The sequence below is a fragment of the Streptomyces sp. NPDC033131 genome (assembly GCF_055578365.1).
Genome location: NZ_JBVIPA010000029.1, coordinates 56,992 through 112,504, shown reverse-complemented (window position 1 = coordinate 112,504; position 55,513 = coordinate 56,992). Strand labels below are relative to the sequence as shown.

Sequence of the window (55,513 nt, the reverse complement as noted above, 5' to 3'; positions counted from 1 at the left end):
CCCGACAGTGACTCCGCCGATGACTCCGCCGACGACCCCGACGGCGGCTCCCGCTCCGACGAGCGGCCGTTCCGCATCGTCGCCGTCACCTCCTGCCCCACCGGCATCGCCCACACCTACATGGCGGCCGAGTCCCTGGAGAAGGCCGGCCGCGAGGCGGGCGTCGAACTCGTCGTCGAGACACAGGGCTCGGCCGGTTTCACCCGGCTCGACCCGGCGATGATCGCGGCGGCGGACGGCGTGATCTTCGCCCACGACGTGCCCGTACGCGACCGCGACCGCTTCGCCGGCAAGCCGACCGTCGACGTCGGCGTGAAGGCCGGCATCAACAAGCCCGCCGAACTCATCGCCGACGTGCGCGGCAGGGCCGAGCGCGGCGAGGTCACCGCGGGCGCCAGGGGCGGTACGCCCGTCGAGCAGGCCGGCGAGGTCGGCGACAGCTACGGCACCAAGCTCCGCAAGTGGCTGATGACCGGCGTCAGCTACATGGTGCCCTTCGTCGCCGCGGGCGGTCTGCTGATCGCTCTCGGCTTCGCGATCGGCGGCTGGAAGATCGCCGACGCGCCCTCGGTCATGAAGCACTTCTCCTGGACCGAGATCGACAGCTGGGGCGCCCTGATGTTCCAGATCGGCGGGGTCGCCTTCGGCTTCCTCATCCCGGTCCTCGCCGGATACATCGCGTACGGCATGGCGGACCGCCCCGGTCTCGTCCCCGGCTTCGTCGGCGGGATGATCTCCTCGCAGATCGCCGCCGGCTTCCTGGGCGGCCTGGTCGCCGGTCTGCTCGCGGGTGGTGTCGTCCTCGCCATCCAGCGGGTCAGGATCCCGCCGGTGCTGCGCGGCATCATGCCGGTGGTGGTGATCCCGCTGATCTCCTCGCTGATCGTCGGCTTCCTGATGTTCGTCGTGGTCGGCAAGCCCATCGCCGAGGCCCAGAAGGGCATGACGGACTGGCTCTCCGGCCTCTCCGGCTCCAACGCCATCCTGCTCGGCGTGCTGCTCGGCCTGATGATGTGCTTCGACCTCGGCGGCCCGGTCAACAAGGTCGCGTACGCCTTCGCCACGGCCGGTATCGCCGTCCAGGCGCCCAGCGACTCCGCGATGAAGATCATGGCCGCCGTGATGGCCGCGGGCATGGTCCCGCCGCTGGGCATGGCGCTCGCGACCACGCTCCGCAAGAAGCTCTTCACCCCCACCGAGCGGGAGAACGGCAAGGCCGCCTGGGTCCTGGGCGCCTCCTTCATCTCCGAGGGCGCCATCCCGTTCGCCGCGGCCGACCCGCTCCGGGTCATCCCGGCCTCGATGGCGGGCGGCGCGGTCACCGGCGCCCTGTCGATGGCCTTCGGCGCCACGCTCCGCGCCCCGCACGGCGGCATCTTCGTGGTCCCGCTGATCGGCCACGCCTTCCTCTACCTGATCGCCATCGCGGCGGGCGTGTGCGTCACCACGGCGCTGGTCGTCGTACTGAAGAGCATGCGCAAGCCGGCCCCGGGAGCCGTCACCGCCGAGGCGGCGGAGACCGGCTCGGCCGCTCCCGCGACGGAGCGGAAGCAGCCGGTCGCGGCATAGCCTTTTGGCCGGCTGTGAGTCGTTCACGGCACCTGCGAGATACGTCACGGTCCGGGACCAAAGTCCCGGACCGTGGTGTCTACTGGGGCGCATGCCTGAGCACGTCTCCGTCTACCAGCTGCTTGGTATGACCTTCCTCGTCCTGGTGACCATCGCCTGGGGGGCCGGTCTGGTCTTCATGCTGCGCCGAGGCCGCGCCGAAGGCGTCATGTGGCCCTCTGCCAGCCTCCTGCCCGCCCTCCCGCACCAGCGGGTGGGCCCGCAGCGGGAGTCCGTCGAGCTGACCCCGGCGGAAGAGGACGCGTTCGCGGGACTGGTACGACGCCTCAGCGCCGACCGCTGACCCGCTGCACCCGGGCCGCCCGCCCCGCTCAGGAAACCCGCGCCGCCCGCCGCTCCATCGCGTCCCTGGCCGCGTCCTCGCTCAGGTACACCTCGCACATGTGCCGCCCGTCCGGCGTCGCCGTGTGCTCGACCTCCCACAGGGAGACCTCCGCACCGTCACGCAGCAGGAACGCGTGCTCGTAGAGCGAGAAGCACAGGCCGGCGCGGCCCGCCCGGCCGGGGCGCCCGAAGGCCTGCGTGATCTGGTGCGCGAACGCCGTGGCCAGCAGCGCGGCCGTCTCCGCGTCCGGCCGGTCCGCGTTCTCCGCCCGGCGCAGCACCCGGCGGGCGTGGTCCGCCGAGTCGTCGGGCTCGTACGCGTGCCGGGGCGTGGGGATCGGCGACAGCTGAACCGTCACCGGCAGCTCGAAGTCCGGGGCGTCCGCGGGCAGCGGCAGCCGCGCGGTGGCCGCGCGCAGCTCCTCCTCGTCCACGTACACCTCGTGCTGCGGGTCACTGCCCGGCGCGGTGTTGTGGACGAGCTCCCACAGGGTGAGCGCCGAGCCGTCGCCCAGCAGCCACGTGTGCCGGTACGTCTCGCGGTGCAGCCCCGCGCTGTGGTGCGCGGAGTGCAGCGAACTGTCGTGCGCCAGCGCGCAGTCCAGTCGCCGAATCGTCTCGTCGGGCAGCTCGAAGGAGTTCAGGGAACGGCCGAGGAGCCGCGCGAGATGCTCCTCCGGAGACTCGGGCGACTCGGGTGGTTCGTACGCTGCCGTCTCGTACGGAACGCTCAAGGTTTCTCCCGGCGTTGCTGCATGTCACCTTGTGGGTGCATACCGTAGCCCCTCGGTCGGACATCATGTCCGGGAACCGAGAAAACGTACGCCCGGAAAACGGGCGCGCCGCGGGGAAAGTTCCCACGCGGCTCGTCGATCCGTCAAAAACCGCCGGTCAGAGGCAACTTGGAGAGGGAGCTGCGATCATGCCGCGCTGCCCGCGATCCACTCGCTCCACGGCATGTTCCAGCCATTGAGCCCGTTGTCCGGCGTCACCGTCTTGTCGGGGGAGTTCTTGACGACCACCACGTCCCCGATGATCGAGTTGTCGTAGAACCACTTGGCGGGCGTGTCACCCTGCGCTCCCCGCACGTCCTGGAGCCCGACGCAGCCGTGGCTGGTGCCGGCGCGGCCGAAGGGCGGGTTGCCCTTGTTGTACCAGTAGTTGCCGTGGAGGAAGGTCCCCGAGGTGGTCAGACGCATCGCGTGCGGCACGTCCGGGATGTCGTAGGCGTTGGCGAGGTCGACGGTCCTGCTGTCCATGCGCAGCTTGGTGAACTTCTCGGAGATCACCATCTGGCCGTTGTACGTGGTGAACTCCGCGCTGCCCGCCGAGATCGGCACCGTCCTGAGGGTGCTGCCGTCCCGGACGACCGTCATGGTCTGGGTGTTCACGTCGACCGTGGAGACCTGCGAGCGTCCGACGGTGAAGGTGACCGTCTTCTTCTGTACGCCCTGGACGCCGTTCGCGCCCTCGACCCCGTCCAGGTCGATCTTCATCGTGACCTTGGAGCCGGCCTTCCAGTACTCCTCGGGCCGGAAGTCGAGCCGCTGCGCCCCGAACCAGTGCCCGGCCACCTTCTGCCCGCTGCTGGACGACACCGTGATGTGCGACTGCACGGCCTTCTTGTCGCTGATCGCCTTGTCGAACCTGAACGACACCGGCATCCCGACGCCCACCGTCGTCCCGTCGTCGGGCGTGTACGTCCCGATGAAGCTGTTCGCCGAACTGATGGTGGTGAACGTCGAGTCGGCGGCCGCGGCCCGCCCGTTCGCGTCCTTCGCCCTCGCCGTTATCTCGTACTTCGTCCCGCGCTCCAACTGCTCCTTCGGCTTCCAGCTGCCGCCGTCGGCGGATATCACCCCCGGTACGGCCGTCCCCGCGTCGGCCGCCGTCATCTTCACGTCCGTCAGCTTCCCGTCGCTGACCTTGACGCCGGTCGTGTTGATCGACGCACCGTTCGAGCCGTCCTCGGCCGAGATGGCGATCTTCGCCGCCGACGTCTTCGCGGAGCCCTGGCCGTTCTTGTCGTCGTCGTTCTTGGCATTGGCGCTTGCACCACACGCGGTGAGGGTGAGGGCGCCGACCATCAGGGCGGCACAGGCCCCGACTACGCGCCGCGCTGCTTTGTCCGGCGTTGTCACTAGTTGCTCCAGTTCTGGTGGTGTGTGCGATCCGCTCCAGTGCGTGGAGAAAGAGGGGACCGGTCGACGGTCGGGTTCCCAACGACCGCCGTGAACGCCATCACGTGACAGAACCGGGACACATTCGCGTCAGCGGCCCGCGTACAACTCCTCGTACGACGGCCATGCCCCGCCCGGCCCGTCCACCGACTCGGCGGCGCGTACGGCGCGCACGATCGCCCGGGTCACGACATCGGCGCCCGCCGCGAGGATCTCGTTCAGCGCCAGCGGCCGCTCGGTGTCCAGCGGGCGGGCGCCGGTCGCCAGCGCGAACACCGTGTCGCCGTCGTGCAGCAGGTGCACCGGCCGTACCGCCCGCGCGATGCCGTCGTGGGCCGTGCCGGCCACCTTCTGCGCCTGCGACTTCGACAGGTCCGCGTCGGTGGCGACCACCGCGAGCGTGGTGTTGAGCGGGGGAGGCGCGCTCTGCGCCGCGATCTCGGCGAGCCGCCGACGCGCGGCCTCGTGAACGCGCGCGTCCGGATACTCCACACGCCCCTGGAACAACTCCCCGTACAGCACCCCCGTTTCCGGATCCTCCACCGACCCCGCCGCGTTCGCCACCACCAGCGCGGCCACCGTGATCCCCGAGTCGAGGACGATGCTCGCGGTGCCCACGCCGCCCTTCATCAGCCCGGCCGCGGCGCCCGTACCCGCGCCCACGCAGCCCTCCCGCACCCGTGCGCCGGGCTCGCTCGCCGCGGCCGCCTCGACGGCAGCCCGTCCGGTGGCCGCGTCCGGCCTGGCCCGGAAGTCGCCGCCCCGCCCCAGGTCGAAGACGCAGGCGGCGGGCACCACCGGCACGACATGCGCCGGGTCCGCCCCCACCCGCACGCCGCGCCCCTGCTCCTCCAGCCAGGCCATCACCCCGGACGCCGCGTCGAGTCCGTACGCACTGCCGCCGGTCAGCACGATCGCGTCGACCTTCTGCACCACGTTGCGCGGGTCGAGGGCGTCGGTCTCCTTGGTGCCGGGTCCGCCGCCCCGCACGTCCACGGCGGCCACGGCGCCGCCCTCCGGGGCGAGCACGACCGTGGTGCCGGTGAGCCAACCGTCACCGGTGCGCGTGGCATGCCCCACGCGCACTCCGGCCACGTCCGTCAAAGCGTCGACTGTCATGGGGCCAGTCTCGTCCAGCCGCCGCCCCTGCCAGGAATGGTCCCGCCGCCGGGGCCGCCGGTCTGTTCTCCCCGCGGCGGACGGAGTGAGCCGTCCGTCTCGTGAACGCGTTCGCGACCCGGAGAAGGCCCGACACCCCGGGCCGTACCCTGGACGCATGACCACCGCCCCCGAGCCCGAGCCGCGCGAGCCGAAGCCCGCGCTGATCTTCGACGACCCGCTGGACCAGCAGTCCTCGGACGACACGGACCGCGGGTGGGGCGAGCGGCCGGGCGGCGACAGCGCGGCCGACCTGAAGCGCTTCCTCGACGAGAAGCCGCCCCACCACCTGTGAGCCGGGCGGGCCGCCGCCCGCCGTCGCTACGGCTCGTCGTGGCCCGAGCCGCGCTGCCGCTGCTGCGCGACCAGCGCGTCGCGGATCTCCTTGAGCACCTCCAGCTCGGACACCTCCATGACCTCCTGGGTGCCCTCCTTCGCCTTCCTGCGGGCCTCCTGCAGGGCGAGATACTTCGCCATGGGCAGGACCATCATGAAGTAGACGACGGCCGCGGTGATCACGAAACTGAGCGTGGCGCCGAGGACCGAGCCCCACAGGAGCCGGATCCCCTCGTCGCCCGTGCAGTTGTCGCTCAGACAGGAGCTGTAACTGTCGAGGTTCTTGGTGCCGATCGCTCCGACCAGCGGGTTGATGAGCCCCTTCACCACCGAGTTGACGATGTTGGTGAAGGCGGCACCGATGACCACCGCCACCGCCAGATCGACAACGTTCCCGCGCATCAGGAAGGCCTTGAAGCCCTCCCAGACGCTCGGCTTCTTCTCGCTCACGTAGGGGACTCTCCTCGCATGCACAGGGTGTGGAACAAACAGCTCCGCAACCTACGGCAGGGCGAGGCGACCGTGTCCAACCGGGTGGCACCAACGAGGGACCTGACGGGAACGTGCGAGGTCCGGGAATCACGCGGCTCAGCACAGCGTCACCGCCAGCCGGGCCGTCGCGCTCGCCCCGGCGAGGTTCGCCGCGGTGGCGCGCGGCACCGAGAGGACCACCAGCGCCCCGGCCTCGGTCGCGCCGTCCAGCGGCTGCGGCACCTTCGTGACCCGTGCCCCGCGGGCGACCACACGCGCCTCGCCACCGGTCGCCGTCTCCTCGGCGGCGATGACGTCCACCCGGTCGCCGGGCCGCAGCAACCGGACCGTGGCACCGTCGGCGATCCGCACCGGCGCCGTCACGGTCCGCACGGCACGGCGCTCCCGTAGGGGCTCCGTCTCCGGATGCCCGCCGGTCCGCTCCGTGTCGCGCGGTCCCGCCGCCACGAGCGCCGCCGCGGTGACGGCGAGGCCGACCGCCACGGCCCGCCTGCGGTGCCGCAGGAGCCGTTGTGCCTGATACCACCCGCCGCGCACCCGCACCGGGGCGAAGTGCGGCACCTCGCACGTGGGAGGTGCGTCCGTGCCGAGCGGGCGCGGAGGGAGGGGAGAAAGGGAGGAAGAGGGACGAGGGGAGGACGGGGGAGAAGGAGCGAAGGACATGGGAACCACCACCTGCGACGAGGAATCGGCCTGCGATGCCACGATGAGGCTTCGCGCCGATTCCCGCCGAGGCCCGTGGGCTACTGGCGGGTTGTGGACAACTCCCTCACCCGAACGGGAAGTTCCGCAGCCGTGGAGCCCTCGCCGCCCACCCCCGTCCGGCGGCTACGGCAGTGCGAACCCCGGATCCATCCCGCCCAGCGCGTTCGTGCACAGGCAGTCCCGCTCCTCGGCCGAGGGCAGCGCGGCCACCGCGTCGAACAGCACGCCCCGCAGGCGGTCCACGTTCGCCGCGAACACCCGCAGCACCTCGTCGTGGGAGACGCCCTCACCGGTCTCGGCGCCGGCGTCGAGATCCGTGACCAGGGTCAACGACGTGTAGCAGAGCTCGAGTTCACGGGCGAGCGAGGCTTCCGGGTGACCGGTCATGCCGACCACCGACCAGCCCTGGGCCTGGTGCCACAACGATTCGGCACGGGTCGAGAAGCGCGGCCCCTCGATCACCACCAGCGTGCCGCCGTCCACCGGCTCCCAGTCCTGCCCGCGAGCCGCCTTCAGCGCGGCCGTCCGCCCGGCCGGGCAGTAGGGGTCGGCCAGGGACACGTGCACCACGTTCGGCATCGAGCCGTCCGGCAGCGGCAGCCCGTCGAAGTAGGTGCCTGCCCGCGACTTCGTACGGTCGACCAGTTGGTCCGGCACCAGCAGCGTGCCCGGCCCGTACTCGCGGCGCAGCCCGCCCACCGCACACGGGCCGAGGACCTGGCGCACACCGACCGACCTGAGCGCCCACAGGTTGGCGCGGTAGTTGATCCGGTGCGGGGGCAGATGGTGGCCGCGGCCGTGCCGGGGCAGGAACGCGACCCGCCGGCCGGCGACCTCGCCGAGGAAGAGGGAGTCGCTGGGCGACCCGTAGGGGGTGTCCACCTGGATCTCGGTCACGTCGTCGAGGAACGAGTAGAAGCCGGAGCCCCCGATTACGCCGATCTCTGCGTTCGCCATGACCAGCACAGTAACCGGCGCCGTCCGAAACCGGATCCCGGGTCCGGAAACGGCGTCCGGGGCGCGGCCCGGAAACGGCGTCCGGAGCCGAGATCCGGCCGCAGCGCGCGGAGCCCGGCCCGGAGCCGGCGTCCCGCGGCCGGGTCATGGACACAGCGAGAACCCCGCCGTCGTACGACGGCAGGGTTCCGTGAGCGTGTGCGGCCTTATGCGGCCGAGCTGCTGCTGGACGAGGTGCCCGTGCTCGACGACTTCGACTTCGACTTCGACTTCGAGTCCGAGGACGACGAAGAAGAAGAGGACGAGGCGGACGACGAGTCGGACTTCGTGTCCGAGGACGTCGACGACTTCGCGGACGCCGGCGACGTGCTCGACGAGGAGCCGCGGCTGTCATTGCGGTAGAAGCCGGAGCCCTTGAAGACAATGCCGACCGCGGAGAACACCTTCTTCAGGCGTCCACTGCAGTTGGGGCACTCGGTAAGGGCGTCGTCGGTGAACTTCTGCACCGCCTCGAGGCCCTCGCCGCACTCGGTGCACTGGTACTGATAGGTGGGCACTGTCTTCCTCCTGGCACTCTCACTCAATGAGTGCTAACGATGGTCCATAGTGACGCATTCCCGGGGATCAGTCCACTGCCACCGGCACTCGGTGACCGACGCCACGTGCCACGGTGCGGCTGTGCGGCCGTACCGAAAGGCGTGAGCGCAGTGCCAGCAGGGTCGTCAGGGCGAGCAGGGTGCCGCCCATCGGCACCAGGAACCCGGCGCCCTCCCGGAAGCCGTCCTCCAGTTGCCCGGCGACCGTGACGGCCGCCGCCTGTCCGAGGGCGACCGCGCCGGTCAGCCAGGTGAAGGCCTCGGTGCGGGCGCCGGCCGGAACCAGGTTCTCGACCAGGGTGTAGCCGGTGATCAGGGCGGGCGCGATGCACATCCCGACGAGCAGGCCGAGTCCGGCCAGGACGAGCACCGAGTGGGCCGCCCACAGGCCGGACGCGGTCAGTGCGAGGGCGACGTATCCGACGACCAGGCGCCGCTGCGGGGCGACCTTCCACGCGATGGCGCCGCAGACGAGGCCGGAGAGCATGTTGCCCGCGGCGAAGGTGCCGTAGAGGACACCGTTGAGGCCCGGTTCGCCGATCGACTCGGAGAAGGCGGCCAGCGACACCTGCATACCGCCGAAGACGGAACCGATGCCGAGGAAGGCCACGATCAGGACCCGCACCCCGGGGACGCGAAGGGCGGAACCGTGCTCCACGCGCGCGTGTCCGCGTGCGGCGACCGTCGGCTGTGTGCTCTTCTGCGCGGCGAACAGCAGGCCGCCGATCAGCGTCAGCGACGCCTCCGTCACCAGACCCGCGGCGGGGTCGACGGCCGTGCACAGGGCGGTGGCCAGCAGCGGGCCGACGACGAAGGTCAGTTCGTCGGTGACGGACTCGAACGCGGCCGCCGTGGACATCAGGGGCGAGCCCTTGAGCTTCACGCCCCAGCGGGCGCGCACCATGGGGCCGATCTGGGGCTGTGAGGCGCCCGTGGGCACGGCGGCGACGAGCAGTGCCCACAGGGGAGCGTGGGCCAGCGCGAGGACGGTCAGGGCCAGGCCGGACAGCGCGTGCACGAGCACGCCCGGGATCAGTACGGCGCGCTGCCCGTAGCGGTCGGCGAGGCGGCCGGTGTAGGGAGCGAACAGCGCCATGGAGACGCCGGTGACGGCCGCGGCGGCGCCGGCCGCGCCGTAGGAGCCGGTGGTGTGCTGCACGAGCAGCACGATGGAGACGGTGAGCATCCCGAACGGCTGGCGTGCCGCGAAGCCGGGGAGCAGGAACGTCCAGGCGCCGCGCGTGCGCAGCAGTTGCCCGTAGCCGGGACGGGGGGTGACCGTGGATGCCACGGCCCGTGCCTTTCTGCCGCCTGGTAGCGCGGCCCCTGGTCCGGGGCGACGGCGCCGAGAGCTGTCCTCTTGCGCGGACTGCGGTGGATACCGGCGCCCACTGAGGGGGGCGTCCCGGCCGCCATACGGTCGCGCCAGCACTGCGTCAGGCAGAGTTGGTTCGATCGGAATGCGCCTTCATCGTACAGGGATCAAAGCCCGGTGAGCCTGTGAAAACGAGCACCATGGGCGTGACCACCTGCGATGGTGAGGGGTGTGAAGGGTACGAAACGTGCCCTTAATGACCCGTGCCGGCGCCGTTCGTGCCCAGCCACCCGGCCAGCTTGCCGCCGCGTCCCACCGCGCGCAGCCGCCGCTCGGCCGCGTCCCGGACGGGATCCGTGGCGACCACGAGGAGCTCGTCGCCCCGTCGCAGCACCGTCGTCGGCAGCGGAACGAACGACGTTCCCTCGCGGACGACGAGGGTGACCCCGGCCCCCGCCGGCAGGCGCAGTTCGCCCACCTCGACGCCGTGCATCCTCGACCCGTCCGGGATCGCGACCGACAGCAGGTGGCCGCGCAGCCGCTCCAGGGGTGCCGACTCGATCCCTAGGTCGGCGGCCTCGGCGTCTCCCCCCAGCCTCAGCTTGCGGGCGAGCCACGGCAGGGTCGGCCCCTGGACGAGGGTGTAGACGACGACCAGGACGAAGACGATGTTGAAGATCCGGCGGCTGGCCTCGACACCCTCCACCATGGGGATCGTCGCGAGGATGATGGGCACGGCGCCGCGCAGCCCGGCCCAGGACATGAGTGTCTGCTCCTGCCACGGCACCCGGAACGGGGTCAGGCAGAGCACCACGCTCAGCGGGCGGGCCACCATCGTCAGGACCAGCCCGATGACGAGCGCGGGCAGGATGTCGTCGCCCAGCTCGTGCGGGGTGACCAGCAGACCGAGCAGGACGAACATGCCGATCTGGGCGAGCCAGCCGAGTCCGTCGGCGAATCCGCGGGTGGCGGGCCAGTGCGGCAGCTTGGCGTTGCCCATCGCCATCGCGGCGAGGTAGACGGCGAGGAAGCCGCTGCCGTGCGCCAGCGCGCCCGCCGCGTACGCGGTGACGGCGATGGCCATGACGGCGATCGGGTACAGGCCGGAGGCGGGCAGCGCCACGTGCCGCAGGCCCCAGGAGCCCAGCCAGCCCACCGCGATGCCGATGGCGGCGCCGATGGCCAGTTCAAGGGCTATTTCGCCGATCAGCACGTACCAGTGCTCGACGGGGCCCGCGGTGGAGAAGGAGACCACCAGGATCACGACGGGAGCGTCGTTGAAGCCGGACTCGGCCTCCAGCGTGCCCGTCACGCGCGCGGGCAGGGGGATCTTCCGCAGCACGGAGAAGACCGCCGCGGCGTCCGTCGAGGACACCACCGCGCCGATGATGAGTGCCTGGCGCCACTCCAGGTTGATCAGATAGTGCGCGGCCGTCGCCGTGACCCCCACACTCACCGCGACTCCCACCAGCGCCAGCGCGGAGGCGGCCGGCAGGGCCGGCCTGATCTCCTTCCACTTCGTGCCGAGGCCACCTTCGGCCAGGATCACGACGAGGGCCGCGTATCCGATGACCTGGGTGAGTTCGGCGTTGTCGAAGTGGATGTCGCCGATGCCGTCCTGGCCCATGGCGATGCCGATCCCCAGGTACACGAGCAGGCTGGGGAGCCCGCTGCGCGAGGAGATCCGGACCGCTGCCACGGCGACGAGCAGGACGAGCGAGCAGACGAGCAGGAGTTGGTTGAGATGGTGGACAGTCAGCGGCCGTTCCCTTCCCTGGCTCGCACGCTGCACGCGCGCGGGCTCACGTACATAGGACACGAAGTGGTGACGCTTCGCACCCAAGTACTTCGTTACCTTACCTAACTCTTGACGATTTCTTGACTCTCCGCGAGGTGTGATCGAACGTATGCCCGTTCTGGTTCCCGACTCCGCGTCAAGGGGCGCTGGGCCCTGCGCCTATGGTTGCTCCAGCGCTCAGTCAAAAGCACAGCCCGCCCTGCCGCTCGCGTTAGGACAGCAAGGACAGCGATGCCCCCCAACACCACCGCCTCTTCGGGTCAGCAGCCCGGCAAGTCCGGCAGGAAGAAGGGGCGCAAAGCCCGCTTGTTCGTCCTCGTGCTGGTGCTGGCCATCATCGGGGGCGTCGCCTACGGGGCGTACTGGTCGATCAGCACCGTCCGTGCCTCCTTCCCGCAGACGCAGGGTTCCCTCACACTCAAGGGCCTGTCGGGTCCCGTCGAGGTCAAGCGCGACGGCTACGGCATCCCGCAGATCTACGCCTCCTCCGACGCGGACCTGTTCATGGCGCAGGGCTACGTCCAGGCGCAGGACCGCTTCTACGAGATGGACGTACGCCGTCACATGACCTCCGGGCGCCTGTCGGAGATGTTCGGCAAGGGCCAGGTCAAGAACGACGAGTTCCTGCGCACCCTGGGCTGGGACCGGGTCGCGAAGGAGGAGTACGACAAGACACTGTCGGCCTCCACGAAAAAGTACCTCCAGGCCTACGCCAAGGGGGTCAACGCCTACCTCCAGGGCAAGGACGGCAAGGACATCTCCCTGGAGTACGCGGCCCTCGGCTTCGAGAACGACTACAAGCCCGGGGCGTGGACCCCGGTCGACTCGGTCGCGTGGCTGAAGGCCATGGCCTGGGACCTGCGCGGCAACATGCAGGACGAGATCGACCGCGCCCTGATGACCAGCCGCCTCGGCCCGAAGCAGATCGCCGACCTGTACCCCGAGTACCCGTACAGCCGGAACCGGACGATCGTCCAGCAGGGCCAGTACGACGAGCTCACGGGAACCTTCGAGGGCGCCGGCGGCACGTCCGACGGTGGAACGTCCACGAGCGGCGCCAGCGGCACCGGCGGCACCGGGACGGGCACCTCGTCCTCCACGGCCGGCTCCGCCCTGCAGAGCCAGCTCACGGGCCTCCAGAACATCCTGGACGACGTCCCGACGGCCGTCGGCGTGAACGGCAACGGCATCGGCTCGAACTCCTGGGTCGTGGCCGGGAAGTACACCATCACCGGCAAGCCGCTCATGGCCAACGACCCGCACCTGTCCGCCTCGCTGCCGTCCGTCTGGTACCAGATGGGCCTGCACTGCCGGACCGTCTCCGCGACCTGCCAGTACGACGTCAGCGGCTACACCTTCGCGGGCATGCCCGGCGTGATAATCGGTCACAACCAGGACATCTCCTGGGGCATGACCAACTCCGGCGTCGACGTCACCGACCTCTACCTGGAGAAGCTCTCCGGCGACGGCTATCTGTACGACGGCAAGGTGAAGCCCTTCACCACGCGCGAGGAGACCATCAAGGTCGCCGGCGGCGCCGCCAAGAAGATCGTCGTCCGGGAGACCGACAACGGGCCCCTGCTGTCCGACCGTGACGACGAGCTCGTGAAGGTCGGCAAGAAGGCCACGGTCGACACCTCCGCACCCGACCGCGGCGACGGCTACGGCATCGCGCTGCGCTGGACCGCGCTGGACCCGGGCACCTCCATGGACGCCGTCTTCGCGATGGGCAAGGCGACCGACTGGAACAGCTTCCGCAAGGCCGCCGCCCTGTTCGACGTGCCCTCGCAGAACCTCGTGTACGCCGACACCGATGACAACATCGGCTACACCCTGCCCGGCAGGATCCCCACGCGCGCGGAGGGCGACGACGGCTCCATCCCGGCGCCGGGCTGGGACTCGAAGTACAAGTGGACCGGCTACATCAAGCAGGACGAGCTGCCCTACGAGTACAACCCGGAGCGCGGCTACATCGTCACCGCCAACCAGGCCGTGATCGACCAGGACAAGTACCCCTACACGCTCACCACGGACTGGGGCTACGGCACCCGAAGCCAGCGCATCACCGACCTGATCGAGTCGAAGATCAAGGGCGGCGGCAAGATCTCCACCGACGACATGCGCCAGATGCAGCTGGACAACAGCAGCGAGATCGCCAAGCTGCTCGTGCCCAAGCTGTTGAAGATCAACCTCGACGACCCCCACGTCCGTGAGGCGCAGGAACTCCTCGAGGGCTGGGACTACACCCAGGACGCCGACTCGGCCGCGGCCGCCTACTTCAACTCGGTCTGGCGCAACATCCTCAAGCTCGCCTTCGGCAACAAGCTGCCCAAGGAGCTGCGGGTCAAGGGCCAGTGCCTGTGGGTCGACCAGATCAGCACCACCGGCCCCGCCGACGAGGCCGGCAAGGTGATCGAGTGCGGCCAGCGCGACGCCGACCAGGCGCAGCCGGACGGCGGCGACCGCTGGTTCGAGGTGGTCCGCAACCTCATGAACGACGAGAAGAGCGACTGGTGGACGACGCCCGGTTCGGGCAACCGGGAGGGCGCCCTCAAGAACCGCGACAAGCTGTTCGAGCGCGCCATGATCGACGCCCGCTGGGAACTGACCGCCAAGCTCGGCAAGGACATCGACACCTGGAGCTGGGGCCGGCTGCACCGCCTGTTCCTGAAGAACCAGACGCTCGGCACCGAGGGCCCCGGTTTCCTGCAGTACATGCTCAACCGCGGCCCCTGGAAGCTCAGCGGCGGCGAGGCGGCGGTCAACGCGACCGGCTGGAACGCGGCCGGCGGCTACGGCGTCGTCTGGGTGCCGTCGATGCGGATGGTGGTCAACCTCGGCGACCTCGACAAGTCGAAGTGGATCAACCTCACCGGTGCCTCCGGGCACGCCTACAGCGCCCACTACACCGACCAGACGGGCAAGTGGGTCAAGGGCGAACTGCTGGACTGGTCCTTCTCGGCCAAGGCGGTCGACGACAGCACGAGCGACACCCTGGAACTCAAGCCGTGACCCACCAACGGCACTGACGGCACGCCGTCGAACCGGCCCTCCACGCGCGCGTGGAGGGCCGGTTCGCGTTCAGTGCCCGGGCTGGAAGCGGCGCACGCCCGACGGCGTCACCACCGCGTGCACCGGCCGGTCGTGCGTCTGTGACGGCACGCGCTCCACGACCTCCGAGTCGTACAGCAGCACCACCAGCGCGGGGTGTGCGCCCGCGCGCTCCAGGCGCGCGAGGACCCGGTCGTACGACCCTCCGCCGCGCCCCAGACGCATACCGTGCGCGTCCACCGCGAGGCCCGGCAGCAGCACGGCGTCGGCGGCGGTCACGGCGTCCGCGCCCAGGCGCTCGGCGGCCGGCTCGAAGAGGGCCATCTTTCCGCCGTGTTGGACGCGCACGAGGGAGCCCTCGCCGGTGTAGGCGCCCCAGTCCAGGTCGTTGTCGGGCAGGAGCGCCGGAAGCAGGACCCGCACGCCCCGCGTGCGCAGCGCGTCCAGGAGTGTGAGCGTCCCGGGTTCACTCCCCACGGAGACGTACGCCGCCACCGTGCGCGCCCGCGCCAGCTCGGGCAGCTCCAACGCCCTCCCGGCCAGCGCGCCGGCGGCTTCCCGCACGTCATCGGCCGTCAACGTGTTCCTCACCGCGAGGATTTCTCGCCGCAACATGCGCTTGTCAGGCTCACCCGGACGTCCGATGTGACTCATAGGTTGCTCTGTATCCTTTCAATCCGCTCATATGAGAACCAATTAACCGGAGCCTCAGATTCCCAGCAAAGACACCGGATAAGGTTGCGGACATGACTCAGTCGCACCCTCGGATCAGCAAGGCTGTCATCCCCGCAGCAGGCCTCGGCACCCGCTTCCTGCCGGCCACCAAGGCCACCCCCAAAGAGATGCTGCCGGTCGTCGACAAGCCCGCGATCCAGTACGTGGTCGAGGAGGCCGCCTCCGCGGGCCTCGACGACGTCCTCATGATCACGGGACGCAACAAGCGTCCCCTCGAGGACCACTTCGACCGCAACTACGAGCTGGAATCGGCCCTTCAGAAGAAGGGCGACGCGGACCGGCTCGCGAAGGTGCAGGAGTCCAGCGACCTCGCCACCATGCACTACGTCCGTCAGGGCGACCCCAAGGGCCTCGGTCACGCCGTGCTGTGCGCCGCCCCGCACGTCGGCCACGAGCCCTTCGCCGTCCTCCTCGGCGACGACCTGATCGACCCGCGCGACCCGCTGCTCAAGCGGATGGTCGAGGTCCAGGAGCAGCGCGGCGGCAGCGTCATCGCGCTCATGGAGGTCGCCCCCGAACAGATTCACCTCTACGGCTGTGCGGCCGTCGAGGTCACCGAGGACAGCGACGTCGTCCAGGTGACCGGCCTGGTCGAGAAGCCCGACCCGGCCGACGCCCCGTCCAACTACGCGGTCATCGGCCGCTACGTCCTCGACCCGCACATCTTCGACATACTCCGCAAGACCGAGCCCGGCCGCGGCGGCGAGATCCAGCTCACCGACGCCCTCCAGCAGCTCGCCGAGGACGAGAAGGTCGGCGGCCCGGTGCACGGCGTCGTCTTCAAGGGCCGCCGCTATGACACCGGCGACCGTGGCGACTACCTGCGTGCCATTGTCAGACTCGCGTGCGAACGTGAAGACCTGGGCCCGGACTTCCGGACCTGGCTTCGCAGTTACGTAGCCGAGGAGATGTAACGACGTTGAGCAGCGCCGCACCCCGCACCACCGGCCACGACCAGCTGTGGTCGGTGGACGAGCACCTGGAGGACATCCTCGCGACCGTCCGCCCCCTGGAACCCATCGAGCTGCAACTCCTCGACGCCCAGGGCTGCGTCCTGGTCGAGGACATCACGGTGCCGGTGTCCCTGCCGCCGTTCGACAACAGCTCCATGGACGGGTACGCGGTGCGGGTCACGGATGTCGCGGGCGCGAGCGAGGAGTACCCCGCCGTCCTGGACGTCGTCGGGGACGTCGCGGCCGGCCAGGCCGACCTGCTGCACGTGGGACCCGGCCAGGCCGCCCGCATCATGACCGGCGCCCCGCTGCCGCCAGGCGCCGAGACCGTCGTCCCCGTCGAGTGGACGGACGGCGGCCTCGGCGAGGGCCCCGTGACCGGGATGCGAGCCCGCGTCCAGGCCCCCGACGGCGCCGAGGGGCACGTGCACGTGTACCGGCCGGCCGAGGCCCGCGCGCACGTGCGCGCCAAGGGCAGTGACGTGAAGGCAGGGGACCGCGCCCTGGAGTCGGGCACCGTCCTCGGCCCGCCCCAGATCGCCCTGCTCGCCGCGATCGGCCGCGCCACCGTACGCGTCCGGCCGCGCCCGCGCGTGGTCGTCATGTCCACCGGCAGTGAGCTCGTCCAGCCCGGCCAGGAACTCGGCAGCGGCCAGATCCACGACTCCAACAGCTTCGCCCTCACCGCCGCCGCGATCGACGCAGGCGCCATCGCCTACCGGGTGGGCGCCGTCGCCGACGACGCCGAGACCCTGCGGTCCACCATCGAGGACCAGCTCGTCCGCGCCGACCTCATGGTCACCACCGGAGGTGTGAGCGTCGGGGCGTACGACGTCGTCAAGGAGGCGCTGTCGCACGTCGGCGACGAGGACGAGGCCGGCAGCGGCATCGAGTTCCGCAAACTCGCCATGCAGCCCGGCAAGCCCCAGGGATTCGGCTCCATCGGCCCCGACCACACACCGCTGCTGGCCCTGCCCGGCAACCCCGTGTCGTCGTACGTCTCCTTCGAGCTGTTCGTGCGCCCCGCGATCCGCGCCCTGATGGGCCTCCCGGACGTCCACCGGCCGCGGACCCGCGCGACGCTCACCACCCACAAGGCGCTGACCTCGCCGAAGGGCCGCCGGCAGTTCCTGCGCGGGACGTACGCCGACGGTGCGGTCACCCCGGTCGGCGGTGCCGGATCGCACCTGGTCGCGGCCCTCGCGCACGCCGACGCGCTGATCGTCGTCCCCGAGGACGTGGAGTCCGTGGAGCCCGGCGCCGAGATCGAGGTCGTCCTCCTCGGCTGAGCAGCGGGGGTCCGCGCCGCTCAAGGGTTCAACTTGGCGGTACCGTGTCGCGCACAACAGGCTCACGCGCCGCATCGCGCCGGGCCCGGACCGGGAGCGCGACACAGCATGACAGTGCCTTCCCGGGGGGAGACCCCCGGACCCTCTGTGCAGGACCGTCTGACCCACATCGACGAGGCGGGCGCGGCCCGCATGGTCGACGTGTCCGGCAAGGACGTGACCGCGCGCACCGCCAGCGCCAGCGGCCGGGTCCTGGTCTCCTCCCGCGTGGTCGAGCTGCTGCGCGGCGAGGGCGTCCCCAAGGGAGACGCCCTGGCCACCGCGCGGATCGCGGGCATCATGGGGGCCAAGCGCACCCCCGACCTCATCCCGTTGTGTCACCCCTTGTCGGTGTCCGGTGTGAAACTGGATCTGAGGGTCGCGGACGACGCCGTGGAGATCTTGGCCACGGTGAAGACGACGGACCGCACGGGCGTCGAGATGGAAGCCCTCACCGCGGTCTCCGTCGCCGCGCTCACCGTGATCGACATGGTCAAGGCGGTCGACAAGGGAGCGGTCATCACGGACGTCAGGGTCGAAGAGAAGACGGGCGGCAAGTCGGGCGACTGGAGCCGGGCATGACGTATCGCGCTCTCGTCATCACCGCCTCCAACCGGGCCGCCGCCGGGATCTACGAGGACAAGGGCGGCCCGCTGATCGCCGACGGCCTCAAGGGCTTCGGCTTCGCCGTCGAGGGGCCGCAGGTCGTCCCCGACGGGGAGCCGGTGGAGGCCGCCCTGCGCGCCGGGGTGGACGCCGGATACGACGTCATCGTCACCACCGGCGGCACCGGCATCTCGCCCACCGACCGGACCCCCGAGGCGACGCGCCGGGTGATCGACCACGAGGTGCCGGGCATCGCGGAGGCGATCAGGGCGTTCGGACGGGAGAAGGTGCCGACGGCGGTGCTCTCCCGGGGGCTGGCCGGAGTGGCGGGGCGCACGCTGATCGTCAATCTGCCGGGCTCCACCGGCGGGGTGCGGGACGGACTGGCCGTCCTGGAGCCCCTGTTGGCGCACGCCGTCGACCAGCTGCGCGGCGGCGACCACCCCAGACCCGCCGCCGGTAGTGGGGGTGCGAGCTGAACAGCCCATCCTGGCCCGTCGTACTGGCGGACGGCGATGTCGTCCTCCGGCCGATAAGAATGCGCGACCAGCGGCCGTGGCGCGAGGTCAACCGGCGCAACCGGGACTGGCTGCGGCCCTGGGAGGCGACGATTCCGCCGCCCACGCCCAGCGGGCCCATCGCGCACCGGCCGACCTACCGCCAGATGGTCCGGCATCTGCGGGCCGAGGCGAACGCGGGCCGCATGCTGCCGTTCGTCATCGAGTACCAGGGCCGGCTGGTCGGGCAGCTGACGGTCGCCGGAATCACCTGGGGCTCGATGTGCTCGGGCCATGTCGGCTACTGGGTCGACGAGTCGGTGGCCGGCCGCGGAGTGATGCCGACATCCGTAGCGCTCGTCGTGGACCACTGTTTCCGGACCGTGGGCCTGCACCGCATCGAGGTCTGCATTCGCCCCGAGAACGGGCCCAGCCGCCGGGTCGTGGAGAAACTCGGATTCCGCGAGGAGGGCCTGAGACCGCGCTATCTCCACATCGACGGCGCCTGGCGCGACCACCTCGTGTTCGCACTCACCGCGGAGGAGGTGCCCGACGGTTTGCTCAGGCGCTGGCAGCGGGCACGATCCAGGAGCACCCCGCACGACAATCCCGCATAACGCGGAAATTGAATATGTGTTCGAAAATGATCGGCGGATGACCGTCTCGGGGCAGGGAATTCGCTACCTCGGTGGCCTGTTGATCGCATCGGTCACAAAAAAAGCTCGAAATATCAGCCAGATCGTGCGACACACCGGCGTAATTGGCAGATGGCCTCACGCAAACCCCTCTACCGTGTGAGGCGTGAGCAGCAGCGGCCTCATCTACGCAGTCATTGTCGGGGCCTGGGCCGCCTACTTGGTGCCGATGTGGCTCCGTAGGCAGGACGAGCTGAACGAGGCCCGTCCGACGGAACGCTTCAGCACGGCCATCCGGTTGCTGTCCGGACGGGCGGGCATGGAGCGCCGATACGCCAAGGACCTGCGGGCGCGCTCCACCGAAGAGGAGGAGTCCAGCGCCGCGGACCCGGGCGCGGTCACCGATTCGGTGGACGTCCGGGCCTTCGCCATGCCTCCGGCCCGTCCGCAGGCGCAGGCCGCGGTCCAGGAGCAGGCGCCGGCCCGGTCGGAACAGGCGCGCGAACCGGCGCGCGAGAAGGCGAGTGCGCCCGCGCGGAAGCGGGTGCCGGTCGCCCGGCGCACGCCCGCGGAGGAAGCGGCCGCCGCGCGCGCCCGGCGCACGAAGGTGCTCGCGCGCCGTCGGCGTACGACCGTCATGTTGTTCATCGCCTTCTCGCTCGGCGCGATCGTCGCCGCGGTCGGCGGGCTCACCTTCCTCTGGGCGCCCGGTGTTCCCGCCGTGCTGCTCAGCGCGTACATCGCCTACCTGCGCTCCCAGGAGCGCCGGCGTTTCGCGTACCAGATGGACCGTCGCCGTGCCGAGGTCGCCGCACAGCGACTGCGTGAGCGGACACGCCAGCCGCGCAGGCGCGCGTCCGTCGACACGGGCGCCGACGCCGAGGAGCCGGACCGAGGGCCCGCGTCCGAGCTGGACCCCGGGCTGTCGGCGCTGGCCGCGGACCGGCGTGCGCTCGTCGAGCAGACCGACCACGCGGAGTGGGTGGACCAGCAGCGCGAGCGCCAGCAGCGGCCCGGTCACGGCGACAGCTGGGACCCGGTGCCGGTGCCGCTGCCGACGTACGTGACCGCCCCGGTCGCTCCGCGGGCCACCTCCGACGTGGACCTCGGGGCGCCTGACGCGTGGAGCTCCGCGCGGTCCAGTGCCGCCACGCCCGAGCAGGAGGCGCGGCCGGACGAGCGGGACGGCCAGGCGGAGGAGGAGGCCGCCGACGAGGAGGACAAGCCGGCGTCGGACGATCGCAGTGACGCCCGTCGCGCCGCCTCCGCCCGACGCGCCCGTGAGCGTGGCCGCACGCCGCTCTTCGACCAGTACGAGGACGGCGACCGGCCGCGTGCCGCGAACGAGTGACCCGAGGTGGTGTGACCAGCCCGGGAACGGATTTCCAAGCACCCGGACCGGGATGCTAGAGTTTCACTCGTTGCAAGGGCCTGTGGCGCAGTCTGGTAGCGCACCTCGTTCGCATCGAGGGGGTCTGGGGTTCAAATCCCCACAGGTCCACCGCAACGACTGTTCCGGGGTGACTCGGGGGCAGTTGACGAGATCCCGTCCGATCTGACCGATCGGGCGGGATCTTCGTGTTTCACCTCGCCCATCGCAATCGCCCTCTCAGGACCGCCCGTTGGCGGCCGAGGCGCGCTGTTCCAGTCGCAGCAGAGCCAGCCTGCCCCACTCGAGGTTGTCGCGTTCGAAGGCCATGCCCCGCATCAGCGTGAGGTAGGGGCCGACGCGCTCGGCGGTGGCGAAGTACTCGTCCTCGGTGCGTCCGTCCAGCAGGCGTCGGCGGAGGCGTTCGTAGGAATCCAGTTTGGCCGTGGCCCACTCCATGCGTTCGGCGATCCCGGCGCGTACGGCCTCGATGTCGCCGGCGTCGACGCACTGGACCTTCACCAGCAACTCGTCCCGGATCGCCGTCGGCTTGCCGGGGAGTTCGGCGGTGTAGGCGCGCACGGCCTCCAGTCCGGCCTCGGTGAGCGTGAAGAGCCGCTTGTTGGGGCGACGCTCCTGCTCGACGACGCGGGCCGAGATGAGGCCATCGCTCTCCATGCGCTCGAGCTCTCGGTAGAGCTGCTGAGGGGTGGCCGTCCAGAAGTTGGCCACCGAGGCGTCGAACCCCTTCGCGAGGTCGTACCCGGACGCCTCGCCTTCCAGAAGTGCGGCCATCAGGGCGTTGCGCAAAGCCATGATCCGATCTTACTCTGCAACACACCTATTCAACTCGTTTAGTATGTGAGGTGATCTCGTGCACCCCTTCCGGAAAGCCGTCGAGGCCGGTGACATGGACGCGGCGGCCGCCCTGCTGGCCGAGAACGTCGTCTTCACCAGCCCGGTCGTCTTCAAGCCGTACGAAGGCAAGGCGATCACCAGCGCGATCCTGCGCGCCGTGGCGCAGGTCTTCGAGGACTTCACGTACGTACGGGAGATCGCGAACCCCGACGGGCGCGACCACGCCCTCGTCTTCACCGCGACCGTCGACGGCAAGCAGCTCACCGGCTGCGACTTCCTGCACGTCGACGAGGACGGCAGGATCGACGACTTCATGGTCATGGTCCGCCCGCTGTCGGCGGCGCAGGCCCTGTCCGCCGCCATGGGTGCGCAGTTCGAGCGGATCGCCCGGGAGGCGGCCGGGCGGGAGTGACGGCACCGGCGCACCTCCCTGAGCCGGGCGGCTACAGGGGTTTGGCGAAGCAGCGGCTCTCCTCGAAGTGCCGGTAGTAGCCGAACTTGGTGCACGGCTCGTACCCGCTGGACGTGTAGAGAGCGATGGCCTCGGGCTGCTCGGTGCCGGTCTCCAGGACCATGCGTGCGCGGCCGGCCGTGCGGGCGTCCTCCTCCAGGACGGCCAGCATGCGGCGGGCGAGGCCGCGGCCGCGCATCGCGTCGATGACGTACATCCGCTTGAGCTCGGCGTCGCCGTCGAGGTTGCCCTCGCCGTTGGTGTCCTGGGCGCGCCAGCCACCCGTGGCGACGGGGGAGTCGTCCTCGTCGTACGCGATCAGGTAGACCCCGTTCGGAGGGTCGAAGTCCGCGGGGTCCAGAGGGGTGGCGTCTCCGCCGTCGCCGTAACGCAGGTGGTACTCGGCCTGCACCTGGTCGTTGAGCTTCACGGCGTCGGGGTGGTCGAAAGAGACGCGACGTATGTTCACGCTGGTCACCGTAGGTAGATCCAATCCTGGTCGGGGTTCGATCCAGTGTGCCGGTATCGTGCCGGGGTGCTCACTGTGACTTCCGCCAATGTGAACGGACTGCGCGCCGCCGCGAAGAAGGGCTTCGTGGAATGGCTCGCGGAGACCTCCGCCGACGTGCTCTGCCTCCAGGAGGTGCGCGCGGAACCGCAGCAACTGCCCGAGCACGTCCGCACGCCCGACGGCTGGCACGTCGTGCACGCGCCCGCCGCCGCGAAGGGCCGGGCCGGCGTCTCCCTCTACACCCGCCGCGAGCCCGACCGGGTCCGGGTCGGCTTCGGCTCGGCCGAGTTCGACACCAGCGGTCGCTACGTCGAGGCCGACCTGCCCGGCGTCACCGTCGCCTCCCTCTACCTGCCCTCCGGCGAGGTCGGCACCGAGCGCCAGGACGAGAAGGTCCGCTTCATGGGCGAGTTCCTCGCCCATCTGAAGGACCTGCGCGAGCGCTCCGCCGCCGACGGCCGGGAGGTCGTCGTCTGTGGCGACTGGAACATCGCCCACCAGCAGGCCGACCTCAAGAACTGGCGGGCGAACCAGAAGAGTTCCGGCTTCCTGCCGGAGGAGCGGGAGTGGCTGAGCCGGGTCTTCGATCCGGCGGAGGGCGGCTACGTCGACGTCGTGCGGGCACTGCACCCGGACGTCGACGGCCCGTACACGTGGTGGTCGTACCGGGGGCGGGCCTTCGACAACGACACGGGATGGCGCATCGACCTCGCCGTCGCGACGCCGGGTCTCGCCGCCAAGGCGGTCAAGGGGTACGTGGAGCGCGCGGCCACGCATGCCGAGCGGTGGTCCGACCATGCGCCGGTCACCGTCGTCTACGACCTCTAGCCGACGTCGACCTCTAACGCCGCTTGCGCATCCGCCGGTCCAGCGCCAGTGACAGTTCCGCCTCCACCACGCTCCGGGCCAGCGGGCGCAGGCGTTGGAGGTCCTCCTCGGGGGCGTGGCGCAGGATCACGTCGGCGAAGAGTTCGGCGAGGGCGTCGGCGTGTTCGCGGACGCGCTTGCCTGCCTGAAGGACCTCTGCGAGGGGGATGCCCTCGCGGACCAGGGCCGAGGAGACGTCCAGGAGGCGGCGGCTGATGTGGACGAGTTCGTCGCCGTCGGTGCCGAGGTAGCCGAGGTTCAGGGCGGTGGCGAGGTTCTCGGGGGTGACCTCGCCCTCGAAGCGGGCGGCGAGTTCCTCGGGGGTGAGGCGGACCGGTTCCTCCTCGGTCGGGGTGTCCATGCCGAGGAGTTCGCCGACGTTGCGGCCGTGCTCGAAGGCCTCCGCCAGTTCGGCGATGCTGCTGAGGGTGTGGCCACGGTCCAGGAGCGCCGCGATGGTGCGCAGACGGGCCAGGTGGTGGTCGTCGTACCAGGCGATACGGCCCTCGCGGCGGGGCGGTGCGATCAGTTTGCGTTCGCGGTAGAAGCGCAGGGTGCGCACGGGGATGCCGGCCAGTCGTGCCAGTTCCTCCATGCGGTATTCGCGCTTCTCCGTCACGAGCGCAGCCTATGTCGTACTCCCGGTAACTTCCTCGGCCCGGCCCCTACCCATCGGTACGGAGCTGCTCTACTCTCCCCATTGCGCCAGTGTTCACTGGCAGAGTCCAAGGCGACGCGTGGAGGCTTCGGGATGGCCGAGCACGAACACGAGCATGTACGGGTGGCGGTGATCGGGTCCGGGTTCGGCGGACTCGGCGCCGCCGTGCGGCTGCGGCGCGAGGGCGTCACCGACTTCGTCGTCCTGGAGCGGGCCGGCGGCGTCGGCGGCACCTGGCGGGACAACACCTATCCGGGGTGCGCCTGCGACGTGCCGTCCCACCTGTACTCGTTCTCCTTCGCGCCCAACCCCGAATGGCCGCGCACCTTCTCCGGGCAGCGGCACATCCGCGCCTACCTGGAGCACGTGGCCGACGTCTTCCGGCTGCGCCCGCACATCCGCTTCGACTCCGAGGTCAAGACGATGACCTGGAACGCGGGACGGCTGTGCTGGGACATCGAGACGGCCGCCGGCTCGCTCTCCGCGGACTTCGTCGTCTCCGCCACCGGCCCGCTGTCCGACCCGAGGATCCCGGACATCCCGGGGCTCGACACCTTCCCCGGCAAGGTCTTCCACTCGGCCCGCTGGGACCACGACCTAGACCTGCGCGGCAAGCGGGTCGCCATGGTGGGGACCGGTGCCTCCGCCATCCAGATCGTGCCGGCCGTCCAGCCCCTCGCCGAGAAACTCACCCTCTTCCAGCGCACCCCGCCCTGGGTGATGCCCCGCGTCGACCGGGCGATCACCGGGGCCGAGCGCCTGCTGCACCGGCGGCTGCCCGTCACCGCGCAGCTCAGGCGCGGACTCCTGTGGGGCATCCGGGAGTTGCAGGTCCAGCTGTTCACCAAGCGCCCCGACGAGCTGGGCCTGGTCGAGGCGCTGGCCAAGCGGAACATGGCCCGCTCCATCAAGGACCCGGCCCTGCGCGCCAAGCTGACGCCCGACTACCGCATCGGCTGCAAGCGGATCCTGCTGTCCAGCGACTACTACCCGGCGCTGGCCGAGCCCAATGTGGACGTCGTCGCGAGCGGCCTGAGCGAGGTCCGCGGCTCGACCCTCGTCGCCGCCGACGGCACCGAGGCCGAGGCCGACGTGATCGTGTTCGGCACGGGCTTCCACGTCACCGACATGCCGATCGCCGACCGGGTGGTGGGCGCGGACGGCCGTACGCTCGCCGAGGCCTGGGCGGCGGGTGGCGCCATGGAGGCGCTGCGGGGCGCCTCGGTGCCCGGGTTCCCCAACTGGATGACCGTCATCGGGCCCAACACCGGCCTCGGCAACTCGTCCATGATCCTCATGATCGAGTCGCAGTTGAACTACATGGCCGACCTGGTACGGCAGTTGCGCGTCCTCGGCGGCCGGGTGGCCCTGGACGCCCGCCCCGGAGCCGTGCGGTCCTGGAACCGGCGGGTGCAGGAGCGCATGAAGCGCACGGTGTGGAACACCGGCTGCGAGAGCTGGTACCTGGACGCGAACGGCCGCAACAGCACCATCTGGCCGGGCACCACGGCCGAGTTCCGGCGGGCGACACGGCAGGTGGACCTGAGCGAGTACGAGGTGCTGCGCACGCCGGCCGTGCGGAAGGCCGAGGTCGGCGCATGAGCCGCCTCCTCCACGTCTCCTCCGGTCCCTACGCCCCGCCCGTCCCGGCCCGCGTGCTCACCGCCGTCTCCGCCGACGGCGCCCGCCTGCACGTCGAGGTGCACGGGCCCGAGGGCGCGCCGGCCGTCGTCCTCGCCCACGGCTGGACCTGCTCCACGGCCTTCTGGGCGGCGCAGATCCGGGAGTTGGCCACGGACCACCGGGTGATCGCCTACGACCAGCGTGGCCATGGACGCAGTCCGGCGAGCCGTGCCTGCGGTACGGAGGCGCTCGCCGACGACCTCGAAGCCGTACTGGAAGCGGCCCTCGCGCCCGGGGAGAAGGCGGTGATCGCCGGTCACTCCATGGGCGGGATGACGGTGATGGCGGCGGCCGGGAGAGCCGGCTTCCGGGAGCACGCGGCGGCCGTACTGCTGTGCAGTACGGGTGCGTCACGGCTGGTCGCCGAGTCGCTGGTGCTGCCGATCCGGGCGGGCCGGCTGCGGACGTTCCTGACCAGGCGGCTCCTCGGCTCGCGCGCCCCCCTCGGGCCGGTCACGCCGCTCGCCCGGCGGATCCTCAGGTACGGGACGATGGGCGCCGGTGCGGCCCCGCACATGGTCGAGGCGTGCGCCCGGATCGTGCACGCGTGTCCGCGCCAGGTGCGGCACGCCTGGTCGGAGGTGCTCGGCCTGCTCGACCTCGACCACCACGTACGGGAGTTGAACGTCCCGACGGCTGTCCTGGTCGGCTCGGCCGACCGGCTGACGCCCCCGGTGCAGGCCAGCGCGCTGGTCGCCGCGCTGCCCGTCTGCCTGGGCCTGGCCGAGTTGCCCGGCATCGGCCACATGACGCCCGTCGAGGCGCCCGAGCAGGTCACCGGGAAGATCCGGGAGCTCGTCGGCGCGTACGTCCACGTCGGTCCCGTCGGTCCCGTCGGTCCCGTCGGTCACGTCAAGGAGGACGCATGAGCAGGGTCGGTCTCGAAGGACAGGTCGCCGTCGTCACCGGAGCCGCGCGGGGCGTGGGGGAGTTGCTGGCCCGCAAGCTGTCGGCGCGCGGGGCGAAGGTGGCGTTGGTCGGGCTGGAGCCGGACCTGCTCAAGCAGGTCGCCGAGCGGCTGCACGGCGAGAACGCCCACTGGTACGCCGACGTCACTGACCACGAGGCGATGGCCCGGGTGGCCGAGGAGGTCAAGGAGCGGTTCGGGAAGGTGGACATCGTCGTCGCCAACGCGGGGGTCGCCACCGGCGGGCCCTTCGTCGACTCGGATCCCGTGGCCTGGCGGCGGGTGATCGAGGTCAACCTGATCGGATCGGCGATGACCGCGCGGGCCTTCCTGCCGGTGCTGACGGAGAGCCGGGGGTATCTGCTGCAGATCGCCTCCCTCGCCGCGATCACCCCGGCGCCGATGATGACCGCGTACTGCGCGTCCAAGTCCGGTGTGGAGGCGTACGCGCACAGCCTGCGCGCCGAGGTCGGCCACCGGGGCGTGCGGGTGGGCGTCGGGTACCTGTCGTGGACCGACACCGACATGGTGCGGGGTGCGGATCAGGACGACGTGATGCGGGAACTGCGGCAGCGGCTGCCGTGGCCGTCCAACAAGACGTACCCGCTGGGGCCGGCGGTGGACCGGATCGTCGCCGGGATCGAGCGCAGGTCGAGTCACGTCTACGGCCAGTGGTGGCTGCGCGGGATGCAGGGGGTGCGCGGGTATCTGCCCGCGGTCGTCGGGACCGTCGGACAGCGGGAGATGCGGCGGTTCTCGACCCGGCTGGAGGGCATGCGGTCGGGGCTCGTCGGCGCAGGTGGGGCCGCTGATGAGGAGGCGCGCGCTACGCACCGTAGTTGATCGAAATGCGCACTGTGTCCGCCCGTGTGAATCTGGTCGAGGCCCCGCCAAAGGGCCCCAACATCCCCCACCCTCTATGGGAGTGAACCCACATGGGTATGAAGGACAAGTTCCAGGACAAGTCGGAGCAGTGGCAGGAGCAGGCCAAGCAGAAGGTGCAGCAGGGCCGGGAGAAGGGCCAGGAGCGTGGCCGGCAGGACCAGGAGCGCGGCCGCCCGGGGCAGGACCCCATGCACCCCATGCGTGAGCGTGACGAGGAGGCCGAGCGTCTCCGCCGCGAAGAAGAGGAGCGCTTCAGCCAGGACTACGACGCCTGACGCTGCACGCTGAACAGAAGGGGTGCCCCGATCGGGGGCGCCCCTTCTGTGACGTCCGCTCTGTGACGTCCGTCCTGTGACGTCCGTCCTGTGACGTCCGTCCTGTGACGTCCGTCCTGTGACGTCCGTCCTGTCACGTCCGCTCTCGTCCGCGCTCTGTCATCGCGGCGGGAGTTTCGGCCGTGACCGGTCCGGGACGTTCGAGTAATCCGGCGGAGTGGCCGGGGCGTTGGTGTCCAGGAGGTCCAGGGCCAGTTTCACCGCGTCGTCCAACTGCGCGTGCCTGCCCTCCGCCCAGTCCAGCGGGGTGCGCAGGATCTCCAGGTCGGGGGCGACGCCGTGGTTCTCCACGGACCAGCCGTACGCGTCGAACCAGGCCGCGTTCATCGGCACGGTGATCACCGTGCCGTCGCCCAGCCGGTGGCGGCCGGTCATGCCGACCACTCCGCCCCAGGTGCGCTGGCCGACCACCGGGCCGAGCCCGAGCAGCTTGAAGGCCGCCGTGATCATGTCGCCGTCCGAGGAGGTCGCCTCGTCGGCGAGGGCGACCACCGGCCCGCGCGGGGCGCTCGAGGCGTACGACACCGGCTGGGCGTCGCGTGTCAGGTCCCAGCCGAGGATCCTGCGGGTCAGCTTCTCCACGACCAGCTCGCTGATGTGGCCGCCCGCGTTGCCGCGTACGTCCACGATCAGCGCGGGCCGCGACACCTCCATGCGCAGGTCCCTGTTGAACTGGGCCCAGCCCGAGCCGCCCATGTCGGGGATGTGCAGATAGCCGCAGCGTCCGCCGCTCAACTCCCGTACGACGGCCCGGCGTTTGGCCACCCAGTCCTGGTAGCGCAGGGGCCGTTCGTCGAGGAGCGGTACGACCGCCACGCGCCGGGCGAGTCCCTCCCCCTCCGCCGGGGTGAACGTCAGCTCCACCGTCGTGCCGCCCGCCCCCGCGAGCAGCGGGTACGGCCCCGTCACCGGATCCACCGGCCGGCCGTCCACGTGGGTGAGGACCGCGCCCTCCCGGATGCCGGTGCCGGCCAGCGGTGAACGCGCCTTGGAGTCCGAGGAGTCGCCGGGCAGGATCCGGCTGACCGTCCAACCGTCGTCGCGCCGGACCAGGTTGGCGCCGAGGAGGCCCTGCCGGCGCTGGTAGTGCGGCGGGCCCTCGTTGCGGCGGGCGGCGGAGACGTAGGCGTGGGAGGTGCCGAGTTCGCCGAGCACCTCGCGGAGCAGGTCCGCGAACTCGTCGGGGGAGGCGACCCGTTCGACCAGCGGGCGGTACTGGTCGAGCACCGCGTCCCAGTCGATGCCGCACATGCCGGGGTCCCAGAAGTAGGCCCGGATGAGCCGGCCGGCCTCGTCGTACGCCTGGCGCCACTCGGCGGCCGGATCGGCCTCGTGGAGGATGCGGCGCGCGTCGATCCAGACCGTCGAGTCCCCGTCGCCGATCTCGTTGGCCGGCACCGCCCGCAGCTCGCCCTCGTCCACGACGACCAGCCGCGAGCCGTCGCCGCTGACCGCGAACCAGTCCAGATGCTCGACGAGTTCGGACTTCTTCGCCTTGGTGATGTTGAAGTACTCGAGGGTCGGCCGGCCGCTGGTGTCGTCCGGGTTGGCGAACGTCTCGCCGAGTGCCCCGGAGATCGGCCAGCGCAGCCACACCAGCCCGCCGCCCGCGACCGGGTACAGCGCCGAGTACTTGGAGGCGGTGACCGGGAAGGGCGTCACCCGGCTCTCCAGGCCCTCGACCTCGACGATCACCGTTCCGTCGCCGTCGCCGCCCTCGTCCTCGACGGGGTCCAGGCCCCCGGCGGCGGGCCGGCCCTCCGGGTTCAGCGCGAAGGGGGAGGGGGTGGCGGAGGACAGGGGGACCAGGTACGGGCGGCAGCCCAGCGGGAAGGACAGGTCGCCGGTGTGCACGTCGTAGACGGGATCGAAGCCGCGCCACGACAGGAACGCCAGATAGCGGCCGTCCCTCGTGAACACCGGGTTCTCGTCCTCGAAGCGGCCGTTGGTGACCTCGACGATCAGCCGGTCCTTCATCCGCGCCATCTTGATCTGCCGAAGTGACCGCCCGATTCCCGGATGCGACCACGTCAGCCAGGCCCCGTCCGGTGAGAAGGCGAGGTCGCGCACCGGCCCGTTGACCGAGTGGGTGAGTTCCGTCACCTCGCCGGTGGAGTCGTCCGTCGCGTCGATCAGCACCAGCCGTCCGTCGTGCGAGGCGATGGCCAGGCGCTCGCCCTGCGGATCGCAGACCAGCTCCAGCACCCGCCCCAGCTCGCCGGAGGCCAGGCGCCGGGGTTCACGGTCCCCGGTCGCCCTCGGGAGGTAGGCGATCTCGATCGCGTCCTCGCCCTCGGCGTCCGTCACGTACGCGACCTGGCCGCCCGAGCCGAGCATCTCGGGGAGCCGGACCCGTACGCCCGGGATGTCCGTGATCGTCCGGGCCGGGCCGTCGCGGTGGGTCAGCCAGTACAGGCTGCCGCGGACGACGACCGCGCTCGCGCGGCCCGTCTCGTCCACCGAGATGCCGTCCACGTGCTGCGCGGCCGGGACCTGGTACCGGCGGCGGCCCGCGCGCGGACCGCTCAGCCGGACGTCGAGCCGGCGGGGCGCCGAGTCCGCGGCGAGGTCGTCCACGATCCACAGGTCGCCCGCGCACTGGTACACCACCCGGGTGCCGTCGCTCGCCGCGTGCCGGGCGTAGAAGGCGTCGTGGTCGGTGTGGCGGCGCAGGCCGGAGCCGTCGTACGCGCACGAGTAGAGGTTGCCGACGCCCTCGTGGTCGGAGAGGAAGGCGATCCGGCCGCCGACGAACAGGGGGGAGTGGAGGTGGCCCTGGAGATCGGGCAGCAGCCGCTCGCCGTGCAGCCACAGCCTCCCCGTCGCCCCGCCCCGGTAGCGCTTCCAGGCGGCCGGTTCGTGGGGTGGGGTGCCGGTGAGGAGCAGGGTTCTGCGCTCGCCGTCGAGGTCGGCGGCCTGGATGTCGGAGACCGGGCCCCAGGGGAGCTTGCGGCCGGGCTCGCCGTCGGGGTGGACCTTGTACGCCCAGGTGAAGTAGGAGAAGGGCTCACCGTGGGAGGCGACGGCGAGGATGTCCCCCTCGGGGGTCCAGCCGCAGACCTGGGTGTCGGCGGACCCCCAGTGGGTGAGCTGCCGGCCCGGCCCGCCGTCCACCGGCACGAGATGGATCTCCGGGACCAGACTCCGCCAGCTCGTGTACGCGAGATGGCGGCCGTCGGGCGAGAAGCGGGGGTGGCCGATCTTGGTGCGGTCGACGGTGAGCCGCCAGGCGCGGCCCGGGCCGTCGAGGGGGGCCAGCCAGAGGTCGTCCTCGGCCACGAAGCACAGCAGTTCGCCGCTCAGATGCGGAAGGCGCAGATAGCTCACCTCCCCATGCTTTTCCCGGGGACGGACCCGGGCAACTTATGGAAAACATGTACGAGCCGGCCGCGGGTGACCCGCGACACGAACGAAACAGTTTCGTTTCGCATGAGAGTGCGCTACATTCGTCACGTACGAAACCGTGTCGTTCGGAGCCGGAAGGTGAGTGTCATGACTGAAGTCGCAACGGTGCGCCGCAGTCGGATCACGCCCGAGCGCGAGGCCGAGCTCTACGCGGCCGTGCTCGACCTGCTCCGGGAAGTCGGCTACGACGCCCTCACCATGGACGCCGTCGCCACCCGTACGCGATCCAGCAAGGCGACCTTGTACCGCCAGTGGGGCGGCAAGCCCGAACTGGTCGTCAAGGCCATGCGGCACAGCAAGCCGGGCAGGATCGGCGAGGTCGACACCGGATCCCTGCGGGGCGACTTCCAGACCCTCGTGGCACGCGAGGACGACTGCACCATGGAGCGCAACTCCGATTTGATGCGGGCGCTGGCCATGGCGGCGCACTCGAACCCGGATCTCATGCGGGCGCTCAAGGAGCTGCTCGTCGAACCGGAGATGGGTGAGTTCCGCAAGGTCATGGAGCGCGCGGTGGACCGCGGTGAGGTCCGGGCCGACTGCCCGGCGCGCGAGTACGTCGTCCACATGATGGTCGGCGCCTTCGCCACCCGCACGCTGATCGACGAGCTGCCGCCCACGCAGGAGTTCCTTCGTTCGTACATCGACGCCGTGGTCCTCCCCGCCCTCGGCGTCTCGGTTCCCTAGCAAGTCCCCACAGCTGGACCCCACCTGACGTAACCGCTCACGTCGTCGGGCTGACGACCGCTGCCCTGAAAACCACGACCTGACCGGGAGTACGCCTTCGTGGCCACGTTCCTCTACAAACTCGGCCGGCTCGCCTTCCGGCGACGGCATTTCGTCGCCCTGATATGGGTCGCCCTGCTGACGCTGGCCGGCGTCGGCGCGGCCAGCGCCCCCTCCGCGGGCGCCACCTCCTTCTCCATCCCGGGCACCGAGGCACAGAAGGCCTTCGACCTGCTCGAACAGCGTTTCCCCGGCGCCAGCGCCGACGGCGGGACCGGCCGCATCGTCTTCAAGGCGCCCGAGGGCGAGAAGATGACGGACGCCGGCAACAAGGCGACCGTCGCCAAGACCGTCAAGGAACTGAGCGACGGCTCCGAGGTCGTCTCCGTCACCGACCCGTTCACGACGAACGCCGTGAGCAAGGACGGCACGGTCGCCTACACGTCCGTGAAGTACGACGCCCCCGGCATGGAGCTGAAGGAAACGACCCGCGACGCCCTCGAAGCGGCCGCGGACGAGGCCCGGGCCACCGGCCTGACCGTCGACATCGGAGGTGACGCCCTGCAGGCCGCGGCCGAGCCGGGGGCGATCGGTGAGGCCATCGGTCTCGCCATCGCCGCGCTCGTCCTCGTCCTCACCCTGGGCTCGCTGGTCGCGGCCGGACTGCCGCTGCTGACGGCCGTCATCGGCGTCGGCATCGGCGTCTCCACCATCACCGCCCTCGCCAACGCGCTCGACCTCGGCGACACCACCTCCACGCTCGCGTTGATGATCGGCCTCGCGGTCGGCATCGACTACGCGCTGTTCATCGTCTCCCGCTACCGGGGCGAGCTGGCCGAGGGCCGTGACCGCGAGGAGGCGGCAGGCCGGGCCACCGGCACCGCCGGCTCGGCGGTCGTCTTCGCGGGTCTCACGGTCGTGATCGCACTGGCGGGCCTCTCCGTCGTCGGCGTCCCGATGCTGACCAAGATGGGCCTCGCGGCGGCCGGCACGGTCGTGGTCTCCGTCCTCATCGCACTGACCCTCATCCCGGCGCTGCTCGGGTACGCGGGCAAGAAGGTCCGCCCGACGGGCGAGAAGCGCAAGCGGCGTGGCGGCGACACGTCCAAGGCGCCCGAGAAGTCCGCGGCGCAGGCCAAGCCCGGCCTGGGCGTCCGCTGGGCGAGCTTCGTCATCCGCCGTCCGGTCGCCGTGCTGCTGCTCGGCGTGGTCGGTCTGGGCGCGATCGCCGTCCCGGCCACCCAGCTGGAACTGGGCCTGCCCGACGACGGCTCGCAGCCGACGTCCACCACCCAGCGCCGGGCCTACGACCTGCTGTCCGAGGGCTTCGGCCCCGGCTTCAACGGCCCCCTGATGATCGTCGTCGACGCCAAGGACAGCGACGACCCCAAGGCGGCGGCCACCACGGTCACCGACGGGATCAAGGGTCTCAAGGACGTCGTGACGGTGACCCCGGCCGCGTTCAACAAGGCCGGCGACACGGCGACGATCACCGTGATCCCGGACTCCAAGCCGTCCTCGGTGCAGACCGAGGACCTGGTGCACTCGATCCGCGACCAGGGCACCGACATCCAGTCCGACACGGGTGCGAGGGTCCTCGTCACCGGCACCACCGCGATGAACATCGACTTCTCGCAGAAGCTCACCGACGCGCTGGTCCCGTACCTGGCCCTGGTGGTCGGCCTCGCCTTCCTGCTCCTGATCGTGATCTTCCGCTCGATCCTGGTCCCGCTGAAGGCGGCCCTCGGCTTCCTGCTCAGCGTGCTCGCCGCACTCGGTGCCGTGGTCGCGGTCTTCCAGTGGGGCTGGCTCGGCGGCCTGATCGGCGTCGAGGAGACCGGCCCGATCATGTCGATGATGCCGATCTTCATGGTCGGCGTGGTCTTCGGTCTCGCGATGGACTACGAGGTCTTCCTCGTGACCCGCATGCGGGAGGCGTACGTCCACGGCGAGTCGCCGAGCCAGGCCATCGTGACCGGCTTCCGGCACAGTGCCCGGGTCGTGGCGGCCGCCGCGGTCATCATGATGGCCGTCTTCGGCGGCTTCATCAGCTCCAGCGAGTCGATGATCAAGATGATCGGCTTCGGCCTCGCGATCGCCGTCTTCTTCGACGCGTTCGTGGTCCGCATGGCGATCGTCCCGGCGGTGCTCGCGCTCCTCGGCAAGAAGGCCTGGTGGCTGCCGAAGTGGCTGGACCGCGCCCTGCCGAACGTGGACGTCGAGGGCGAGAGCCTGCGCACGCTGGATGACGTCAGGGACGCGGATCCGGACGAGGACCGGGAGCTGGTGCGCGTCTGACGCGCAGCGCATCCCCTGCTTGACCAGCCGGTGAGGGCTCCGTGGGGACGGGGCGTCCTCACCGGCTTCCTCGTTCTCAGCCCAGTGAGGTGTCGCTCTTCAGCCCAGCGGGGTGTCGAGGAGCCGCGTCAGGGTGCGCTTGAAGTCGTCGGTCCGCCGGTCGTCCAGCCCGCCGAGCGGGGTGAGCAACTGGTCGAGCAGCACCTGGACGGCGTCGATGGCGGGCCGCACGGCCTTACGGCCCTCGTCGGTCAGCGCCAGCCGTACGACCCGGGTGTCCTCGGCATCCCGGGTACGCCGGACCAGCCCGCCCGCCTCCACCGACCGCGCCAGCTTCGACACGTACAGCGCCTCGAGCCCCGTGTGGTCGGCGAGCTCCCGCTGACTCGGCTGCCGGCCCGACCGCTCCATCCCGCTCAGGGAGGCCAGCAGGACGTACTGCGCATGCGTCAGGTTCAAGGGCGCGAGGGCCTGGTCGACAGCGGTACGCCACTTGTTGGCCAGGCGCCAGACGAGGTAGCCGGGGGTGGGGGAGGGGGGCTTCGGTGCGTCGTCACTCACGACGAATACGGTACATGGCTACTGTCTGCCGGCTTCTCTCCCCCGCCTTCTGTCCCGCGCCCGAGATAGGTCACGCCCGGATCGGCGTCCGGCACCTCGATCTCGTGAAAGCCGAGGCGGTCGTAGAAGGCCCGGGCGGGGGTGTTGGCCGTGAGCATGGACAGATGCACGGCCGGTACGGCCTTCTCCCGCAGGGCGTCGAGAAAGGTCCGCATCAGGGCCCGCCCGTAGCCGCGCCCCTGCCAGCCGGGGAGCAGGTCGATGTGGAGGTGGGCCGGGTAGGCGGCGACCTCCGGGACGAGCATGCGCTCGGGGTGGTGCAGCAGGAGGATGATCTCGTCGTCGGGAGTACGGGGCGGGGCTTTCGGCTCGGGGTACCGATCGGCCACCAGCGGCAGCCACTTCGCCCGGAAGTCCTCGACGAAGCGGGGCGTGTCCGCGGTGCCGAGGACGTATCCGACGGCCTGTCCGTGCCCGTCGTCCAGGACGAAGGCCAGGCCGGGCTCCAGGTGGACGTACGGTGCCGCGAAGACCGCCGGGAAGATGCCGGGGTCGGCGTAGTGGGGGCGGCTGTCCTGGCCGACGTGTGCGGTGCGGACGCAGATGTCGTCGAGGGCGGGGCGGTCGGCGGGGCGGTAGGGGCGTATCTCGGGTGCGGGTGCCGAAGTCATCGTCGTAATCTGCTGGTTCGGGAGCGCTCCCGCAACCGCCTCCGGCGCATGAGCCGTTCGAGCAACGCGCCCGCCCCGCCCCGCCCCCTCCCGCCGGCCGGCGGTCCCGAGTGGGCTCGGGGCCTCAGCCACGCCCGTCCATCACCGTACGGAAGGCCTCACGACATGCAGCGGTACGTCCTCACCGGTACCCCCGGAGCCGGCAAGACCTCGATCCTGCGCGGCCTGGCCGAGCTCGGTTACGCGGTCGTGGAGGAGGCGGCGACCGCGGTCATCGCGCGGGCGCAGGCCCGGGGCGAGGAGGAGCCGTGGACGCGGGCGGACTTCGTCGACGAGGTCGTCGAGCTGCAGAGGGAACGGCAGTTGGGCGGGCCCGTTGCGGGAACCGTCCAGGTCTTCGACCGGTCGCCGGTCTGCACGCACGCGTTGGCCACCTACCAGGGGCGGCCGGTGTCCCGGGCGCTGACGGCGGAGATCGAGCGGATCACCACCGGCGAGATCTATGAGCGGCAGGTCCTCTTCGTCCGCCCGCTGGGCTTCTGCGAGCCGACCAGTGCCCGGCGGATCAGCTTCCAGGAGTCACTTGTCTTCGAGGAGTTCCACGAACAGAGCTACCGCGCGTTCGGCTACGAGCTCATCGACATCCCCGCCGGCGATCTGGCCGACCGGGTGGCAGCGGTCCGCTCGGTGATCTCAGGGCCCGCCTGCGGAGCCTGAAGCGGCTTCGTGGAGTAGGCGCAGGCGTGGGGACGAGGCCGTAACCGGGTCGCATGCCCCGTACACGCACCGCTAGCGTGCCGGGTATGACGACGACCGACACTGACGGCTCCGCAGCCCACCCCCGTTTCGCCGCGGCCCTGCGCGAACTCGGCCTCGACGACCTGCGCCCGCGCATCCGGCGTTTCCCGGACGCCACGCGGACCGCCGCCGAGGCCGCGGCAGCGCTCGGATGCGAGTTGAGCGAGATCTGCAAGTCGTTGATCTTCGCGGCGGACGGCGTGCCGGTGCTGGTGCTGATGGACGGTTCCTCCCGGGTCGATCTCGACCGGGTCCGGGAGGCGCTGGGTGCCGGGAAGGTCACCCGCGCCAAGGCTGACGTCGTACGGGAGACGACGGGATACGCGATCGGGGGCGTGCCGCCCTTCGGGCACCGCACCCGGACCCGGGTCCTCGCCGACCGTTCCCTCCTCGACCACGACACCGTCTGGGCAGCGGCCGGCACCCCGTACACCGTCTTCCCCATGCGGCCCGAGGACCTTGTCGCCCACGCCGGCGCCGCCCTGGTGGATGTGCGCGAGCGCACCTCATGACCCCGCTGGTGACCGCGGCCGTGCTGCTGGCCGCGGTCACCCACGCGAGCTGGAACGCCATCGCGCACCAGATCACCGACAAGCTCACCGGTACGGAGTCGGACCGGACGATGATGCCGTGGCCGCGTACGTCGCCAAGTACGTCACCAAGGGAGCGCAGGAGACAGGCGCCGGCACCGACCACAGGCTCACGGCCTGGGAGGACATCGGCGCGGTCCCCGTCACCGACCACGTGCGGGCGCTCATGCGCACCTGCTGGCGCCTCGGCGGTCTGCCCGAACATGCACCTCTGAACCTCCGGGCCTGGGCCCACACCCTCGGCTACCGCGGCCACATCCTCACCAAATCCCGCGCCTACTCAACGACCTACGCGGCCCTTCGCGCCGACCGCGCCGAACACGTCGGTCCCGACACGATGCCCGGCACGGCCACGGATGGGCACTGGCGCTACGTCGGCTCCGGCCACACCCCCGGCGCCGCACTCATCGCCGCCGGAATCGCCGAAGACATCGCCACGAACCGTGAGATCGCGCGTGAAGAGCGTGAGGTGCCTGGGTGACGAGACGCCACAACGAGCAGTGGTCGCGGGCGGTCGAGCGGCAGGCGGCCAAGTTCCCGACACGAATAGGGCCGAAGAGCGCTGCGCGCCTCGCGCGGCTCCTCGGCCCTGCACGGAAGGATTTCAGACCCGGGTCTGAAAGGTAGGACAACCTTTAGGGCCTGGGCCCGGCAGCTCGAACAGTGAAAGCCTAAGGCGTCCATACAGGGGAAATATTCACCTAATCGCACGCTTGCGGACCAGTAGGGCGCGCGCGAACAAGAAGATTCTCCGAGTGTGGACTGTACCCGTTCCCAATCATGAGGAGGAAGCGATGGCTACCAGTTCAGATCGGGCTCCGCAGAACGGCGGCGAGCCGAAAGGTGACATGGGTGATGGTGACCAAACGCACGAGTTCTTCGTCGTGAACATCACCACCGGCCCCCTTGACGGCAAGGTGTACTGGGAGGGCGGCGGAAGCCAAGCCGGAATCGACGTACGAGGTCTTCAGCCGGGACAGGCATCACGTCTTGAGCCCTTCTCTCCCCAGAGCGGGAGCAGGGACTGGTGGAAGTGGTCCGAACGTGGAGGTTGGTGCCAGCTCAACATCTATGGCGGCGACCGCTACGTAGCCGTCACGATCAGCAACTACGGCATCGGTGTGATTCCAACCGCCACCTCTCCCGACACGTGGAAGTGGTGAGACCGCTCAGCATGAAAGCGGTCGGTTAGGTCACTAAAGGGTGTCCTACCTTTCAGACCCGGGCCTGAAAGGTAGGACACCCTTTAGTCCAGCGGGTTCGGCTTGATGTCCACTCGGTTGGTGTCGAACCCCCTGCCCTTCCTCGTCGCAGGGAGTACCACTACGGCCGCGAACAGGAAACGGTAGATCGCGTTCATGCGCTCGTAGTCCTCTTCCTCCCCCAACTTCCTCCAGTTGGCTTCGGCCTCCGGACCGGCAATCCCCTCCAGGACAGCGAGAGGCCGCTTGACCGTCTTCCGCTGGCGCTCCTTCATGCGCTTGAGTACGACGGCGCGCATGGCGTGGAACTCGGCGGTCGTGAAGTCGTCATCCGTGAGCCACAGTTGCTTCAACTCCTCCAGCTTCGCGCGGTCCTTTTCGTCCGCGATCACATCGGCCTCGGGACGCGTGGTCGTCGCGGGCTCGTAGCCGGACGTGTCCAACTTCGCGAGGACGTTGATCGCCACATCCCGCGCGAACGCTTCGAGAGGAACGGCGGAGACGGAGCGTCCGCACTTCTGCTGTCCGACTTCGTCGGCTCGCGTGCACCGGTAGTAGGCGTACCGCACGCTGTTCGTACCGGCCATGCGGGCTCCGCATGAGCACGTCGCGACTCCGCGCAGCAGATAGAAGCGGCCCGGTCGCTTCTGCTCATTCCTGGATTGCTTGGCCCGGTACTCCCTGAGCCGCTGAACCTCGTCCCACTGGCCGCGATCGATGATGGCGGGCCACGTCCCGGTTCCCACCTCCTCGCCCTGGTGGATCCGGACACCCGCCACGAAGTTGGACGACAGCAGATGGCGGACGTTCTCCGGTTGCCACGTCTTGCCCTTGGACGTCGTCACTCCCCGCGCGGTCAGGTCCTGGGCAATGCCCATGGGCGACTCGCCGTCCAGGTAACGTCGAAAGACCTCGCGGACGATCTTCGCTTCTTCCTCGATGATCGCCTGACCGTTGCCCGTGTAGCCGTAGGGACGATTACCCACGTGCGGCTTGCCCTCGCGGGCCTTGTCCTTCAGGGCGTCCTTCAGCCGTCGCGACGAGTCGTCGGAGGAGCGGCACGCGTGCGCCACCTCGATACGGAGGATGAACCGGTCGTCGGGGTCCGAGAGATCGCGCCGGTTCGCCTCGCCATGCAGAAGAACCCGTTTGTCGTCGGCTGTGGAGAGTAGCTCTTCAAGATCCTTGGGCTGCCGCATGAGGCGGTCGGGGTGGTAGACGATGACGTGCCGGATCTCTCCTTCCCCCATCGCCCTGAGCATCTCTTCCCATCCGGGCCGCTTGCGGTTGCGCTGCCACGCCGAACGGTTGTTGTCCACATAGATGTGGGCCGCCTCGACACGGAGCTGAAGCCGTTCGGCGATCTCCCGGCAGATGCGTTCCTGTCGGTCGACGCCGGTCTGATCCTCGTCCCTGGTGTGGGAGATCCGGCAGTAGATCGCCGCGGGCTCGCCCGAGGTGATGGCGGTCTTGGGTAACTTCGATCGGCTCATGACAAACACGGTATGAGCCGGGTATGACGTCGATCATCGTGGGCGCGGCGATAGGTGCCGTGTTCTTCAAGGAGAGGTTCGGAGCCCCGCGCATCGCCGCGGCGGGGCTCCTGGTGCTCGGGATCGGGCTGATGCTGCACGCCGGGTAGGGAGTACGGGCGTACGTCGCCTTGGCCAGCGGCTCCTACGGCCGCACTGCCACCGCGGCCGGCGTCCTTACGGCCGTACCGCCACCGCGTCGACCTCGAACAGCATCCCGGGCAGCGCGAGCGAGGCGACACCGCTCAGGGTCTGCGCCGGCAGCCGGTCGCCGAAGCTGGTGTGCAGTGCCTTGCCGAGGATCTCCAGCCTGGTGAGGTCGTGGTCGACGATGTACGTGCCGAGCCGGACGACGTGTTCGAAGCCGAGCCCCACTCCCGCCAGGGCGGAGCGCAGCCGGTCGAAGGCCAGGTCCACCTGTGCGGCGAAGTCGCCGGGGACGGGGGCGCCGGTGGCGTCGGAGGCGTACTGGCCGCCGATGAAGACGATTTCGCCGGGCGCGGAGACCGCGTGGCTGTAGCCGAACGGCGTGGGGTCGTGCAGGGCGGGCGGGTTGGTGATGGTGCGCTGGTCGGGCGTCATGTCCGGAGGAACGCCCCGCGAGGGGCGGACTGTTCCGGGACCGGCGGGCGGCTCCTCAGGCCGTGCGCCCCTGCCCCCGGAGGAGCACCCTGGAAGCAGATGTTTCGGAGGTGATCGTCATGATGCACACCGCTGTGGGATGGCACGTCGAGCTGGAGTTCCGGGAGGACGATCAGCACACGCGAGCGGTCGCGATGGTCCGGCTGCCCGACGGTTCCGAGGTGCGCGCGCAGGGGCACGCGAGCCGCCACCGCACCGACGCGAACCAGCCGAGGGTGGGGGAGGAGGTCGCGGGCGCGCGGGCCCTGAACGAGCTCGCCATGCGCCTGCTGACCAAAGCCCACGACGAGATCGACGAGGCGTCCGGCCGGACGTCCCACCCGATCAACGTCTGAGCCGCTACGCCGCCACGACGACGCCGCGCACCGCCCTGACCAGAGCCTGCGCCCGCGGATCCGCCGTCACGGTCTTGCGGAAGCCGTTCGTCACATAGCCGAGGGCGATGCCGGTCTCCGGGTCGGCGAAGCCGAGGGAGCCGCCGCGGCCCGGGTGGCCGAAGGAACCCGGGCCGAGGAGGGGCGACGCGCTGCCGTGCAGCATGTAGCCGAGGCCGAAGCGGGTGTTCACGACCAGGACGCGGTCCGGCCCCGCCGACTCCTCGGTCCGGGCCGCCTCCAGGGTGGCCGGGTCGAAGAGCCGGACGCCGTCGACCTCGCCGATCAGCGCCGCGTAGCAGCGGGCCAGGCCGTCGGCGGTCGCGATGCCGTTGGTCGCGGGCAGGGCGGCCGCACGGTACGCCGGGGCGTTCTGGTCGGGGAAGGGGGTGATCGCGGCGAAGGCGCGGCGGGTGAGGGAGGCGGGGTCGTCGTAGGCCTCGGTGACCGCCCGCTTGGGGCGGACCCGCAGGCCCGCTCCGGTGGCGGGTTCCGGCGTCTCGATCCGGCCCACCCGCCCGGTCCGTCCCGCCTCCTCCTCGGCCCGCGGCAGCCCGAGCCACAGGTCGGCGCCCAGCGGGCCGGCGATCTGTTCCGCGATCCACCCGCCGGCCCACAGACCGGTCACGCGCCGCACGAGTTCGTCGAGCATCCAGCCGTACGTCAGGGCGTGGTAGCCGTGGTCGGTGCCCGGCTCCCAGACCGGGGCCTGGGCGGCGACCGCCTCGGCGCCCCGCGCCGGGTTCAGGGCCTCCTCGGGCGTGAGCGGACGGTCCAGGACGGGGAGGCCGGCACGGTGGTTCAGCACGTGCCTGACCAGCACCCGCTCCTTGCCGCGTGCCTTGAACTGCGGCCAGTACTCGCCCACCGGCGCGTCCAGGTCCAGCAGCCCGCGCTGGTGCAGCAGCAGCGGTACGGCGGCGGCGACGCCCTTGGTCGCCGAGCGCACGATCTGCGCGGTGCCGCGCCGCCAGGGTTCGGTGCCGTCGATGTCCCTGGTGCCGGCCCACAGGTCGACGACCCTGCGCCCGTCCCGGTAGACGGCGACCGCCGCGCCCCGGTCCCCGAGCGCGTCGAAGTTCCTCGCGAACGCTTCCCTGACCGGCTCGAAGCCCTCGGCGACTGTGCCGTTCACGTCCACGTCCGTACTCCTCGTCTCGCCGTGCGGGTCCCCTCAGCCAAGCAGGATCGTCACGTCGATGTTCCCGCGGGTCGCGTTCGAGTACGGGCAGACCTCGTGCGCCGCGTCCACCAGCTTCGCCGCGATGTCCGTGTCGAGGACCGGGAGCGAGACGCTGAGGGCGACCGCGAGGCCGTATCCGCGGTGCTGGTTGGGGCCGATGCCGACCTTCGCGGCGACCGTGGAACCGGACAGGTCGTAGCCGGACCGGCGGCCGACCATGACCAGCGCGTTGTGGAAGCAGGAGCTGTAGCCGGCCGCGAACAGCTGCTCCGGGTTGGTGCCGTTGCCGTCCCCGCCGAGCTCCGGCGGCATGGCGACCTTCAGCTCGATCTGCCCGTCCTGACTGGTGACGTAGCCGTCCCGGCCGCCGTGCGCGGTGGCCTCGGCGACGTATGCGATCTTCGTCGGACGGGTGTCGACGGAGACGGAGACGGCGGCACTTTCGACGGTCTCTTCGATCACGGCAGAACCTCCCCCAGCAGATACATCGTGCACAAGGTACCGGCCGGTAGCCATGTCTTCCACGGCCGGGGGGAGGCAACCGCGGGTAACCCGATGTCAGCGGGGCGTGCCGGCGGGAGGTGCCGACGGGGACGTCAGCGGGCGCGCTCGGCCGCGGCCTCCGCCCGGTCCGCGAGCCGCCACAGCTCCTCACGCAGCCGCGCGACCTCCGCGCCGCCCAGCTCCGTGGCCGTGAGCAGGGCGCCGGGCACCCGCCCCGCGCGCTCCTTGAGCTCCTCCCCGCGCCCCGAGCACGCGACCAGCACCGAGCGCTCGTCGCTCACCGCGCGCTCCCGGCGCACGAGCCCCGCGCTCTCCAGCCGCTTCAGCAACGGCGACACCGTGCCGTAGTCGAGGCGCAGGGCACCCGCCAGCTCCTTGATCGTGATCTCGCCGCGCTCCCACAGCACCAGCAGCACGAGGTACTGCGGGTAGGTGAGGCCGAGGTCCTCCAGGAGCGGCCGGTACGCGGCCGTCACCGCCCGCTGGGCGGCGTACAGCGCGAAGCACAGCTGGTCGTCCAGCAGCAGCGAGCCCTCGGCACCGGCGTCCTCTTGGTTCGTCACGCGCCCATTGTCACGGACGGCCCTCGGGCACCGGCGCCGGACGCGGATCGAAACCGAAGGGCAACTCCAGCCGGTGGGCGCGCATCAGCTCGTCGTCGGCCAGGAGCTCCCCGGTCTTCCCGTCGGCGGCGATCGTGCCGTCGCTCAGGATCAGCGAGCGCGGGCACAGCTCCAGCGCGTACGGCAGGTCGTGCGTGACCATCAGGACGGTCACGTCCAAGGACCGCAGGATGTCGGCCAGTTCGCGGCGGGAGGCGGGGTCGAGGTTGGAGGAGGGCTCGTCGAGGACGAGGATCTCCGGCTCCATCGCCAGCACCGTCGCGACCGCCACCCGGCGCCGCTGTCCGAAGGAGAGGTGGTGCGGGGGCCGGTCGGCGAAGTCCTGCATGCCGACCCGCTCCAGGGCCGTCCGCACGCGTTGCTCCAGCTCGGGCCCCTTCAGCCCGGCCGCCGCCGGCCCGAACGCCACGTCCTCGCGCACGCTCGGCATGAAGAGCTGGTCGTCCGGGTCCTGGAAGACGATGCCGACCTTGCGCCGGATCTCGGCCATGTGCTGCCTGCCGACGGGCAGCCCGGCGACCTTCACGGTGCCGGTGCCGCCGCTCAGGATGCCGTTGAGGTGCAGCACCAGGGTCGTCTTGCCGGCGCCGTTCGGCCCGAGCAGCGCGACCCGCTCGCCGCGGGCGATGGCGAAGTCCACGCCGAACAGGGCCTGATGGCCGTCGGGATAGGCGAAGGCGAGGCCGGAGACCTCGAGGGAAGCGGTCACAGCGTCCATCCCAGCAGACATACGACGAGGGCGGCGAACGGGAGGGTCAGCGCGGACGACCACTGCGCCCGGGACGCGGTCACCTCGTCGATGACCGGCATCGAACCGGCGTACCCGCGGCTGATCATGGCCAGGTGCACGCGCTCGCCGCGTTCGTAGGAACGGATGAACAGCGCCCCCGCGGACTTCGCGAGGACGCCCCAGTGTGCGACGCCGCTCGCCTCGAAGCCCCGTGACTCCCGGGCGATCCGCATCCGCCGCATCTCGTCCGTGATGACGTCGCCGTACCGGATCATGAAGGAGGCGATCTGCACGAGCAGCGGCGGGAGCCTCAGCCGCTGGAGTCCGAGGAGGAGTTCGCGCAGTTCGGTCGTGGAGGCGAGGAGTACGGACGCGGCGACGCCGAGGGTGCCCTTGGCGAGCACGTTCCAGGCGCCCCACAGGCCGCTCACGCTCAGCTGGAGGCCCAGGACCTCGACACGCTCGCCCTCCGCCACGAACGGCATCAGCACCGCGAAGGCGACGAACGGCACCTCGATCAGCAGCCGCTTGAGCAGGAAACCGGCCGGCACACGGGCCGCGTACGCGACGCAGGCCAGGAGCACGGCGTACAGCCCGAACGCCCACATCGCCTCCCGCGGGGTCGACACCACGACCAGCACGAAGGCGAAGGTCGCCGCGAGTTTCGTGTGCGGCGGCAGGGCGTGCACGGGCGAGTGCCCGTGCCGGTAGAGCTTGTGCGCGTGTCCGGCACCCATGTCAGACGCCCGAGCTCACGGGCGAGGTGTCGTTCGTACGGCGCCTGCGCACCGCCCAGAACACGGTGCCGCCCGCGACGACCGTGGCCCCGACGCCGATCACACCGGCGAGACCGCCGGACAGGCGGGCGTCGTCGACGTCCTTGACGCCGTAGTCGGCGAGCGGGGAGTCCGCGGCCGCGTGCTCCTCGGTCTTCGCGTCGATGCCCTTGTCGGCGGCGACCTTCTCCAGACCGTCGGGGTTCGCGGAGGCGTAGAAGCTGACGAACCCGGCCAGGACGAGGGAGGTGACCAGGCCGACCGCCCACACCTTGCGGTGGGACCGGGCGGCGACCGGCACCGGTTCGGCGTCGGGCACGTCGACCAGCTCGCCGTTCACCCGCAGCTTCAGCTTCTGGTGCAGGCCACGGGCGCCGTACACGAGGTCCGGGCGGACGGCGACGACGGCACCGACGGTCAGCGCGGTGATCGCGGCCTCGCCGACGCCGATCAGGATGTGCACGCCGACCATGGCGGTGGCGACCTTGCCGATCGCGACGTCGGTGGTGCCGCCGAGCCAGTAGAGGAAGGTGAAGGCGAGGGCCGCGGTGGGCACGGAGACCAGGGCGGCGACGAAGGAGGCGACGGTGATGGAGCGCCGCTTGCGGGGCAGCACCTTCACCAGCCCGCGGAAGAGGACGTAGGCGACGACCGTGGTGACGACGCCCATGACCGTGATGTTCACACCGAGCGCGGTGAGACCGCCGTCCGCGAACAGGATGCCCTGCATGAGCAGGACCACGGCAATGCACAGCACACCGGTGTAGGGGCCGACGAGGATCGCCGCGAGCGCACCGCCGAGCAGATGTCCGCTGGTGCCCGCCGCGACGGGGAAGTTCAGCATCTGCACGGCGAAGATGAACGCCGCCACCAGGCCGGCCAGCGGCGCGGTTCGTTCGTCCAGTTCACGGCGGGCGCCGCGCAGGCTCACAGCGACCGCGGCCGCGGCGACCGCGCCGGTCGCCACCGAGATGGGGGCGTCGATAAATCCGTCAGGAACATGCACCGTTCGATGATAGTGGCTTGTTGCGAACTACTTGCAAGAGAGCTGCGCCACGAACAGCTGTCCGTGGTCAGGAGCAAGGAGTGCGGCCCCGGGGGCGGAATCCGGGAAATATGCGACGCTGGAGGGACAGTGGATGCACAGATTCCGCACAGGTTACGCAGCGTGAGAGGCCCGTCACGATGTCTGTAGTCGAACAGTACGCGCGAGCCCACATCGTTTCGGACGCGGACGTCGTGGAGGACGAGGCCGTCCCGGTGATCCTGCGCTACGACCCCGAGACCGACCCGCGTTCGGTCCGGGTCGGTCTGCCGAGCACCCACGACGAGTGGACGTTCTCGCGCTCCCTCCTCGAACAGGGGCTGCGCGCCCCGGTCGGCAGCGGTGAGGTCCGCGTGTGGCCGTGCGGCCGGGTGCAGGCCGTGGTCGAGTTCCACTCCGCGCAGGGCGTCTCGGTGGTCCAGTTCGAGACGAAGGCGCTGCTCAGGTTCCTGCGGCGGACGTACCTGGCGACACCGGTGGGACGCGGGGAGTCAGCCGCCCAGCTTCAGCAGTGACGCCACGATCGGTCCCGCCGTCTCGCCGCCGTGGCCGCCCTGCTGGACCACGCCCGCGGCCGCCAGGTCGCCCCGGTACGCGGTGAACCAGCCGTTCGGCTTCTTCTGGCCGTCGACCTCCGCCGAACCGGTCTTCGCGCCGACGTTCCCGGTGACCCCGGACATGGCCTCGGCCGCCGTGCCGTAGGCCGCCGTGTACGCCATCAGCTCCCGCAACTGGGAGAGGGTGCCCGCGGACAGGGTGCGCGAGGCCTTCGCCAGGGTGCGGTCGTCGACCGTCGGGGACACCAGGTAGGGCTGCCTGAAGGTGCCGGACGCGACCGTCGCCGAGACCGACGCCATGTTCAGCGGGTTCATCCGGACCCCGCCCTGCCCGATGAGCGAGGCCGCCATCTGGGCCGCGCTCTGCACCGGCACCGAGCCGTCGAAGGACGGCACACCGATGGCCCAGTTGTTCAGTCCCAGGCCGAACACCTGCTGGGCCTGCCTGGTCAGGTCGTCGTTCTCCAGGTCGGGTGCCTGGCTGATGAAGGCGGTGTTGCAGGACCGGGCGAAGCTCGCCTTGAAGGTGCCGCCCTTGATCTGGAACTTGTCGTCGTTCTGGAACTTCCAGCCGCCGTACGTGAAGTACTTCGGGCACGGATGCGCCTTGTCCGCCGACGCGAGCCCCTTCTCGATCAGCATCGACGAGGTGATGACCTTCATCGTGGAGCCCGGGGCGAGGGAGCCCTGGAAGGCGGTGTTGAAGCCGTGGGAGGCGTTCGCCGCGGCGAGGATCTCGCCCGTGGAGGGACGCATCAGAACGACCGACGACCGTGCCTTCCTGGCCACCTGTGCCTCGGCCGCCGCCTGGAGCCTCGGGTCCAGGGTCGTCTTCACGGTGCCCGGCGTGCCCTTGCTCAGCTCCAGCAGGGTCTTGTCGGACGCCTTCGACGACTTCGCGGACGTACCGCGCACGACCCGCAGTTCGATGCCCGCCTTGCCGCCCGCCGTCTTGCCGTACTTCTCGCGCAGCCCGTCCAGGACCGTGCCCAGCGACGGGTACTTCGCCTCGGTCAGCTCGCCGCCGTCCCGGTCGACCGCCTTGATCGGCGGGGTCCCGGACTCGCCGGTGACCAGGGTGTCGCCGTCCTGGAGGTCCGGGTGGAGGACGGAGGCGTGCCAGTCGACGACCGGCTTCCCGTCGCCGGTGCCGCGGACCACGGTGAGCGCGCTGTCGTACGCCAGCGGCTTCTCGGTGCCCTTGTACGACACCGTTCCCTTCACGGAGAAGGGGACCTTGTCGCCGGTGCGGGCGCCCGCGGTGAGCGTGACGCCCTTGATGTGGGCGTCCTTGGTGTAGCCGGTCAGCAGGGTGGTGGCCGACTTCGCGTCGTCGGTGGCGGCCGCGGCGGCGGTCACCTTGCCCTGCTGCCAGGCCGTGAGGAACGTCCGCGCGGCGGTGGTGACCTCGGTCGCCGACAGTGGACCGGACGGGATGTCCTTCGCCTTCTCCTCGGCGGTGGCGGACGTCGACTGGGTGCGGTCGTCGGCCGCGGCCCCGCCGCCGTACAGCGCGTAGACGCCGGCGCCGGCGCCGCCGACCACCACGGCGATCATCCCGCCGATCACGGCGGGCTTGGTCTTCCGTCGCTCGGCGACGCGCCTTCTGTTACCCACAGCCTTCGATCCTCCGCAAGATCTCCAGGGTCCCCGTTGCCCTCATGCACCTCAACGACGACCCCACCCTAGAGTCCCGTCCCCTGCGGACGACTTCAGCCGGCAGCTCGTAGCACAGCTGCGACAATCGGCCCGGCCGCGTCGCCGCCGTGTCCGCCCTCCTCGGTCATCGCCGCCGCGGACACGTCGTTGCGGAAGCCGGTGAACCAGCTGTTGGACACGGCCTGCCCGTCGACCTCGGCGGAACCGGTCTTCGCGCCGATGTCGCCGCCGAGCCCGGCCATCGCCTTCTGGGCGGTGCCCTGGGTCGCGGTCAGCCGCATCATCTGCTTCAGCTGGGAGGCCGTGTTGTACGGCAGCCCCTTGGCGGTGGCCAGTTGGCGGTCGTCGAGCTTCGGCGACACCAGGTAGGGCTGGCGGAAGTCGCCGGTGACGGCGGTGGCCGTCACGGAGGCCATGTTCAGCGGGTTCATCTGGACCTGGCCCTGCCCGATGGCGTTGGCCGCACGGTCCGGGCCGGCGGAGGCGGGGACCCGGCCGTCGAAGGAGACGACGCCGGTCTTCCAGTCCAGGCCGATCCCGAAGCGGGTCTGCGCCTCGGTGGTCAGCGACTCGTCGGTGAGCGGCTTCTCGTCGATGAGCTTGACGAAGGCGGTGTTGCAGGACCGCAGGAAGCTGTTGGCGAGGGTGGCGTTCTCGTTGGGCTGCATGTTCGTGAGGTTCTTGAAGGTCTGGCTCTGCCACACGGCCGTGTTGTCGCAGGGCGCCGGACCGTTCATCGAGGTCACGCCGTTGTCTATGAGCATCGCGGCGGTGATGATCTTCATGGTGGAGCCGGGTGCCACGGTGCCCTCGAAGGCCGCGTTGAAGGCGTCCTCCCGGTTGTTCGCCACCGCCAGCACCTCACCCGTGCTGGGCTTGACGGCGACGACCGACGACTGGGCGTACAGCTTGACCGCCTTCTCCGCGGCGGCCTGCGCGGTCGCGCTGAGCGTGGTCTCCAGCTTGCCCGGCTCGCCCTCGACGAGCGTCAGCAGCGGGGTGTCGGCGGCGCCCCCGGCGGCGTGCCGGATCGCCAGTTCGACGCCTGGGGTGCCGCCGGCCTTGTCGCCGTACTTGCCGCGCAGCGCGTCCAGGATCGGCCCCAGGGACGGGTACTTCTCCTCCGTCAGCACCGTCCCGTTCCGGTCCACGGCCTCGATCGGCGGGTTCGCCGACTCCTCGGCGACCAGGGTGTCGTCCCGCTGCAGCTCGGGGTGGATCACGGACGGCTGCCAGTCGACCAGCGCGCGCCCGGTAGTGACCCCGCGCACCACGGTCAGTTCGCTCTTGTACGTCAGCGGCTTCGACTTCCCGTCGTAGGCCACCTTCGCCTTCACCGTGTAGGGCACGGTGGCACCGGACGCCGCACCAGGAGTGATCTTCACGTCACTGATGTGGGCGGCCCCGGCGTAGGCCGTGAGGAGTGGCTCGGCCGCCGTGTCGTTGTTCGTGTACCCCGCCGCGTCCGCCGCGTCGCCCTTCTCCCAGGCCGCGAAGAACTTGCCGGTCGTCTCCTTGACCTCGTCCGCGCTCGGCGGCCCGCTCTTGACTTCGGCCGGCCCGGCCGAACCCGTCCCGCCGCCCCCGTCCCCGCCGCCGTTCAGCGCGGACACGATGTTGTACGCCCCGTACCCCGCGCCGCCGACCATCACGGCGAACACACCGCCGATGACGGCGGTCTTTACCCCCTTGCCCATGGGCTTCCCCTCCCCGTTGCGCCTTCCACGCATCTTCTGAACGCGTTCAGAAAGGCTCCTGATCGCTCGCACTCTATGCGGAAGCCGTGACGGCTGTAACGGGTGTTTCGCTTTTGTTGAGCGAACCTGTGGGAACACGTGGCCGAATAGCGCGACGCCCTGCTTTTGAGTACGGCTACTCATGCGGGCCCTCCCGCGCCTCGCCCAAGCTGGTCCCACCGACCAAGGGGGAGTCAATCGTGCGCAAGAACATCCTGGGCCTCGCACTGGCCGTCACGACCGCCGCCGTCCTGCTGACGGGCTGCTCGTCACAGGACGCGACCTGCGGCGGCGGCGAGTACGGCGTCCTCGCCGTGGGCAGCACCGGCAGCGCCTGCGTCCCCGACGACCAGGACCCGCCGAAGGGGTACGCCCGCTACCCCGAGGGCAAGGAGCCCGAGCACGTCGGCGACAAGTGGGACGTGTACTGGGAGACCCACACCGTCGACGAGAACGGCCGGATCACCGAGGTCTCCGGCTAGCCGGCACCAGGTGCCGGCCGGCTAGACCCAGGTGTCCAGCCACATCCGCGATCGCCACTCGTCTATCGGGATCGCGGTGCCCGTGAAGATCGGCCAGAAATAGACGAAGTTCCAGGCGATCAGCAGGACCAGGACACCCGCGCCCGTGGCGCCCGCCACCCGGCGGGTGTCGCTGGAGCCGGGTGGGCCGATGATCGCGCCGAGGAGCATCGCGACGGCCAGGCAGAGGAACGGGACGAAGACGATCGTGTAGAAGAAGAAGATCGTGCGGTCCTGGTAGAGGAACCAGGGCAGGTAACCGGCCGCGATGCCGCAGGCGATCGCGCCGGCCCGCCAGTCGCGGCGGAAGAACCAGCGCCACAGGACGTACAGGATCGCGAAGCAGCCCACCCACCACAGCAGTGGCGTACCGATCGCCAGCACCTCACGGGCGCACTTCTCGCCCGCGTCGGCGGGGCAGCCGTCCTTGCCGGGCGCGGGGGACTCGTAGAAGTACGAGACCGGGCGGCCGGTGACGATCCAGCTCCAGGGGTTGGACTGGTAGGTGTGCGGCGAGGAGAGGTTGATGTTGAACTTGTAGACCTCGTGCTCGTAGTGCCACAGGCTGCGCCACCAGTCGGGGAAGAGCCACGACCAGCTGCTGCCCTTGCCGTCGGTCGCCGCCCAGTTGCGGTAGTAGCCGCCGGTGCCGTCCGAGGGGGAGAGGATCCAGCCGGTCCACGAGACGATGTACGTGGCGATCGCGACCGGCACGGTGGCCAGGAACGCGAAGCCGAGATCGTGCTTGAGCACCGCCTCGTACGGGCGGCCCGCGCCCGCGACCCTGCGGGAGCCGACGTCCCACAGCACCGCCAGCACGCAGAAGAAGACGAGGACGTACAGGCCGTTCCACTTGGTGCCGATGGCCAGGCCCATCATCAGGCCCGCCAGCCAGCGCCAGGGGCGCCACCCGAAGCGGAGGGTCTCGGCGATGTGCGCGTCGGGGCGGACCCGGCCGTCGGCGTCGGCCGGGAGCGCGGCGGCGAGTTTCTCGCGCGCCCTGTCGCGGTCGATCAGCAGGCAGCCGAACGCGGCCAGCACGAAGAACATCAGCACGCCGTCGAGCAGCGAGGTGCGGGCCATCACGAACGCCAGGCCGTCCACCGCCATCAGCGCGCCGGCCAGGCAGCCGAGGAACGTGGAACGGAACAGGCGGCGGCCGATCCGGCACAGCATCAGGATCGCCAGGGTGCCGAGCAGGGCGGTCATGAACCGCCAGCCGAAGGGGTTGAAGCCGAAGATCAGCTCCCCGAGCCCGATGACGTACTTGCCGACGGGCGGGTGGACCACGTACGCCGGGTCCGTCGGGACCGGGACGTTCCCGTTGTTCGAGAGGATCAGGTTGTTGACGTTCTTGTCCCAGTTGACCTCGAAGCCGCGGTGGACGAGGGCCCACGCGTCCTTCGCGTAGTACGTCTCGTCGAATATCACCGCCTTCGGGTTGCCCAGGTTCCAGAACCGGATGACGCCCGCGAACAGTGTCACCAGCAGCGGACCGCCCCAGGCGGACCAGCGGCCGATCCGCCCGGCGAACTCCTTGGACACCCCGAGGACCTGCCACAGCCGCGGGCTCGGCTCGACGTAGGGCGGCACCAGGCGATCGCGGACGTCGCTTCTGGGCCCCGCCGCATAGCCGAAGCGGCGCAGCCGCTGCTGCCACGACGGCCGCTGGTCCTGGTGGGCCTGCTCCTGCCGGGTGTCCATGGAGGACGCGGTACTGGTCACCGCGCCATCGTAGGGAACGGCGCTGTGTGAGTCCCGTGGTTGGGCCCCTGCGAGGATGGAAACGTGACAGTTACGCCCGGAACCCTGGTCCTTGCCGGTACTCCCATCGGCGACATCTCCGACGCCCCGCCCCGGCTCGCCGAGGAACTGGCCGGTGCCGACGTCGTCGCCGCCGAGGACACCCGCCGACTGCGACGGCTCACACAGGCGCTGGGCGTGACGCCCAAGGGGAGGGTCGTCTCCTACTTCGAGGGCAACGAGGCCGCCCGGACGCCCGAGCTGGTCGAGGCGCTGGTGGGCGGCGCCCGGGTGCTGCTGGTGACCGACGCGGGCATGCCGTCCGTGTCCGACCCCGGGTACCGGCTCGTCGCCGCCGCCGTCGAGAAGGACATCCGGGTCACCGCCGTGCCGGGACCGTCCGCCGTGCTCACCGCGCTCGCGCTGTCCGGGCTGCCCGTCGACCGGTTCTGCTTCGAGGGGTTCCTGCCGCGGAAGGCCGGCGAACGGCTGTCCCGGCTGCGCGAGGTCGCAGGGGAGCGGCGCACCCTCGTCTACTTCGAGGCCCCGCACCGGCTCGACGACACCCTCGCGGCGATGGCCGAGGTGTTCGGTGCCGACCGGCGGGCCGCCGTGTGCCGGGAGCTGACCAAGACGTACGAGGAGGTCAGGCGCGGCGGGCTGGGCGAGCTGGCGGCGTGGGCGGCGGAGGGCGTACGCGGGGAGATCACCGTCGTCGTGGAGGGGGCGCCGGAGCGCGGCCCCGAGGAGCTCGACGCCGCGGAGCTGGTGCGGCGGGTGCGGGTGCGGGAGGAGGCGGGGGAGCGGCGCAAGGAGGCGATCGCCGCGGTGGCCGCCGAGGCGGGACTGCCCAAGCGGCAGGTGTTCGACGCGGTGGTGGCGGCGAAGAACGCGGGGGCGTGAACGGGGGGCAAGGGAGCGTGAACGGGGGGAACAAGGGGGCGTAAGGGGTGGGCGCACGGCTTGTTGTGTGCGCCCGGCGTACGCATCCTGTGAGCTGGCGCACACGACCTCTGAGCAGGGTGTATCTCCTCTGAGCGGGCGCCCCATGGGTGCGCAAAGAGTCGGGCCTGGAAGGCAAAGCCCGAAGACGGTCAAGGGGGCGGTTTGGCAAGGGACGCCCAAATCGACGCCAACACTCGACAGGCTTGCTGCGTTCATGCTGGTGGAGGCGTCCACTGGATCGAGGGACTCATCCGTCCCTCGATCCAGCGGACAACAGGAGCTGGCATGAGTGAGATCGCAGGGCAGACCGGACTCCGCGCCGGCGCCACGGCCGTCGTCCACGAGTCGTATTCCTTCGCCTGCATGCGCTGCGGGCACGGGTGGGAGCAGTCGTACGAGATAGAGCACCACGTGGACGCCGACGACCACGAGTTCGTGCTCTATGTGGCGAACGGCCAGGTCGTGCCCTCCCCGCTCTCCCGGCCCACATGCGGCAACTGCGACAACCACGTCGTACGGATCATGCGGCCGGGCCGGGTCGCGTCGGCCCGCGACGCGGCGTACCGGCAGCACCGCACGCCGCCCGCCGGTCCGGCGGAGGCACCGGCGGCCGACGCCGAGGGGCAGCAGCACCACTGGCACCTCTCCGACCTCCTGCACCCGTTCCAGCGCAAGGCGAGCTGACCCGCTCCGGCACCGGCGACGGCATGCCCCTTTCGTAGGATCGGGGCATGCCTTCGAACGCCGACAAGAACGCCGCCCCGCCGCTCCCGGAACCGCTGCGGGTACCGGTCGCCGACTCCCACACCCACCTCGACATGCAGTCGGGGACCGTGGAGGAGGGGCTGGCCAAAGCCGCGGCGGTGGGCGTGACCACGGTCGTGCAGGTCGGCTGCGACGTGGCCGGCTCGCGGTGGGCCGCCGAGACGGCCGAACGCCACGACGCCGTCCACGCGACCGTCGCCCTGCACCCGAACGAGGCCCCGCGCATCGTCCACGGCGACCCCGACGGCTGGTCCCGGCAGGGCGCGCGCACGCCCGGCGGCGACGCGGGCCTCGACCAGGCCCTCGCCGAGATCGACCGGCTGGCGGCGCTGCCCCAGGTCAAGGGCGTCGGCGAGACGGGCCTCGACTACTTCCGCACCGGCCCCGAGGGCAAGGAGGCGCAGGAGAGGTCCTTCCGCGCCCACATCGAGATCGCCAAGCGGCACGGCAAGGCCCTGGTCATCCACGACCGGGACGCCCACGCCGACGTCCTGCGCGTGCTGAAGGAGGAGGGCGCCCCCGAGCGGACCGTCTTCCACTGCTACTCCGGCGACGCCGAGATGGCGGAGATCTGCGCCCGCGCCGGATACTTCATGTCCTTCGCCGGCAACGTCACCTTCAAGAACGCCCAGAACCTGCGGGACGCCGTGGCCACGGCGCCGGCGGAACTGCTCCTGGTGGAGACCGACGCGCCCTTCCTCACTCCGGTGCCGTACCGCGGACGGCCCAACGCTCCGTATCTCATTCCGGTCACGGTGCGGGCGATGGCCGTCGTGCGCGGCGCCGACGAGGACGCGCTGGCGTCGGCACTCGCCGCCAACACGGCACGCGCGTTCGACTACTGACCACGACCCTTCCGTCGTCCGACCACCCGACAGCAACTCTGGGTAGCCGCGTCGCTTTGGAGAGTGACGATCGCTCCGCTAGGTTCTGGGGGCCCGATCCGGACCCCTCTGGACCCCTCCGGCCCCTGGAGCGTGTCGGCGTGAGCAACTCGCAGCACCAGACGTACGAGACGTACGGCCCGAGCGAGCCGTACACCGACGTGCACAGCGCCCCGACGCTGGCCTACGGCGTGTACGTGGCGCCGCCCCCCTACGACGACACGTACACGCCCGCTGACGAGGCGCCCGCGCCCGTCGTGCGCGCCGAGGGGAGCGGGCGGGCCGCGCGGCGGCGCAGGGCCCGGAACACGGAGCGCTCGGACGGCACCATGCGCCGGCTGCTCCCCCAGGCACTGGTCGTGGCGTTCCTCGCGGGCGGCACCACCGCCTTCGTCGCCGAGGACAAGGCGATCGAGCTGAGCGTCGACGGCCGGCCCCGCACCCTGCACACCTTCGCGGACGACGTCTCCGAACTGCTCGCCGAGGAGGGCGTGCGGGTCGGCCCGCACGACGTGGTCGCGCCCGCCCCCGGCGAGGAGCTGGCCAGCGGCGACGAGGTCGCGGTGCGCTACGGCCGCCCCGTACGGCTCACGATCGACGGACACCGGCACGAGGTGTGGACCACGGCACGCACGGTGGAAGGGGCGCTTCAGCAGTTGGGGGTGCGTGCGCAGGGCGCCCATCTGTCGGTCTCACGCTCCCTGCCCATCGGGCGCCGAGGGCTCGCACTGGACGTGCGGACCGAACGCGCCGTGACGGTCATGGCGGACGGGCGGGCCCGCACGATCCGTACCAACGCGGCGACCGTCCGGGAAGCCGTCGAGCAGGCCGGGATCACCCTGCGCGGGCAGGACACCACGTCCGTCGCGCCGGACAGCTTCCCGCGCGACGGGCAGACCGTCACCGTGCTGCGGATCACCGGCATCAAGGAGGTCCGCGACGAGGCGATCCCCTTCGAGGCGGAGCGGAACCAGGACCCCTCCCTGTTCCGGGGCACCGAGATCGTCGAACGGGCCGGGCAGCCGGGGCTGCGGCGGATCACGTACCTGGTGCGGACCGTCAACGGAGTACGGCAGAAGCCGCGGCGGACCAGGACCGAGGTCGTGCGGGAGCCGCGCGCGCAGGTGGTCAGAGTCGGCACGAAGCCGCTGCCGATGTCCGTGCAGGGCGCCGACGACCTGGACTGGCAGGGCCTCGCGACCTGCGAGTCCGGGGGGCGGCCGG

General features: G+C 70.7%; 56 protein-coding genes, 1 tRNA gene and 2 pseudogenes (2 of these 59 running past the window's edge). 32 read left to right on the top strand and 27 right to left on the bottom strand.

Going from position 1 to position 55,513, the window contains the following annotated elements:
* Together ACZ5XS_RS31065 and ACZ5XS_RS31060 are read left to right on the top strand one after the other, a co-directional pair.
* Positions 1-1,569: the 3' portion of a PTS fructose transporter subunit IIABC gene (locus ACZ5XS_RS31065; protein WP_468656883.1), read on the top strand. It extends 528 nt beyond the left edge of the window; the window shows 1,569 of its 2,097 coding nt (coding positions 529-2,097); its start codon lies beyond the left edge, outside the window; it ends in the stop codon at positions 1,567-1,569.
* 91 nt (positions 1,570-1,660) lie between these two features.
* Positions 1,661-1,912 carry a hypothetical protein gene (locus tag ACZ5XS_RS31060; RefSeq protein ID WP_468656881.1) on the top strand — a complete coding sequence of 84 codons (252 nt, stop codon included), beginning with the start codon at positions 1,661-1,663 and terminating at the stop codon, positions 1,910-1,912.
* A 28-nt stretch (positions 1,913-1,940) separates the two neighbouring features.
* Here ACZ5XS_RS31060 and ACZ5XS_RS31055 read toward each other — a convergent pair whose 3' ends face one another.
* The 3 genes from ACZ5XS_RS31055 to ACZ5XS_RS31045 all read right to left on the bottom strand — a co-directional run bounded on the left by ACZ5XS_RS31055 (position 1,941) and on the right by ACZ5XS_RS31045 (position 5,252).
* Positions 1,941-2,687, bottom strand: coding sequence for a DUF6227 family protein (locus ACZ5XS_RS31055; protein ID WP_468656880.1), 747 nt, complete (start codon positions 2,685-2,687; stop codon positions 1,941-1,943).
* Positions 2,688-2,873: 186 nt separating this feature from the next.
* Positions 2,874-4,094 (bottom strand): L,D-transpeptidase, encoded by a 1,221-nt coding sequence (locus tag ACZ5XS_RS31050; RefSeq protein WP_468656878.1) that lies wholly within the window; start codon positions 4,092-4,094, stop codon positions 2,874-2,876.
* A gap of 129 nt (positions 4,095-4,223) precedes the next feature.
* Entirely contained in the window at positions 4,224-5,252 is a 1,029-nt protein-coding gene (locus tag ACZ5XS_RS31045; protein ID WP_468656876.1) for a P1 family peptidase, read from the bottom strand.
* A 157-nt stretch (positions 5,253-5,409) separates the two neighbouring features.
* Between ACZ5XS_RS31045 and ACZ5XS_RS31040 the strand changes: the two genes are divergently transcribed.
* Positions 5,410-5,586: a hypothetical protein gene (locus ACZ5XS_RS31040; RefSeq protein WP_217243266.1), complete on the top strand. Its 177-nt coding sequence runs from the start codon at positions 5,410-5,412 to the stop codon at positions 5,584-5,586.
* A 26-nt stretch (positions 5,587-5,612) separates the two neighbouring features.
* Here ACZ5XS_RS31040 and mscL read toward each other — a convergent pair whose 3' ends face one another.
* The 6 genes from mscL to ACZ5XS_RS31010 all read right to left on the bottom strand — a co-directional run bounded on the left by mscL (position 5,613) and on the right by ACZ5XS_RS31010 (position 11,511).
* Positions 5,613-6,077, bottom strand: a complete 465-nt coding sequence (gene mscL / locus ACZ5XS_RS31035) for a large conductance mechanosensitive channel protein MscL (protein ID WP_217243267.1) — start codon at positions 6,075-6,077, stop codon at positions 5,613-5,615.
* A gap of 138 nt (positions 6,078-6,215) precedes the next feature.
* Entirely contained in the window at positions 6,216-6,782 is a 567-nt protein-coding gene (locus ACZ5XS_RS31030) for a hypothetical protein (RefSeq protein WP_468656873.1), read from the bottom strand.
* 165 nt (positions 6,783-6,947) lie between these two features.
* Positions 6,948-7,781, bottom strand: coding sequence for an S-methyl-5'-thioadenosine phosphorylase (locus ACZ5XS_RS31025; protein ID WP_468656871.1), 834 nt, complete (start codon positions 7,779-7,781; stop codon positions 6,948-6,950).
* Positions 7,782-7,987: 206 nt separating this feature from the next.
* On the bottom strand, positions 7,988-8,338 hold the full coding sequence (locus ACZ5XS_RS31020; RefSeq protein WP_468656869.1) for an FmdB family zinc ribbon protein: 351 nt from the start codon (positions 8,336-8,338) through the stop codon (positions 7,988-7,990).
* Between the two features lie 67 nt (positions 8,339-8,405).
* Positions 8,406-9,668: an MFS transporter gene (locus tag ACZ5XS_RS31015; protein ID WP_468656868.1), complete on the bottom strand. Its 1,263-nt coding sequence runs from the start codon at positions 9,666-9,668 to the stop codon at positions 8,406-8,408.
* Positions 9,669-9,945: 277 nt separating this feature from the next.
* Positions 9,946-11,511 (bottom strand): potassium/proton antiporter, encoded by a 1,566-nt coding sequence (locus ACZ5XS_RS31010; RefSeq protein WP_468656911.1) that lies wholly within the window; start codon positions 11,509-11,511, stop codon positions 9,946-9,948.
* Between the two features lie 210 nt (positions 11,512-11,721).
* On the opposite strand from ACZ5XS_RS31010, the gene ACZ5XS_RS31005 reads away from it, so the two are divergent.
* Positions 11,722-14,502, top strand: a complete 2,781-nt coding sequence (locus tag ACZ5XS_RS31005; protein WP_468656866.1) for a penicillin acylase family protein — start codon at positions 11,722-11,724, stop codon at positions 14,500-14,502.
* 69 nt (positions 14,503-14,571) lie between these two features.
* On the opposite strand, the gene ACZ5XS_RS31000 is transcribed toward ACZ5XS_RS31005, so the two are convergent.
* Entirely contained in the window at positions 14,572-15,195 is a 624-nt protein-coding gene (locus tag ACZ5XS_RS31000; protein WP_468656864.1) for a 5-formyltetrahydrofolate cyclo-ligase, read from the bottom strand.
* A gap of 92 nt (positions 15,196-15,287) precedes the next feature.
* On the opposite strand from ACZ5XS_RS31000, the gene galU reads away from it, so the two are divergent.
* The 7 genes from galU (at position 15,288) to ACZ5XS_RS30965 (ending at position 20,796) form a co-directional block, all read left to right on the top strand.
* Positions 15,288-16,190 carry a UTP--glucose-1-phosphate uridylyltransferase GalU gene (galU, locus tag ACZ5XS_RS30995; protein WP_217243274.1) on the top strand — a complete coding sequence of 301 codons (903 nt, stop codon included), beginning with the start codon at positions 15,288-15,290 and terminating at the stop codon, positions 16,188-16,190.
* Between the two features lie 5 nt (positions 16,191-16,195).
* Positions 16,196-17,518 (top strand): molybdotransferase-like divisome protein Glp, encoded by a 1,323-nt coding sequence (gene glp, locus ACZ5XS_RS30990; protein WP_468656862.1) that lies wholly within the window; start codon positions 16,196-16,198, stop codon positions 17,516-17,518.
* Between the two features lie 108 nt (positions 17,519-17,626).
* Positions 17,627-18,139, top strand: a complete 513-nt coding sequence (gene moaC / locus ACZ5XS_RS30985) for a cyclic pyranopterin monophosphate synthase MoaC (protein WP_468656860.1) — start codon at positions 17,627-17,629, stop codon at positions 18,137-18,139.
* On the top strand, positions 18,136-18,642 hold the full coding sequence (locus tag ACZ5XS_RS30980; protein WP_468656858.1) for a MogA/MoaB family molybdenum cofactor biosynthesis protein: 507 nt from the start codon (positions 18,136-18,138) through the stop codon (positions 18,640-18,642). Before moaC ends, ACZ5XS_RS30980 begins: the two co-directional genes overlap by 4 nt.
* Positions 18,639-19,277 (top strand): GNAT family N-acetyltransferase, encoded by a 639-nt coding sequence (locus ACZ5XS_RS30975; RefSeq protein WP_468656909.1) that lies wholly within the window; start codon positions 18,639-18,641, stop codon positions 19,275-19,277. The genes ACZ5XS_RS30980 and ACZ5XS_RS30975 overlap by 4 nt, the downstream gene beginning before the upstream one ends.
* A 184-nt stretch (positions 19,278-19,461) precedes the next feature.
* Positions 19,462-20,646 (top strand): divisome protein SepX/GlpR, encoded by a 1,185-nt coding sequence (gene sepX, locus ACZ5XS_RS30970; protein ID WP_468656856.1) that lies wholly within the window; start codon positions 19,462-19,464, stop codon positions 20,644-20,646.
* A gap of 76 nt (positions 20,647-20,722) precedes the next feature.
* Positions 20,723-20,796: transfer RNA gene (locus tag ACZ5XS_RS30965), tRNA-Ala, on the top strand.
* 108 nt (positions 20,797-20,904) lie between these two features.
* On the opposite strand, the gene ACZ5XS_RS30960 is transcribed toward ACZ5XS_RS30965, so the two are convergent.
* Positions 20,905-21,480: a PadR family transcriptional regulator gene (locus tag ACZ5XS_RS30960; protein ID WP_468656854.1), complete on the bottom strand. Its 576-nt coding sequence runs from the start codon at positions 21,478-21,480 to the stop codon at positions 20,905-20,907.
* Positions 21,481-21,538: 58 nt separating this feature from the next.
* Between ACZ5XS_RS30960 and ACZ5XS_RS30955 the strand changes: the two genes are divergently transcribed.
* The gene (locus ACZ5XS_RS30955) at positions 21,539-21,934 is read left to right on the top strand and encodes a nuclear transport factor 2 family protein (RefSeq protein WP_468656852.1); all 396 of its coding nucleotides are present in this window, start codon (positions 21,539-21,541) and stop codon (positions 21,932-21,934) included.
* Positions 21,935-21,965: 31 nt separating this feature from the next.
* Here ACZ5XS_RS30955 and ACZ5XS_RS30950 read toward each other — a convergent pair whose 3' ends face one another.
* A complete protein-coding gene (locus ACZ5XS_RS30950) occupies positions 21,966-22,442 on the bottom strand; it encodes a GNAT family N-acetyltransferase (RefSeq protein ID WP_468656851.1) in 477 nt (158 codons plus the stop codon).
* Between the two features lie 66 nt (positions 22,443-22,508).
* Here ACZ5XS_RS30950 and ACZ5XS_RS30945 point away from each other — a divergent pair, with 66 nt between their 5' ends.
* Positions 22,509-23,312 (top strand): exodeoxyribonuclease III, encoded by an 804-nt coding sequence (locus tag ACZ5XS_RS30945; RefSeq protein ID WP_468656849.1) that lies wholly within the window; start codon positions 22,509-22,511, stop codon positions 23,310-23,312.
* A 13-nt stretch (positions 23,313-23,325) separates the two neighbouring features.
* On the opposite strand, the gene ACZ5XS_RS30940 is transcribed toward ACZ5XS_RS30945, so the two are convergent.
* On the bottom strand, positions 23,326-23,970 hold the full coding sequence (locus ACZ5XS_RS30940; RefSeq protein ID WP_468656847.1) for a MerR family transcriptional regulator: 645 nt from the start codon (positions 23,968-23,970) through the stop codon (positions 23,326-23,328).
* 132 nt (positions 23,971-24,102) lie between these two features.
* On the opposite strand from ACZ5XS_RS30940, the gene ACZ5XS_RS30935 reads away from it, so the two are divergent.
* The 4 genes from ACZ5XS_RS30935 (at position 24,103) to ACZ5XS_RS30920 (ending at position 27,759) form a co-directional block, all read left to right on the top strand.
* Positions 24,103-25,611 carry a flavin-containing monooxygenase gene (locus tag ACZ5XS_RS30935; RefSeq protein WP_468656845.1) on the top strand — a complete coding sequence of 503 codons (1,509 nt, stop codon included), beginning with the start codon at positions 24,103-24,105 and terminating at the stop codon, positions 25,609-25,611.
* Complete coding sequence (locus ACZ5XS_RS30930) at positions 25,608-26,561, top strand: alpha/beta fold hydrolase (RefSeq protein WP_468656843.1); 954 nt, start codon at positions 25,608-25,610, stop codon at positions 26,559-26,561. The genes ACZ5XS_RS30935 and ACZ5XS_RS30930 overlap by 4 nt, the downstream gene beginning before the upstream one ends.
* A complete protein-coding gene (locus ACZ5XS_RS30925; protein WP_468656841.1) occupies positions 26,558-27,442 on the top strand; it encodes an SDR family oxidoreductase in 885 nt (294 codons plus the stop codon). The genes ACZ5XS_RS30930 and ACZ5XS_RS30925 overlap by 4 nt, the downstream gene beginning before the upstream one ends.
* 92 nt (positions 27,443-27,534) lie before the next feature.
* The gene (locus tag ACZ5XS_RS30920; protein WP_217242513.1) at positions 27,535-27,759 is read left to right on the top strand and encodes a hypothetical protein; all 225 of its coding nucleotides are present in this window, start codon (positions 27,535-27,537) and stop codon (positions 27,757-27,759) included.
* A 159-nt stretch (positions 27,760-27,918) separates the two neighbouring features.
* Here the strand turns inward: ACZ5XS_RS30920 and ACZ5XS_RS30915 are convergent, their stop codons facing one another.
* On the bottom strand, positions 27,919-31,146 hold the full coding sequence (locus ACZ5XS_RS30915; RefSeq protein WP_468656839.1) for a S41 family peptidase: 3,228 nt from the start codon (positions 31,144-31,146) through the stop codon (positions 27,919-27,921).
* A gap of 165 nt (positions 31,147-31,311) precedes the next feature.
* Here ACZ5XS_RS30915 and ACZ5XS_RS30910 point away from each other — a divergent pair, with 165 nt between their 5' ends.
* Positions 31,312-31,911, top strand: coding sequence for a TetR/AcrR family transcriptional regulator (locus ACZ5XS_RS30910; RefSeq protein ID WP_468656837.1), 600 nt, complete (start codon positions 31,312-31,314; stop codon positions 31,909-31,911).
* Positions 31,912-32,010: 99 nt separating this feature from the next.
* Complete coding sequence (locus ACZ5XS_RS30905; RefSeq protein ID WP_468656835.1) at positions 32,011-34,248, top strand: MMPL family transporter; 2,238 nt, start codon at positions 32,011-32,013, stop codon at positions 34,246-34,248.
* A 99-nt stretch (positions 34,249-34,347) separates the two neighbouring features.
* Here the strand turns inward: ACZ5XS_RS30905 and ACZ5XS_RS30900 are convergent, their stop codons facing one another.
* Together ACZ5XS_RS30900 and ACZ5XS_RS30895 are read right to left on the bottom strand one after the other, a co-directional pair.
* Positions 34,348-34,809, bottom strand: a complete 462-nt coding sequence (locus ACZ5XS_RS30900) for a MarR family winged helix-turn-helix transcriptional regulator (RefSeq protein ID WP_468656833.1) — start codon at positions 34,807-34,809, stop codon at positions 34,348-34,350.
* On the bottom strand, positions 34,806-35,480 hold the full coding sequence (locus ACZ5XS_RS30895; RefSeq protein WP_468656832.1) for a GNAT family N-acetyltransferase: 675 nt from the start codon (positions 35,478-35,480) through the stop codon (positions 34,806-34,808). The genes ACZ5XS_RS30900 and ACZ5XS_RS30895 overlap by 4 nt, the downstream gene beginning before the upstream one ends.
* 165 nt (positions 35,481-35,645) lie before the next feature.
* Between ACZ5XS_RS30895 and ACZ5XS_RS30890 the strand changes: the two genes are divergently transcribed.
* From ACZ5XS_RS30890 to ACZ5XS_RS30870, 5 genes and pseudogenes are all read left to right on the top strand, one after another.
* The gene (locus tag ACZ5XS_RS30890; RefSeq protein WP_468656830.1) at positions 35,646-36,197 is read left to right on the top strand and encodes an ATP/GTP-binding protein; all 552 of its coding nucleotides are present in this window, start codon (positions 35,646-35,648) and stop codon (positions 36,195-36,197) included.
* Positions 36,198-36,283: 86 nt separating this feature from the next.
* The gene (locus ACZ5XS_RS30885; protein ID WP_468656828.1) at positions 36,284-36,790 is read left to right on the top strand and encodes a YbaK/EbsC family protein; all 507 of its coding nucleotides are present in this window, start codon (positions 36,284-36,286) and stop codon (positions 36,788-36,790) included.
* Positions 36,787-36,882 (top strand): annotated as a pseudogene (locus tag ACZ5XS_RS30880) (EamA family transporter); the annotation flags it as partial. The gene ACZ5XS_RS30885 and the pseudogene ACZ5XS_RS30880, both read left to right, overlap by 4 nt.
* 26 nt (positions 36,883-36,908) lie before the next feature.
* On the top strand, positions 36,909-37,349 hold the full coding sequence (locus ACZ5XS_RS30875; RefSeq protein ID WP_468656826.1) for a replication initiator: 441 nt from the start codon (positions 36,909-36,911) through the stop codon (positions 37,347-37,349).
* Between the two features lie 313 nt (positions 37,350-37,662).
* Entirely contained in the window at positions 37,663-38,031 is a 369-nt protein-coding gene (locus ACZ5XS_RS30870; RefSeq protein WP_468656824.1) for a hypothetical protein, read from the top strand.
* 83 nt (positions 38,032-38,114) lie between these two features.
* Here the strand turns inward: ACZ5XS_RS30870 and ACZ5XS_RS30865 are convergent, their stop codons facing one another.
* Positions 38,115-39,563 carry a recombinase family protein gene (locus tag ACZ5XS_RS30865; protein WP_468656822.1) on the bottom strand — a complete coding sequence of 483 codons (1,449 nt, stop codon included), beginning with the start codon at positions 39,561-39,563 and terminating at the stop codon, positions 38,115-38,117.
* A 26-nt stretch (positions 39,564-39,589) separates the two neighbouring features.
* On the opposite strand from ACZ5XS_RS30865, the pseudogene ACZ5XS_RS30860 reads away from it, so the two are divergent.
* Positions 39,590-39,712 (top strand): annotated as a pseudogene (locus ACZ5XS_RS30860) (EamA family transporter); the annotation flags it as partial.
* A 67-nt stretch (positions 39,713-39,779) separates the two neighbouring features.
* On the opposite strand, the gene ACZ5XS_RS30855 reads toward ACZ5XS_RS30860, so the two are convergent.
* Positions 39,780-40,184: a RidA family protein gene (locus tag ACZ5XS_RS30855; protein WP_468656820.1), complete on the bottom strand. Its 405-nt coding sequence runs from the start codon at positions 40,182-40,184 to the stop codon at positions 39,780-39,782.
* Between the two features lie 119 nt (positions 40,185-40,303).
* On the opposite strand from ACZ5XS_RS30855, the gene ACZ5XS_RS30850 reads away from it, so the two are divergent.
* Positions 40,304-40,579 carry a DUF1876 domain-containing protein gene (locus tag ACZ5XS_RS30850; protein WP_217242460.1) on the top strand — a complete coding sequence of 92 codons (276 nt, stop codon included), beginning with the start codon at positions 40,304-40,306 and terminating at the stop codon, positions 40,577-40,579.
* 4 nt (positions 40,580-40,583) lie between these two features.
* On the opposite strand, the gene ACZ5XS_RS30845 is transcribed toward ACZ5XS_RS30850, so the two are convergent.
* From ACZ5XS_RS30845 to ACZ5XS_RS30820, 6 genes are all read right to left on the bottom strand, one after another.
* Positions 40,584-41,759, bottom strand: a complete 1,176-nt coding sequence (locus ACZ5XS_RS30845; protein WP_468656818.1) for a serine hydrolase domain-containing protein — start codon at positions 41,757-41,759, stop codon at positions 40,584-40,586.
* 33 nt (positions 41,760-41,792) lie between these two features.
* Positions 41,793-42,263: an organic hydroperoxide resistance protein gene (locus ACZ5XS_RS30840; protein ID WP_468656816.1), complete on the bottom strand. Its 471-nt coding sequence runs from the start codon at positions 42,261-42,263 to the stop codon at positions 41,793-41,795.
* Between the two features lie 134 nt (positions 42,264-42,397).
* On the bottom strand, positions 42,398-42,868 hold the full coding sequence (locus tag ACZ5XS_RS30835; RefSeq protein WP_468656814.1) for a MarR family winged helix-turn-helix transcriptional regulator: 471 nt from the start codon (positions 42,866-42,868) through the stop codon (positions 42,398-42,400).
* Between the two features lie 10 nt (positions 42,869-42,878).
* Positions 42,879-43,646 (bottom strand): energy-coupling factor ABC transporter ATP-binding protein, encoded by a 768-nt coding sequence (locus ACZ5XS_RS30830; RefSeq protein ID WP_468656813.1) that lies wholly within the window; start codon positions 43,644-43,646, stop codon positions 42,879-42,881.
* Positions 43,634-44,395 (bottom strand): cobalt ECF transporter T component CbiQ, encoded by a 762-nt coding sequence (gene cbiQ, locus ACZ5XS_RS30825; protein WP_468656811.1) that lies wholly within the window; start codon positions 44,393-44,395, stop codon positions 43,634-43,636. The genes ACZ5XS_RS30830 and cbiQ overlap by 13 nt, the downstream gene beginning before the upstream one ends.
* A 1-nt stretch (position 44,396) precedes the next feature.
* Positions 44,397-45,440 carry an energy-coupling factor ABC transporter permease gene (locus tag ACZ5XS_RS30820; RefSeq protein WP_468656809.1) on the bottom strand — a complete coding sequence of 348 codons (1,044 nt, stop codon included), beginning with the start codon at positions 45,438-45,440 and terminating at the stop codon, positions 44,397-44,399.
* Positions 45,441-45,619: 179 nt separating this feature from the next.
* Between ACZ5XS_RS30820 and ACZ5XS_RS30815 the strand changes: the two genes are divergently transcribed.
* Entirely contained in the window at positions 45,620-45,994 is a 375-nt protein-coding gene (locus ACZ5XS_RS30815) for an SsgA family sporulation/cell division regulator (RefSeq protein ID WP_217242454.1), read from the top strand.
* Here ACZ5XS_RS30815 and ACZ5XS_RS30810 read toward each other — a convergent pair.
* Together ACZ5XS_RS30810 and ACZ5XS_RS30805 are read right to left on the bottom strand one after the other, a co-directional pair.
* On the bottom strand, positions 45,971-47,653 hold the full coding sequence (locus ACZ5XS_RS30810) for a penicillin-binding transpeptidase domain-containing protein (RefSeq protein ID WP_468656807.1): 1,683 nt from the start codon (positions 47,651-47,653) through the stop codon (positions 45,971-45,973). The genes ACZ5XS_RS30815 and ACZ5XS_RS30810 overlap by 24 nt on opposite strands.
* Before the next feature lie 95 nt (positions 47,654-47,748).
* Positions 47,749-49,392: a penicillin-binding transpeptidase domain-containing protein gene (locus ACZ5XS_RS30805; RefSeq protein WP_468656805.1), complete on the bottom strand. Its 1,644-nt coding sequence runs from the start codon at positions 49,390-49,392 to the stop codon at positions 47,749-47,751.
* A 239-nt stretch (positions 49,393-49,631) separates the two neighbouring features.
* Here ACZ5XS_RS30805 and ACZ5XS_RS30800 point away from each other — a divergent pair, with 239 nt between their 5' ends.
* Complete coding sequence (locus ACZ5XS_RS30800; protein ID WP_468656803.1) at positions 49,632-49,913, top strand: SCO0607 family lipoprotein; 282 nt, start codon at positions 49,632-49,634, stop codon at positions 49,911-49,913.
* A 21-nt stretch (positions 49,914-49,934) separates the two neighbouring features.
* Here ACZ5XS_RS30800 and ACZ5XS_RS30795 read toward each other — a convergent pair whose 3' ends face one another.
* Positions 49,935-51,677, bottom strand: a complete 1,743-nt coding sequence (locus tag ACZ5XS_RS30795) for a dolichyl-phosphate-mannose--protein mannosyltransferase (protein ID WP_468656802.1) — start codon at positions 51,675-51,677, stop codon at positions 49,935-49,937.
* Between the two features lie 63 nt (positions 51,678-51,740).
* Between ACZ5XS_RS30795 and rsmI the strand changes: the two genes are divergently transcribed.
* The 4 genes from rsmI to ACZ5XS_RS30775 form a co-directional block, all read left to right on the top strand.
* Entirely contained in the window at positions 51,741-52,598 is an 858-nt protein-coding gene (gene rsmI, locus ACZ5XS_RS30790) for a 16S rRNA (cytidine(1402)-2'-O)-methyltransferase (protein ID WP_468656800.1), read from the top strand.
* Positions 52,599-52,925: 327 nt separating this feature from the next.
* Complete coding sequence (locus tag ACZ5XS_RS30785; RefSeq protein WP_468656798.1) at positions 52,926-53,324, top strand: hypothetical protein; 399 nt, start codon at positions 52,926-52,928, stop codon at positions 53,322-53,324.
* 47 nt (positions 53,325-53,371) lie between these two features.
* Positions 53,372-54,250, top strand: coding sequence for a TatD family hydrolase (locus tag ACZ5XS_RS30780; protein WP_468656796.1), 879 nt, complete (start codon positions 53,372-53,374; stop codon positions 54,248-54,250).
* A gap of 140 nt (positions 54,251-54,390) precedes the next feature.
* Positions 54,391-55,513, top strand: the 5' portion of a protein-coding gene (locus ACZ5XS_RS30775) for a ubiquitin-like domain-containing protein (protein WP_468656794.1). 188 nt of this gene lie beyond the right edge of the window; the window shows 1,123 of its 1,311 coding nt (coding positions 1-1,123); the start codon lies at positions 54,391-54,393; its stop codon lies beyond the right edge, outside the window.

Bases quoted from the DNA above. Each gene is read 5' to 3' on its own strand.
- ACZ5XS_RS31060 (WP_468656881.1), top strand. From the start codon at position 1,661: ATGCCTGAGCACGTCTCCGTCTACCAGCTGCTTGGTATGACCTTCCTC.
- ACZ5XS_RS31045 (WP_468656876.1), bottom strand. From the start codon at position 5,252: ATGACAGTCGACGCTTTGACGGACGTGGCCGGAGTGCGCGTGGGGCAT.
- ACZ5XS_RS31040 (WP_217243266.1), top strand. From the start codon at position 5,410: ATGACCACCGCCCCCGAGCCCGAGCCGCGCGAGCCGAAGCCCGCGCTG.
- ACZ5XS_RS31030 (WP_468656873.1), bottom strand. From the start codon at position 6,782: ATGTCCTTCGCTCCTTCTCCCCCGTCCTCCCCTCGTCCCTCTTCCTCC.
- ACZ5XS_RS31025 (WP_468656871.1), bottom strand. From the start codon at position 7,781: ATGGCGAACGCAGAGATCGGCGTAATCGGGGGCTCCGGCTTCTACTCG.
- ACZ5XS_RS31005 (WP_468656866.1), top strand. From the start codon at position 11,722: ATGCCCCCCAACACCACCGCCTCTTCGGGTCAGCAGCCCGGCAAGTCC.
- ACZ5XS_RS31000 (WP_468656864.1), bottom strand. From the start codon at position 15,195: ATGAGTCACATCGGACGTCCGGGTGAGCCTGACAAGCGCATGTTGCGG.
- galU (WP_217243274.1), top strand. From the start codon at position 15,288: ATGACTCAGTCGCACCCTCGGATCAGCAAGGCTGTCATCCCCGCAGCA.
- moaC (WP_468656860.1), top strand. From the start codon at position 17,627: ATGACAGTGCCTTCCCGGGGGGAGACCCCCGGACCCTCTGTGCAGGAC.
- ACZ5XS_RS30980 (WP_468656858.1), top strand. From the start codon at position 18,136: ATGACGTATCGCGCTCTCGTCATCACCGCCTCCAACCGGGCCGCCGCC.
- ACZ5XS_RS30960 (WP_468656854.1), bottom strand. From the start codon at position 21,480: ATGGCTTTGCGCAACGCCCTGATGGCCGCACTTCTGGAAGGCGAGGCG.
- ACZ5XS_RS30935 (WP_468656845.1), top strand. From the start codon at position 24,103: ATGGCCGAGCACGAACACGAGCATGTACGGGTGGCGGTGATCGGGTCC.
- ACZ5XS_RS30930 (WP_468656843.1), top strand. From the start codon at position 25,608: ATGAGCCGCCTCCTCCACGTCTCCTCCGGTCCCTACGCCCCGCCCGTC.
- ACZ5XS_RS30925 (WP_468656841.1), top strand. From the start codon at position 26,558: ATGAGCAGGGTCGGTCTCGAAGGACAGGTCGCCGTCGTCACCGGAGCC.
- ACZ5XS_RS30920 (WP_217242513.1), top strand. From the start codon at position 27,535: ATGGGTATGAAGGACAAGTTCCAGGACAAGTCGGAGCAGTGGCAGGAG.
- ACZ5XS_RS30910 (WP_468656837.1), top strand. From the start codon at position 31,312: ATGACTGAAGTCGCAACGGTGCGCCGCAGTCGGATCACGCCCGAGCGC.
- ACZ5XS_RS30895 (WP_468656832.1), bottom strand. From the start codon at position 35,480: ATGACTTCGGCACCCGCACCCGAGATACGCCCCTACCGCCCCGCCGAC.
- ACZ5XS_RS30890 (WP_468656830.1), top strand. From the start codon at position 35,646: ATGCAGCGGTACGTCCTCACCGGTACCCCCGGAGCCGGCAAGACCTCG.
- ACZ5XS_RS30885 (WP_468656828.1), top strand. From the start codon at position 36,284: ATGACGACGACCGACACTGACGGCTCCGCAGCCCACCCCCGTTTCGCC.
- ACZ5XS_RS30870 (WP_468656824.1), top strand. From the start codon at position 37,663: ATGGCTACCAGTTCAGATCGGGCTCCGCAGAACGGCGGCGAGCCGAAA.
- ACZ5XS_RS30865 (WP_468656822.1), bottom strand. From the start codon at position 39,563: ATGAGCCGATCGAAGTTACCCAAGACCGCCATCACCTCGGGCGAGCCC.
- ACZ5XS_RS30855 (WP_468656820.1), bottom strand. From the start codon at position 40,184: ATGACGCCCGACCAGCGCACCATCACCAACCCGCCCGCCCTGCACGAC.
- ACZ5XS_RS30850 (WP_217242460.1), top strand. From the start codon at position 40,304: ATGATGCACACCGCTGTGGGATGGCACGTCGAGCTGGAGTTCCGGGAG.
- ACZ5XS_RS30830 (WP_468656813.1), bottom strand. From the start codon at position 43,646: ATGGACGCTGTGACCGCTTCCCTCGAGGTCTCCGGCCTCGCCTTCGCC.
- cbiQ (WP_468656811.1), bottom strand. From the start codon at position 44,395: ATGGGTGCCGGACACGCGCACAAGCTCTACCGGCACGGGCACTCGCCC.
- ACZ5XS_RS30815 (WP_217242454.1), top strand. From the start codon at position 45,620: ATGTCTGTAGTCGAACAGTACGCGCGAGCCCACATCGTTTCGGACGCG.
- ACZ5XS_RS30805 (WP_468656805.1), bottom strand. From the start codon at position 49,392: ATGGGCAAGGGGGTAAAGACCGCCGTCATCGGCGGTGTGTTCGCCGTG.
- ACZ5XS_RS30785 (WP_468656798.1), top strand. From the start codon at position 52,926: ATGAGTGAGATCGCAGGGCAGACCGGACTCCGCGCCGGCGCCACGGCC.
- ACZ5XS_RS30780 (WP_468656796.1), top strand. From the start codon at position 53,372: ATGCCTTCGAACGCCGACAAGAACGCCGCCCCGCCGCTCCCGGAACCG.